The sequence below is a fragment of the Caulobacter sp. GW821-FHT11E10 genome, from assembly GCF_058808375.1.
Genome location: NZ_JBXARP010000004.1, coordinates 267,089 through 320,995 on the forward strand (window position 1 = coordinate 267,089; position 53,907 = coordinate 320,995).

At 67.2% G+C, this 53,907-nt stretch carries 56 protein-coding genes, 1 tRNA gene and 1 pseudogene (1 of these 58 running past the window's edge); 16 read left to right on the forward strand and 42 right to left on the reverse strand.

The window, feature by feature from the left end:
* Positions 1-79 precede the first annotated feature (79 nt).
* The 6 genes from recJ to AC1RRV_RS09905 all read right to left on the reverse strand — a co-directional run bounded on the left by recJ (position 80) and on the right by AC1RRV_RS09905 (position 7,153).
* The gene (gene recJ / locus AC1RRV_RS09880; protein WP_492859446.1) at positions 80-1,894 is read right to left on the reverse strand and encodes a single-stranded-DNA-specific exonuclease RecJ; all 1,815 of its coding nucleotides are present in this window, start codon (positions 1,892-1,894) and stop codon (positions 80-82) included.
* A gap of 96 nt (positions 1,895-1,990) precedes the next feature.
* Complete coding sequence (locus AC1RRV_RS09885) at positions 1,991-2,968, reverse strand: class 1 fructose-bisphosphatase (protein ID WP_492859447.1); 978 nt, start codon at positions 2,966-2,968, stop codon at positions 1,991-1,993.
* 63 nt (positions 2,969-3,031) lie between these two features.
* Positions 3,032-3,985, reverse strand: a complete 954-nt coding sequence (glpX, locus tag AC1RRV_RS09890) for a class II fructose-bisphosphatase (RefSeq protein ID WP_492859448.1) — start codon at positions 3,983-3,985, stop codon at positions 3,032-3,034.
* Between the two features lie 74 nt (positions 3,986-4,059).
* Positions 4,060-5,349 carry a homoserine dehydrogenase gene (locus AC1RRV_RS09895; protein ID WP_492859449.1) on the reverse strand — a complete coding sequence of 430 codons (1,290 nt, stop codon included), beginning with the start codon at positions 5,347-5,349 and terminating at the stop codon, positions 4,060-4,062.
* Between the two features lie 33 nt (positions 5,350-5,382).
* Complete coding sequence (locus AC1RRV_RS09900; protein WP_492859450.1) at positions 5,383-6,603, reverse strand: LL-diaminopimelate aminotransferase; 1,221 nt, start codon at positions 6,601-6,603, stop codon at positions 5,383-5,385.
* A 109-nt stretch (positions 6,604-6,712) separates the two neighbouring features.
* On the reverse strand, positions 6,713-7,153 hold the full coding sequence (locus tag AC1RRV_RS09905) for a hypothetical protein (RefSeq protein ID WP_492859451.1): 441 nt from the start codon (positions 7,151-7,153) through the stop codon (positions 6,713-6,715).
* 91 nt (positions 7,154-7,244) lie between these two features.
* Here AC1RRV_RS09905 and AC1RRV_RS09910 point away from each other — a divergent pair, with 91 nt between their 5' ends.
* Positions 7,245-9,251, forward strand: coding sequence for a class I poly(R)-hydroxyalkanoic acid synthase (locus AC1RRV_RS09910; protein ID WP_492859452.1), 2,007 nt, complete (start codon positions 7,245-7,247; stop codon positions 9,249-9,251).
* Between the two features lie 20 nt (positions 9,252-9,271).
* On the opposite strand, the gene AC1RRV_RS09915 is transcribed toward AC1RRV_RS09910, so the two are convergent.
* The gene (locus AC1RRV_RS09915; protein WP_492859453.1) at positions 9,272-9,622 is read right to left on the reverse strand and encodes a putative quinol monooxygenase; all 351 of its coding nucleotides are present in this window, start codon (positions 9,620-9,622) and stop codon (positions 9,272-9,274) included.
* Between the two features lie 75 nt (positions 9,623-9,697).
* On the opposite strand from AC1RRV_RS09915, the gene soxR reads away from it, so the two are divergent.
* Together soxR and AC1RRV_RS09925 are read left to right on the forward strand one after the other, a co-directional pair.
* Entirely contained in the window at positions 9,698-10,156 is a 459-nt protein-coding gene (gene soxR, locus AC1RRV_RS09920; protein ID WP_492859454.1) for a redox-sensitive transcriptional activator SoxR, read from the forward strand.
* A 62-nt stretch (positions 10,157-10,218) separates the two neighbouring features.
* Complete coding sequence (locus AC1RRV_RS09925) at positions 10,219-10,854, forward strand: DUF1287 domain-containing protein (protein ID WP_492859455.1); 636 nt, start codon at positions 10,219-10,221, stop codon at positions 10,852-10,854.
* A 67-nt stretch (positions 10,855-10,921) separates the two neighbouring features.
* Here AC1RRV_RS09925 and argC read toward each other — a convergent pair whose 3' ends face one another.
* The 5 genes from argC to AC1RRV_RS09950 all read right to left on the reverse strand — a co-directional run bounded on the left by argC (position 10,922) and on the right by AC1RRV_RS09950 (position 15,759).
* Positions 10,922-11,875, reverse strand: coding sequence for an N-acetyl-gamma-glutamyl-phosphate reductase (argC, locus tag AC1RRV_RS09930; RefSeq protein WP_492859456.1), 954 nt, complete (start codon positions 11,873-11,875; stop codon positions 10,922-10,924).
* Between the two features lie 96 nt (positions 11,876-11,971).
* Positions 11,972-12,445 carry a 30S ribosomal protein S9 gene (rpsI, locus tag AC1RRV_RS09935; RefSeq protein ID WP_492859457.1) on the reverse strand — a complete coding sequence of 158 codons (474 nt, stop codon included), beginning with the start codon at positions 12,443-12,445 and terminating at the stop codon, positions 11,972-11,974.
* A gap of 3 nt (positions 12,446-12,448) precedes the next feature.
* The gene (rplM, locus tag AC1RRV_RS09940; RefSeq protein WP_492859458.1) at positions 12,449-12,922 is read right to left on the reverse strand and encodes a 50S ribosomal protein L13; all 474 of its coding nucleotides are present in this window, start codon (positions 12,920-12,922) and stop codon (positions 12,449-12,451) included.
* 183 nt (positions 12,923-13,105) lie between these two features.
* Entirely contained in the window at positions 13,106-14,647 is a 1,542-nt protein-coding gene (locus AC1RRV_RS09945) for an alkaline phosphatase (protein WP_492859459.1), read from the reverse strand.
* An 80-nt stretch (positions 14,648-14,727) separates the two neighbouring features.
* The gene (locus tag AC1RRV_RS09950) at positions 14,728-15,759 is read right to left on the reverse strand and encodes a COX15/CtaA family protein (RefSeq protein WP_492859460.1); all 1,032 of its coding nucleotides are present in this window, start codon (positions 15,757-15,759) and stop codon (positions 14,728-14,730) included.
* Between the two features lie 142 nt (positions 15,760-15,901).
* Between AC1RRV_RS09950 and AC1RRV_RS09955 the strand changes: the two genes are divergently transcribed.
* Positions 15,902-16,153 (forward strand): GlsB/YeaQ/YmgE family stress response membrane protein, encoded by a 252-nt coding sequence (locus tag AC1RRV_RS09955; RefSeq protein ID WP_492859461.1) that lies wholly within the window; start codon positions 15,902-15,904, stop codon positions 16,151-16,153.
* On the forward strand, positions 16,150-16,386 hold the full coding sequence (locus tag AC1RRV_RS09960) for a DUF2842 domain-containing protein (protein ID WP_492859462.1): 237 nt from the start codon (positions 16,150-16,152) through the stop codon (positions 16,384-16,386). Before AC1RRV_RS09955 ends, AC1RRV_RS09960 begins: the two co-directional genes overlap by 4 nt.
* Positions 16,387-16,484: 98 nt before the next feature.
* Here AC1RRV_RS09960 and AC1RRV_RS09965 read toward each other — a convergent pair.
* From AC1RRV_RS09965 to AC1RRV_RS09995, 7 genes are all read right to left on the reverse strand, one after another.
* Positions 16,485-16,561: transfer RNA gene (locus tag AC1RRV_RS09965), tRNA-Pro, on the reverse strand.
* A gap of 77 nt (positions 16,562-16,638) precedes the next feature.
* Positions 16,639-17,064, reverse strand: coding sequence for a MerR family transcriptional regulator (locus AC1RRV_RS09970; protein ID WP_492859463.1), 426 nt, complete (start codon positions 17,062-17,064; stop codon positions 16,639-16,641).
* A 13-nt stretch (positions 17,065-17,077) separates the two neighbouring features.
* Positions 17,078-17,380, reverse strand: coding sequence for an integration host factor subunit alpha (locus AC1RRV_RS09975; protein WP_492859464.1), 303 nt, complete (start codon positions 17,378-17,380; stop codon positions 17,078-17,080).
* A gap of 315 nt (positions 17,381-17,695) precedes the next feature.
* Positions 17,696-18,673, reverse strand: a complete 978-nt coding sequence (locus AC1RRV_RS09980) for a beta-ketoacyl-ACP synthase III (protein ID WP_492859465.1) — start codon at positions 18,671-18,673, stop codon at positions 17,696-17,698.
* Positions 18,670-19,752, reverse strand: coding sequence for a phosphate acyltransferase PlsX (gene plsX / locus AC1RRV_RS09985; RefSeq protein WP_492859466.1), 1,083 nt, complete (start codon positions 19,750-19,752; stop codon positions 18,670-18,672). Before plsX ends, AC1RRV_RS09980 begins: the two co-directional genes overlap by 4 nt.
* A 95-nt stretch (positions 19,753-19,847) precedes the next feature.
* The gene (locus AC1RRV_RS09990; protein ID WP_492859467.1) at positions 19,848-20,390 is read right to left on the reverse strand and encodes a YceD family protein; all 543 of its coding nucleotides are present in this window, start codon (positions 20,388-20,390) and stop codon (positions 19,848-19,850) included.
* The gene (locus AC1RRV_RS09995) at positions 20,375-20,905 is read right to left on the reverse strand and encodes a ubiquinol-cytochrome C chaperone family protein (RefSeq protein ID WP_492859468.1); all 531 of its coding nucleotides are present in this window, start codon (positions 20,903-20,905) and stop codon (positions 20,375-20,377) included. The genes AC1RRV_RS09990 and AC1RRV_RS09995 overlap by 16 nt, the downstream gene beginning before the upstream one ends.
* Before the next feature lie 120 nt (positions 20,906-21,025).
* On the opposite strand from AC1RRV_RS09995, the gene AC1RRV_RS10000 reads away from it, so the two are divergent.
* Entirely contained in the window at positions 21,026-21,511 is a 486-nt protein-coding gene (locus AC1RRV_RS10000; protein ID WP_492859469.1) for an outer membrane protein assembly factor BamE, read from the forward strand.
* Positions 21,512-21,775: 264 nt separating this feature from the next.
* Positions 21,776-22,318 carry a response regulator gene (locus AC1RRV_RS10005; RefSeq protein WP_492859470.1) on the forward strand — a complete coding sequence of 181 codons (543 nt, stop codon included), beginning with the start codon at positions 21,776-21,778 and terminating at the stop codon, positions 22,316-22,318.
* 78 nt (positions 22,319-22,396) lie between these two features.
* Here AC1RRV_RS10005 and AC1RRV_RS10010 read toward each other — a convergent pair whose 3' ends face one another.
* From AC1RRV_RS10010 to glyA, 7 genes are all read right to left on the reverse strand, one after another.
* The gene (locus AC1RRV_RS10010) at positions 22,397-24,538 is read right to left on the reverse strand and encodes a sodium-translocating pyrophosphatase (protein WP_492859471.1); all 2,142 of its coding nucleotides are present in this window, start codon (positions 24,536-24,538) and stop codon (positions 22,397-22,399) included.
* Between the two features lie 245 nt (positions 24,539-24,783).
* A complete protein-coding gene (locus AC1RRV_RS10015; RefSeq protein ID WP_492859472.1) occupies positions 24,784-25,269 on the reverse strand; it encodes a hypothetical protein in 486 nt (161 codons plus the stop codon).
* A 57-nt stretch (positions 25,270-25,326) separates the two neighbouring features.
* Positions 25,327-26,385 carry a thiamine-phosphate kinase gene (gene thiL / locus AC1RRV_RS10020; RefSeq protein ID WP_492859473.1) on the reverse strand — a complete coding sequence of 353 codons (1,059 nt, stop codon included), beginning with the start codon at positions 26,383-26,385 and terminating at the stop codon, positions 25,327-25,329.
* Positions 26,345-26,794, reverse strand: coding sequence for a transcription antitermination factor NusB (gene nusB, locus AC1RRV_RS10025; protein ID WP_492859474.1), 450 nt, complete (start codon positions 26,792-26,794; stop codon positions 26,345-26,347). Before nusB ends, thiL begins: the two co-directional genes overlap by 41 nt.
* A complete protein-coding gene (locus AC1RRV_RS10030; RefSeq protein WP_492859475.1) occupies positions 26,791-27,258 on the reverse strand; it encodes a 6,7-dimethyl-8-ribityllumazine synthase in 468 nt (155 codons plus the stop codon). Before AC1RRV_RS10030 ends, nusB begins: the two co-directional genes overlap by 4 nt.
* Positions 27,259-27,322: 64 nt before the next feature.
* Positions 27,323-27,796 (reverse strand): transcriptional regulator NrdR, encoded by a 474-nt coding sequence (nrdR, locus tag AC1RRV_RS10035; protein WP_492859476.1) that lies wholly within the window; start codon positions 27,794-27,796, stop codon positions 27,323-27,325.
* 32 nt (positions 27,797-27,828) lie between these two features.
* Positions 27,829-29,115 carry a serine hydroxymethyltransferase gene (glyA, locus tag AC1RRV_RS10040; protein WP_492859477.1) on the reverse strand — a complete coding sequence of 429 codons (1,287 nt, stop codon included), beginning with the start codon at positions 29,113-29,115 and terminating at the stop codon, positions 27,829-27,831.
* Positions 29,116-29,279: 164 nt separating this feature from the next.
* Between glyA and AC1RRV_RS10045 the strand changes: the two genes are divergently transcribed.
* A complete protein-coding gene (locus AC1RRV_RS10045; protein ID WP_492859478.1) occupies positions 29,280-29,726 on the forward strand; it encodes a Ros/MucR family transcriptional regulator in 447 nt (148 codons plus the stop codon).
* A gap of 97 nt (positions 29,727-29,823) precedes the next feature.
* Here the strand turns inward: AC1RRV_RS10045 and hemA are convergent, their stop codons facing one another.
* The 7 genes and pseudogenes from hemA to AC1RRV_RS10080 form a co-directional block, all read right to left on the reverse strand.
* Positions 29,824-31,050, reverse strand: coding sequence for a 5-aminolevulinate synthase (gene hemA, locus AC1RRV_RS10050; RefSeq protein ID WP_492859479.1), 1,227 nt, complete (start codon positions 31,048-31,050; stop codon positions 29,824-29,826).
* A gap of 178 nt (positions 31,051-31,228) precedes the next feature.
* Positions 31,229-32,143 (reverse strand): 3-hydroxyisobutyrate dehydrogenase, encoded by a 915-nt coding sequence (mmsB, locus tag AC1RRV_RS10055; protein ID WP_492859683.1) that lies wholly within the window; start codon positions 32,141-32,143, stop codon positions 31,229-31,231.
* A 56-nt stretch (positions 32,144-32,199) separates the two neighbouring features.
* Complete coding sequence (locus tag AC1RRV_RS10060) at positions 32,200-32,997, reverse strand: class I SAM-dependent methyltransferase (protein WP_492859480.1); 798 nt, start codon at positions 32,995-32,997, stop codon at positions 32,200-32,202.
* Positions 32,998-33,132: 135 nt separating this feature from the next.
* Complete coding sequence (locus AC1RRV_RS10065; protein WP_492859481.1) at positions 33,133-34,185, reverse strand: enoyl-CoA hydratase/isomerase family protein; 1,053 nt, start codon at positions 34,183-34,185, stop codon at positions 33,133-33,135.
* Between the two features lie 18 nt (positions 34,186-34,203).
* Positions 34,204-34,803: a histidine phosphatase family protein gene (locus AC1RRV_RS10070; RefSeq protein WP_492859482.1), complete on the reverse strand. Its 600-nt coding sequence runs from the start codon at positions 34,801-34,803 to the stop codon at positions 34,204-34,206.
* Positions 34,800-35,945, reverse strand: a complete 1,146-nt coding sequence (locus AC1RRV_RS10075) for an isobutyryl-CoA dehydrogenase (protein ID WP_492859483.1) — start codon at positions 35,943-35,945, stop codon at positions 34,800-34,802. Before AC1RRV_RS10075 ends, AC1RRV_RS10070 begins: the two co-directional genes overlap by 4 nt.
* A 126-nt stretch (positions 35,946-36,071) precedes the next feature.
* A pseudogene (locus AC1RRV_RS10080) lies at positions 36,072-36,140 on the reverse strand (hypothetical protein); the annotation flags it as partial.
* 68 nt (positions 36,141-36,208) lie between these two features.
* On the opposite strand from AC1RRV_RS10080, the gene AC1RRV_RS10085 reads away from it, so the two are divergent.
* From AC1RRV_RS10085 to AC1RRV_RS10095, 3 genes are all read left to right on the forward strand, one after another.
* Positions 36,209-36,664, forward strand: coding sequence for a DUF2147 domain-containing protein (locus tag AC1RRV_RS10085; protein WP_492859484.1), 456 nt, complete (start codon positions 36,209-36,211; stop codon positions 36,662-36,664).
* A 61-nt stretch (positions 36,665-36,725) separates the two neighbouring features.
* A complete protein-coding gene (gene hemB / locus AC1RRV_RS10090; protein WP_492859485.1) occupies positions 36,726-37,730 on the forward strand; it encodes a porphobilinogen synthase in 1,005 nt (334 codons plus the stop codon).
* Positions 37,727-38,122, forward strand: a complete 396-nt coding sequence (locus AC1RRV_RS10095) for an NUDIX hydrolase (protein ID WP_492859486.1) — start codon at positions 37,727-37,729, stop codon at positions 38,120-38,122. Before hemB ends, AC1RRV_RS10095 begins: the two co-directional genes overlap by 4 nt.
* Here AC1RRV_RS10095 and AC1RRV_RS10100 read toward each other — a convergent pair.
* The gene (locus tag AC1RRV_RS10100; protein ID WP_492859487.1) at positions 38,119-38,715 is read right to left on the reverse strand and encodes a TetR/AcrR family transcriptional regulator; all 597 of its coding nucleotides are present in this window, start codon (positions 38,713-38,715) and stop codon (positions 38,119-38,121) included. The genes AC1RRV_RS10095 and AC1RRV_RS10100 overlap by 4 nt on opposite strands.
* A gap of 75 nt (positions 38,716-38,790) precedes the next feature.
* Here AC1RRV_RS10100 and AC1RRV_RS10105 point away from each other — a divergent pair, with 75 nt between their 5' ends.
* Entirely contained in the window at positions 38,791-39,654 is an 864-nt protein-coding gene (locus tag AC1RRV_RS10105; protein WP_492859488.1) for a metal-dependent hydrolase, read from the forward strand.
* A 70-nt stretch (positions 39,655-39,724) separates the two neighbouring features.
* On the opposite strand, the gene glyS is transcribed toward AC1RRV_RS10105, so the two are convergent.
* From glyS to AC1RRV_RS10125, 4 genes are all read right to left on the reverse strand, one after another.
* Entirely contained in the window at positions 39,725-41,719 is a 1,995-nt protein-coding gene (gene glyS, locus AC1RRV_RS10110) for a glycine--tRNA ligase subunit beta (protein WP_492859489.1), read from the reverse strand.
* 6 nt (positions 41,720-41,725) lie between these two features.
* Complete coding sequence (locus tag AC1RRV_RS10115) at positions 41,726-42,625, reverse strand: glycine--tRNA ligase subunit alpha (RefSeq protein ID WP_492859490.1); 900 nt, start codon at positions 42,623-42,625, stop codon at positions 41,726-41,728.
* Positions 42,626-42,767: 142 nt separating this feature from the next.
* Entirely contained in the window at positions 42,768-43,691 is a 924-nt protein-coding gene (locus AC1RRV_RS10120) for a fasciclin domain-containing protein (RefSeq protein ID WP_492859491.1), read from the reverse strand.
* An 85-nt stretch (positions 43,692-43,776) separates the two neighbouring features.
* Positions 43,777-44,127, reverse strand: a complete 351-nt coding sequence (locus AC1RRV_RS10125; protein WP_492859492.1) for a DMT family protein — start codon at positions 44,125-44,127, stop codon at positions 43,777-43,779.
* A 327-nt stretch (positions 44,128-44,454) separates the two neighbouring features.
* Here AC1RRV_RS10125 and AC1RRV_RS10130 point away from each other — a divergent pair, with 327 nt between their 5' ends.
* Together AC1RRV_RS10130 and AC1RRV_RS10135 are read left to right on the forward strand one after the other, a co-directional pair.
* A complete protein-coding gene (locus tag AC1RRV_RS10130; RefSeq protein ID WP_492859493.1) occupies positions 44,455-44,793 on the forward strand; it encodes a P-II family nitrogen regulator in 339 nt (112 codons plus the stop codon).
* Positions 44,794-44,818: 25 nt separating this feature from the next.
* Complete coding sequence (locus tag AC1RRV_RS10135; protein ID WP_492859494.1) at positions 44,819-46,345, forward strand: ammonium transporter; 1,527 nt, start codon at positions 44,819-44,821, stop codon at positions 46,343-46,345.
* 83 nt (positions 46,346-46,428) lie between these two features.
* Here AC1RRV_RS10135 and AC1RRV_RS10140 read toward each other — a convergent pair whose 3' ends face one another.
* The 4 genes from AC1RRV_RS10140 to AC1RRV_RS10155 form a co-directional block, all read right to left on the reverse strand.
* Entirely contained in the window at positions 46,429-47,064 is a 636-nt protein-coding gene (locus tag AC1RRV_RS10140; protein WP_492859495.1) for a peptidylprolyl isomerase, read from the reverse strand.
* Between the two features lie 22 nt (positions 47,065-47,086).
* Complete coding sequence (locus AC1RRV_RS10145; protein WP_492859496.1) at positions 47,087-47,959, reverse strand: 4-(cytidine 5'-diphospho)-2-C-methyl-D-erythritol kinase; 873 nt, start codon at positions 47,957-47,959, stop codon at positions 47,087-47,089.
* Positions 47,960-48,000: 41 nt separating this feature from the next.
* Positions 48,001-49,731: a tetratricopeptide repeat protein gene (locus AC1RRV_RS10150; RefSeq protein ID WP_492859497.1), complete on the reverse strand. Its 1,731-nt coding sequence runs from the start codon at positions 49,729-49,731 to the stop codon at positions 48,001-48,003.
* Positions 49,732-49,820: 89 nt separating this feature from the next.
* The gene (locus AC1RRV_RS10155; RefSeq protein WP_492859498.1) at positions 49,821-51,494 is read right to left on the reverse strand and encodes an electron transfer flavoprotein-ubiquinone oxidoreductase; all 1,674 of its coding nucleotides are present in this window, start codon (positions 51,492-51,494) and stop codon (positions 49,821-49,823) included.
* Positions 51,495-51,659: 165 nt separating this feature from the next.
* Here AC1RRV_RS10155 and AC1RRV_RS10160 point away from each other — a divergent pair, with 165 nt between their 5' ends.
* Positions 51,660-52,481: a uracil-DNA glycosylase gene (locus AC1RRV_RS10160; protein ID WP_492859499.1), complete on the forward strand. Its 822-nt coding sequence runs from the start codon at positions 51,660-51,662 to the stop codon at positions 52,479-52,481.
* Between the two features lie 115 nt (positions 52,482-52,596).
* Positions 52,597-53,907 carry the 5' portion of a lytic transglycosylase domain-containing protein gene (locus tag AC1RRV_RS10165; protein ID WP_492859684.1) on the forward strand. Its footprint extends 234 nt past the window's final position, so only the first 1,311 of its 1,545 coding nucleotides appear in the window; its start codon is at positions 52,597-52,599; its stop codon lies off the right edge, out of view.

Sequence of the window (53,907 nt, forward strand, 5' to 3'; positions counted from 1 at the left end):
GGCCCCGCGAGGAAGCGGGTGTATAGCCGCGCCGTTTGGGGCGCGCAACCCGCTGGATGGTACTTTTTTAGTCCGACTCTTAGTCCGTCCACATCCGGGGATCATGGGCGTCCTCGATCTCCAGTTGGACGCCGTTGCGGCCCATGTAGTCGTCGGGCTTCAGCTTGCCGACGACGTCCAGCGCGCCGCCACCGGCCAGCAGGCGCTGGCCCAGCGGCGTTTCCGCGCTGCGCCAGCTGATGGCCTTAATGCGGTCGCCGGTGGGGCCCACTAGGTCCATGCGCACATGCCCGCCCTTCAACGCCGAAACGCGTTCAGGCCGCACCTGGGTCAGGGCGAACATCGGTTCAGGATTGCCGGGACCGAACGGCGCCAGCCGCTGGAAGTCATCGAGCAGGGCCCGATTCGCCGCGCGCGGCTGGACCAGGGCGTCGATCTCCACCGCCTCGATACCGACCGCCTCCATCTCGCCGGCCAGGCGCTCCTCCAGGAAGGCGCGGAACTCTGGGATCATCTCGGGGCGAATCGACAGGCCCGCGGCCATGGCGTGTCCGCCGCCGGCCATCAGCAGTCCGGCCTCGAAGGCGGCCTGGATCGCGCGCCCCAGGTTCACGCCCGGCTGCGAGCGGCCCGAGCCCTTGCCGACATTGGCGGCGCGGTCGACGCCGATCACCACCACCGGCTTGCGATAGCGTTCGCGCAGGCGGCCCGCGACGATGCCGATCACGCCAGGATGCCAGTCGTCCCCGGCCACGACGATCACCGGGGCGTCGGGATTGAAGTTGCCGCGCTCCAGCACGGCCGCGGCCTCCTCGACCACGGCGGCTTCGACCGCCTTGCGCTCGGTGTTGAGGCCGTCCAGTTCCTCGGCCAGGGCGGCGGCCTCCAGCGGATCGTCCGTGGACAGCAGGCGCGCGCCGAGGTCGGAACGGCCGATGCGGCCGCCGGCGTTGATGCGCGGCCCCAGAATGAAGCCGGCGTGGAACACGGACGGATCGCCCGAACCCTTGCCGACCGCGAACAGCGCCTTCAGCCCCGGATTGGCCCACGCGCCCATGGTGCGCAGGCCGAGCGCCGTCAGGGCGCGGTTGAAGCCGATCAGCTGCGTGACGTCGCAGACCTCGCCCAAGGCCACCAGGTCGAGCCACTGGCGCAGGTCGGGCTGCGGACGATCCTCGGTGAAGAGGCCGCGCTTGCGGGCCTCGCGATTCAGGGCGGCCAGCAGGACGAAGGTCACGCCGGCGGCGGCCAGGACCCCCTGCCCGCTCTGGCAGCCCGGCCGATTAGGATTGACCACGGCGGCGGCCGCCGGCGGATCCTCGCGCATCAGGTGGTGATCGATGACCACGACCTCGAGGCCGATCTCGGCCGCGCTGGCGATGGCGTCATAGGCCGCCGCGCCGCAGTCCAGGGTTACGACCAGTTCGGCTCCGCCTTCACGGATGGTGCGGAAGGCCGCCGGGCTGGGACCATAGCCTTCGGTCAGGCGGTCAGGAATGTAGATGGGCAACTCGACGCCCATATAGCGGAACCAGCGCACCAGTTGGGCCGCGCTGGTGGCCCCGTCGACATCGTAGTCGGCGAAGACCATCGTCGAGCGCCCGGCTTCCAGGGCGTCGATCAGGATTTCCGCCGCCCGGTCCATGTCGGTGAAGCTGGACGGATCGGGAAACAGCGCCTTCAGGGTCGGGCGCAGATAGTGTTCGGCGTCGTCGAGCAGGACGCCGCGCGACACCAGCGCCCGGGCCAATGGCTCGATCAGGCCATGGCGCTGCTGGATGTCGCGCACGACCGCCATGTCGGCCGGACGCTCGCGCCAGGCGCGGCCGCTCAGCGAACGTTCGACGCCCAGGAAGGCGTCGGAAGGAATGTTGGAGACACCATCAGCGGGCATCGTGGGAGAGTAGCCGGTCACGTGGATTCGGACCATGCGGCGCCGAGGCGACAGTCCCGGACGTGAGGAGCCTGGGCCGGCCGCGCCATGGACCGGCTAGCCGGCGGTCATCTCCGCCCGCACAGCCTCCACCTCGTTGGCCGAACCCAGCACCACCGGCACGCGCTGGTGCAGCTTGGTCGGCTGGATGTCGAGGATACGCGTGACGCCGTCGGTGGCCTTGCCGCCCGCCCGCTCGACAACCAGGCCCATCGGATTGGCCTCGTACATCAGACGCAGCTTGCCGGGCTTGCCGGGCTCGCGGGCGTCCCACGGGTACATAAAGACGCCGCCGCGCATCAGGATGCGGTGAACGTCGGCCACCATCGAGGCGATCCAGCGCATGTTGAAGTTCTTGCCGCGGGGACCGTCCTTGCCCGCCAGGCAACCGTCGATATAGCGGCGCACCGGCTGCGCCCAATGGCGCTGGTTCGACATGTTGATCGCGAACTCGGCGGTGTCCGCCGGGACGGTCAACGTCTCGTGCGTCAGCAACCATTGGCCGTCGGCGCTGAGCGTGAAGGCGGCGACGCCTTGCGACAGGGTCAGGACCAACATGGTCTGAGGGCCATAGACGGCATAGCCCGCCGCGACCTGGTTGCGGCCCGGCTGCAGGAAGTCCGCTTCCTCGGGCGCGTGGCCGGCCGGCGCGGGCAGCACCGAGAAGATCGTCCCGACCGAGACATTGACGTCGATGTTGCTGGAGCCGTCCAGCGGATCGAAGGTCACCAGATAGCCGCCGACGCGTCCCGTGGGTTCGATCTCTTCCAGCTCTTCCGAAGCCAGGCCGGCGACCGGCGCGCAGCCTTTCAGGGCGTCGCTCAGCATGTCGTTGGTGATGACGTCGAGCTTCTTCTGCTCTTCGTCCTGAACGTTGGTGCTGCCGGCCGCGCCCAGGCTGCCCGAGAGGGCGCCGGAAGCGACGACACGGCTGATCCCCGCGCAGGTCGAGGCGACCGTCTGGACGACCTCCTTGAGAGCGGCGTCCGCCGGCTCCGCCGCGAGCCATGCGGCCAAGTCGACAAAGGTGGTCATTCGTAACCTCAAACCAGAAAGCAGAACGGCCGCCTCCACAGGGCGGCCGGAACAGGGAAAGTCCTAGACCTTCCGCTTCATGCGGACCTCGCGCACCGTGCCCGTCGAGGAGTTCATCACCAGGGTGTGGGTGTGGACGCAGCCATCGCGATAGACGACGCCATCGACAAGCCCTCCGCGCGTCACGCCCGTGGCGGCGAAGATCGCCTCGTCACGGACGATCTCGTGCAGATCATACTTCTTGTCGAGTTCGGTGATGCCCCACTTGGTCGCCCGGGCCCGCTCGTCATTGTTGCGGAACAGCAGGCGGCCCTGGAACTGGCCGCCGACGCACTTCAGCGCCGCGCAGGCCAGCACGCCTTCCGGCGCGCCGCCCGAGCCCAGATAGAGGTCGATGCCGGTCGACGGATCGGTGGTGTTGATCACCCCAGCCACGTCCCCGTCCGTGATCAGATGAATGCGAGCGCCGGCGGCGCGCACATTGGCGATAATCTCGGCGTGGCGCGGACGATCCAGCACGCAGACCGTGATCTCGGTCGGCGCGACGCCCTTGGCCGCGGCAATGGCCTTGATGTTGTCGGCGGGCGACTTGTCGAGGTCGATCACCCCGGCCGGCAGCCCCGGACCGCAGGCGATCTTGTCCATGTAGGTGTCGGGCGCATTGAGCAGCGTGCCCTTGGGCGCCCAGGCCATCACGGTCAGGGCGTTGGGCTGGGCCTTGGCCGCCAGGGTCGTGCCCTCGAGCGGATCCAGGGCGATGTCGATCTTGGGGCCCTTACCCGTGCCGACCTTCTCGCCGATGTAGAGCATCGGCGCCTCGTCGCGCTCGCCCTCGCCGATGACGATCTCGCCGTCGATATTCAGCTCGTTCAAGGCGTTACGCATCGCGTCGACGGCGGCCTGGTCGGCGGCCATCTCGTCGCCGCGCCCCAGCATCGTCCACGAGGCGATGGCGGCGGCTTCGGTCACGCGAACGGCGTCCAGGACCAGCGAGCGGTCCAGGGTGTTCGAACTCATCCGTTTCTCCCAGCCTCCCGAAGGAGACCTTGTTCCCAATGTCGCCTTCGTCGCCTGCCTTTTCGGCGGGTCGTTTAGATGCGCGCGACGCGCAGAAGGCGGGGACGCTCTAGCACGGTCCGCAACTTTTCGATGCGGCTAATCGCATCCAGAAGCTTGGATTCCGGCGTCGCATGAGTAACGAGCACGATCGGCACGCCCCCCGCCCCGTCGACGGGCTTTTGCAGGAAGCTATCGATCGAGACGCCACATTCGGCCAGGGTTTCCGAGATGGCGGCGATCACGCCGGGCTGGTCCTGGACCATGACCCGCAGATAGGCCTTGCCCACCGCGCGGGCCGGATCGATCGGGGTGAACGACGCCAGGTCGCCGGCGGGGGCCTGAAACACTGGGCGCACGGCCTTGGTCATGACGTCGGCGATGTCGGCGGCCACGGCGGCGGCGGTCGGACCAGCGCCCGCGCCAGGGCCTTGAACGAAGATCCGGCCGATGCGCTTGCCCTCGATGAACAGCGCATTCAACGCGCCGCCGGCCTGGGCCAGCGGATGATCCAGCGGGATCAGCGACGGATGGACCTTCACGGCCACGCCGTCGTCGGTCTTGGCGGCGCTGGCGATCAGCTTGATGCGGTAGCCCAGGTCCTTAGCCAGTTTGATGTCGAGCAGGTCGACCTCGCTGATGCCCTCGATCTCGGCCGCCGCGAAGTTCGGGGCGCAGCCGAAGGCCAGGGCCGCCAGGATGCTGATCTTGTGGCCGGCGTCGAAACCGCCGACGTCCATGGTCGGATCGGCCTCGGCATAGCCCAGGCCTTGAGCCTCGCGCAGCACATCGGCGAACGAGCGGCCGGTCTTTTCCATCTCCGAGAGGATGAAGTTGCAAGTGCCGTTGAGGATGCCGGACACCGAGATGATGTCGTCGCCGACCAGGGCTTCGCGCATCATCTTCACGGCCGGCACGCCGCCCATCACCGCGGCTTCGAACAGCAGCGGCGCGCCGTTGGCCTCGGCCAGGGCGGCGAGTTCGGCGCCGTGCTCGGCGATCAGGGCCTTGTTGGCGGTGACCACCGGCTTGCCGGCCTTCAGGGCCGTCTCGACGGCTGCCTTGGCCGGACCGTCCGAACCACCGACCAGCTCGACGAAGATATCGACGTCCGGCGAGGCGGCCAGCGCCACCGGATCGTCGAACCAGATGAGGTTCGAGATGTCGACCGTGCGCGGGCGCGACTTGGACCGCGCCGAGACGGCGGTGACCACGGCCTTGTCGCCGGCCGGCGCGAAACCCGGACGGTCGGCCAGGAACTGCAGGAGACCGCCGCCGACCGTGCCCAGGCCCGCGACGCCGACGCGCCAGGTCTTGTTCGTCATCTTCGAATCCTCGTTACGCCGTCGGAGAGCCTACTAGGCCTGTTCCATCTTGTTGTGGGCCTTGGCCAGGATGGTGTCGGCGTTGGCGATGAATTTCTTCACATTGCGCGCGGCCTGGCGGATGCGGTGCTCGTTCTCGACCAGGCCGATCCGCACATAGCCCTCGCCATACTCGCCAAAGCCGATGCCGGGCGCGACGGCGACGCCGGCCTCCTCGATCAGCAGGCGCGAGAACAGCATCGAGCCGGCTTCACGATACTGCTCGGGGATCTTGGCCCAGGCGAACATCGAGGCCGGCGGATTGGGGATGTCCCATCCGGCGCCCTTCATCGACTTGATCAGCGTGTCACGACGACTCTTGTAGATGCCGCGGATCTCGTCGACGCAGTCCTGCGGGCCGTTCAGCGCCGCGGCGGCGGCGACCTGCACCGGCGTATAGGCGCCGTAGTCGAGGTATGACTTCACGCGGGCCAGGGCGGCGCAGATGCGGGCGTTGCCGACCACCATCCCCACGCGCCAGCCGGCCATGGCGTAGGTCTTCGACAGCGAGTTGACCTCGACGGCGATATCCTTGGCGCCCTCGACCTGCAGGATCGACGGCGGCGGGTTGTTGTCGAAATAGATCTCGCCATAGGCCACGTCGCTGATCACCAGCAGGTCGTGCTTTTTGGCGAGCGCCACGGCGTCCTTGTAGAAGTCCAGGTCCACCCACTGGGCCGTCGGGTTCGACGGGTAGGACAGGATCAGCACGCTGGGCGGCGGCACCGAGTGCTTCACCGCGCGGCTGATGTTGGACAGGTACTCCTCCGGCGACAGGGCCGGCACGTGGCGGATGATGCCCCCGGCCATGATGAAGCCGAAGGCGTGGATCGGATAGGCCGGGTTCGGGCAGATGATGACGTCGCCGGGACCGGTCAGGGCCTGGGCGAGGTTGGCGAAGCCTTCCTTCGACCCGAGCGTGGCGATCACCTCGGTGTCGGGGTTCAGCTTCACGCCAAAGCGGCGGCCGTAGTAGTTGGCCATGGCCTTGCGCAGGCCCGGGATGCCCTTCGAGGCCGAGTAGCGGCCCGCCTTGGGGTCGCGGGCGGTCTCGATCAGCTTGTCGACGATGTGCTGCGGCGTCGGCATGTCGGGATTGCCCATCCCGAAGTCGATGATGTCGGTCCCCTCGGCGCGCAGGCGCGCCTTGATCTTGTTGACCTCTTCGAAGACGTACGGCGGCAGGCGGCGGATACGATGGAAATCGGTGCTCATGAGGGCTCTGTGCGCCGCTTCGGCGCTCTGGGAGCGAAAAGTCGGGCATGGATAGACCCCGGACAGGGTCTAGCCAAGCCAGTTCAAGGAAGATTATGCCTCCGTCGCCCTATTTGGGCTGGGACGGAGGCGCGCTAGCTCGGTCACGCGCCGCGCGCGCGAAGGCTTCGGTGGCCGCGCGGTCCGCGTCGGTCGGGATGGCGAGCGCCGGCGCCTTCACATCGCGCTGGGCCTTGGCCGCGTAGCTCTCGGTGTCCTTGAGCTCCCACGTACCCGGCGCGACAGCCTTGGTCAGCGCCTCGCCGGCGCGTTGCTGCTGCACGACGGCCGCGCGAACCTTGTCGGCGGTCGGCACGTCGGTCGGAATGGCCGGAATGTCCGAGAACTTGCGACGGGGCGCGTCCTCCTTGGCCGCCGCGGCCGCCTGGGCGGCGACGGGCGAGCTGGGATCGACCGGAACCGTCTTGAACGGACTGACGCACGCGGTCGCGCCGGCGGCGAGGCCGACGATCAGACCAACACGTACGATTTTGCGGGTTTCGCCGTTCATTGGTTCTGGTCTTATGCGATGATCGCGGCGAGCGAAAGGCGTTCGGCGCCGCTTTTCTCGAACTGCCTTTGGACAATGCGGAGGAAACCTCATGGCTAAGGCGAAGGCCGCCCCCGAGCCTCGGAAGAAAGCCGCTTCCAAGGCTGAGACGACCGAAACCAAGGCCAAGGTCGCGCCCAAGGCGGCGCCCAAGGCCGCGAAAGCCAAGGCCAAGCCGGAAGCTCCGGAGCCGCCGCCGAAGGTCGAATCGACCGGGCGGCATGCCGATCAGCCCGGCCCTGGCGCAGCGCCCTTCCCGCCTTTCGAGCGCGTGCTCTCGCCTGACCAGTTGAGGATGGTCGAGACCCTCTCGGCCAATCTGGCCCGCGCGGCCGTCACCGCTCAGGGCGCCATCGCCGAGGCGGCGCTGCGTCAGGCCGATCGGCCCGCCGCCCTCTCGCCCGATCCCTTCCACGTGGCCCCGGCCCTCAACGAGGTGATGACCCGGCTGGCCGCCCAGCCCGATCGTCTGATGCGGGCCCAGGCCGATCTTTTCGGCCAGTACATGGAGCTCTGGCAGTCGGCCGCCCGGCGCGCCAACGGCGAGGAGGTCGCCCCCGTGGTCGCCCCGGCCGCCGGCGACAAGCGCTTCAACGATCCGGACTGGGCTTCGAACCCGATGTTCGACCTGATGAAGCAGTCCTACCTGCTGTCGTCGAACTGGCTGAACGGGCTGATCTCCGAGGTCGACGGCGTCGAGCCGGGCGCCAAGCGTCGGGTCGAGTTCTTCACCAAGATGCTGACCGACGCCTTCTCGCCGTCGAACTTCCTGATCTCGAACCCAGCGGCCCTGCGCGAGGTGGTGCAGACCCAAGGCCAGAGCCTGGTGCGCGGCATGGACAATTTCGCCGCCGACCTCGAGCGCGGCGGCGGCCAGCTGGCGATCAGCCAGACGGACCTGGCCAAGTTCAAGGTCGGCGAGAACGTCGCGACCGCCCCCGGCAAGGTCGTCTATCAGAACGACATACTGCAGCTGCTGCAGTTCAACCCGACCACCGAGACGGTCAGCGAGATCCCGCTGCTGATCTTTCCGCCGTGGATCAACAAGTTCTACATCCTGGACCTGCGGCCCGAGAACTCGATGATCCGTTGGCTGACCGGCCAGGGTTTCACGGTGTTCGTCGCCTCCTGGGTCAATCCGGACCAGACTCTCGCGGCCAAGACCTTCGAGGACTACATGCTGGAAGGCGTCTATGACGCCACTCAGCAGGTCATGACCCAGTGCGGCGTCGATCGGGTCAATACGGTCGGCTACTGCATCGGCGGTACGCTGCTGTCGGTCGCCCTGGCCCACATGGCCGCGCGCGGCGACAAGCGGATCAACTCCGCCACCTTCTTCGCCGCCCAGCAGGACTTCGCCGAGGCCGGCGACCTGCTGCTCTTCACCAACGAGGAATGGCTGCAGTCGATCGAGCAGCAGATGGACGCCGCCGGCGGCTTCCTGCCCAGCCAGTCGATGGCCGACACCTTCAACGCCTTGCGCGGCAACGACCTGATCTGGTCGTTCTTCGTCAGCAACTACCTGATGGGCAAGGAGCCCCGCCCCTTCGACCTGTTGTTCTGGAATGCCGACCAGACGCGGATGCCCAAGTCGTTGCACCTGTTCTACCTGCGCAACTTCTACAAGGACAACGCGCTGACGACGGGCCAGCTGAGCCTGGGCGGCGAGCATCTGGACCTGGGCAAGGTGAAGACCCCGATCTACGTCCAGTCGTCCAAGGACGACCACATCGCGCCGTTCCGCAGCGTCTATCGCGGGGCCAAGGCGTTCGGCGGGCCGGTGACCTTCACCATGGCCGGCTCAGGGCATATCGCCGGGGTGATCAACCATCCGGACGCCAAGAAGTATCAGCACTGGACCAACGACAAGCTGCCCGCCGACGTCGGCGACTGGATCGCGGGTTCGGAAGAGCACCCCGGCTCGTGGTGGCCGCACTGGGCCGCCTGGCTGAAGGCGCGCTCGGGCGATCAGATCCCAGCCCGCGACCCGATCAAGGGCCGGCTGAAGCCTCTCGAGGACGCGCCCGGCAGCTTCGTGATGGTGAAGTCGCAGCCCTGAGGCCGCGACACAGGTCGCCGTCAGATCACGCCGATCTGATAGGCCAGCTCGACCGGCAGGGCCTCGGCGCTCTCGATCAGATCGCTGGCGCGGGCCAGGTGCTCGCGAAAACGTGGGTCCTGGCGGAAGCGATCCGCGTCCGCGGCCGTCTCGAAGGCTGACACCATCAGCACAGTGTTCTTGTCGGCCGACTTAAACAGGCGACCGCCCCGCACGCCGGCGACCATGCCGCGGATACGCTCTAGATGCGCGGTTTGCAGGGCCATGAATGCGTCGAAATAGCCTGGCTTAATGCGGATCAGGCTAATGTTGAGCACCGGCTCGGTCGGTTGGACGTCGGCCACGCGTTGATCTTGAACGGCGAGAGTCATGAAAGCTCCTTGACGATGTTGTCAGTTCAGGAGCCTCTCCCGTACAACCTCAACCAAAGCTGAGGTCAAGCGCCAATGCCGCCACTTTCCCCACCGCCGACCCTCAGTGTCGGCGAGGTCGCCAAGCGCAGCGGGATCACGGTGTCCGCGCTGCACTTCTATGAGACCAAGGGCCTGATCCGCAGCCTGCGCACCGAAGGAAACCAGAGACGATATCCGCGCGGGGTGCTGCGGCGCGTGGCGGTGATCAAGGTGGCCCAGCGCACCGGCATGCCGTTGGCCGAGATACGCCAAGCCCTGGCCGGCCTGCCCGACGACCGCGCCCCTAATGTCGACGATTGGCGCGCCCTGTCGACCAACTGGCGCGACGACCTGGACGCCCGTATCCGCCGACTCACCCAGCTTCGCGACCAGCTGGGTGACTGCATCGGCTGCGGGTGCCTGTCGCTGACCGCCTGCCCGCTGCGCAATCCGGGCGACGCCCTGGCGGCTCAAGGCGCCGGCCCGCGCCTCCTCGAGCTCGAAGACGACTAAAATTTCGGCGAAGACCCACGTTCGCCCAAAAGTCGCCAGGATCGCGGCGAAGCTTCCGCGCCATGCTCACGTTCACTCGCCGGACAGCCTTGGGAATGTTCGTCGCCACGCCGCTATTGGCTGGCGGGGGAACTAGCCTTGCCCTGATCCCGGACGCTGGCCGCAAGCTGGCCCTGGCGGCTCGGGACCAGATCGGGGTGACGGTCGACTACGATCCCAGCTATCGCTCGATCGGCTATCCGAAAGGCGACGTGCTGCGCACCAGCGGCGTGTGTTCCGACGTCCTGATCCGGGCCGCGCGCGACGCCTGGGACATCGACCTGCAACAGCGGGTGCATGAGGATATGGCCCGCGCCTTCGACGCCTACCCCTCGCGTCGCGAGTGGGGCCTGACCAAGCCGGACGCCAATATCGACCACAGGCGCGTGCTGAATCTGGAAACCTTCCTCACGCGCCAGAACGCCAGGCTGCCCCTCCCCGACTCGCGTCCGTTCGGTGGGGACGGCTTTGACGCGCCCCAGATCGGCGACGTGCTGACCTGGCGGTTGTCCGCCGGCGCGCGGCCACATCTGGGCGTGGTGGTGGACGGACCGCACCGCGTGCGCGTGGCCCACAACATCGGCGACGGCGTCCATGAGGAGCCGTTGTGGATGTTCAAGCTGCACAAGCCCGCCGGCCACTATCGCTGGCGGGTCTAAAAGCGTGGCAGCCGAAAGTGCGAGCAGTTTCGGCGCCTGCCACGCGCCAAACAAGAAGCCGCGGTCCTTACAGGCCGGCGTCTTCCTTCAGGCCCAGGGCGATGTTCAGGTTCTGCACCGCCGCGCCCGAAGCGCCCTTGCCGAGATTGTCGAGCAGAGCCACCAGGCGAGCCTGGCCGCTGGTGTCCGACCCGAACACGAAGAGCTTCAGGCGGTTGGTGCCGTTCAGGCCCTCGGGATCCAGGGTGGTCAGGCCCTTGGCCTCTTCCAGCGAAGCGACCTCGACGAACCGTTCGCCCTTGTAGTGCCCGGCCAGGGCCGCGTGGATGTCGCCCAGCGACGGCGCGCCGTTCAGGCAGGAGAAGTGCAGCGGCATCTCGACGAGCATGCCCTGCAGGTAGCGCCCCACGGCCGGCATGAAGATCGGCCGGCTCAGCAGGCCGCCGTGCTTCTGCATTTCCGGCACATGCTTGTGGGTCATCGACAGGCCGTAGATCCGATACGGGACCTTGGTGTGGTTCGCGGCGCTTGCGTCCTCGAACTCGGCGATCATGGCCTTGCCGCCGCCGCTATAACCCGAGACGGCGTTGTACGAGACCGGCAACTCCGGGGGCAGTATGCCGGCCGAGACCAGCGGCCGCGTCAGGGCGATGGCGCCGGTCGGATAGCAACCGGGATTAGAAATCCGCTTCGACGCGGCGATCTTGCCCCGCTGCTCGCTGTCCAGCTCGGCGAAGCCGTAGGCCCAGCCCTCGGCCGTGCGATAGGCGGTCGAGGCGTCGATGATCACGGTTTCAGGATTCGAGACCAGCGACACGGCTTCCACCGCCGCGTCGTCGGGCAGGCACAGGATCACCGCGTCAGCGCTGTTCAGCATCTCCGCCCGGGCGGCGGGATCCTTGCGCTTGTCGGGGTCGATCGAAACCAGCTGCAGATCGGTGCGGCCGGCCAGGCGCTCGCGAATCTGCAGGCCGGTGGTGCCGGCTTCGCCATCGATAAAGACCTTGGGAGTGTTCGCCACGGCGGACTCCTATCCAGACAAGAGAGGACAAATGACCAAGAAAAAGGGCGCTTCGGATGACCGAAGCGCCCTCTTCCAAACGCGTACGAACCGCGTTTAGCGCTTCGAGAACTGGAAGCTACGACGGGCCTTGGCCTTACCGTACTTCTTACGCTCGACGACGCGGCTGTCGCGGGTCAGGAAGCCGTGCGGCTTCAGGACCGGGCGCAGGCCGGGCTCGTAATAGGTCAGGGCCTTGGACAGGCCGTGGCGGATCGCGCCGGCTTGGCCCGAGAGGCCCGAGCCTTCCACGGTCACGATGACGTCGAATTGACCGAGGCGATCGGTCACTTCCAGGGGCTGGGCGATCATCATGCGCAGCACCGGACGCGCGAAGTAAACTTCCTGGTCGCGGCCGTTGATGGTGATCGAACCCTTGCCCGGCTTGATCCAGACGCGAGCGATCGCGTTCTTGCGCTTGCCGGTCGCGTACGAGCGGCCTTGGGCGTCGATCTTGGGCTCGGCCGGGGCGGCCGCTTCCGGGTTGCTGGACAGGCTAGCCAGCGCGTCAAAGCCTTGGGCGTCGGTCATGGCTTAGAGGCTCCGGGTGTTCTTGGCGTTGCGCGAAGCGAAGTCGACGACTTCGGGGCTCTGCGCTTGGTGCGGGTGCTCGCCGTTGTTGTAGATGAGCAGGTGGGTCAGCTGCTTGCGAGCAAGCGGGCTTTCCTTCGGCAGCATGCGCTCGACGGCCTTCTCCAGAACACGTTCCGGGAACTTGCCTTCCAGCACCTTGCGCGGGGTGGTCGACTTGACGCCGCCCGGGTGACCGGTGTGGCGATAGTAGACCTTGTCGTCCAGCTTCTTGCCGGTGAACTTCACCTTGTCGGCGTTGATCACGACGACGAAGTCGCCGCAGTCGACGTGCGGGGTGTAGTCAGGACGGTGCTTGCCGCGAAGACGCATGGCGATGAACGTCGCCAGACGACCGACAACGGCGTCCTGGGCGTCGACCACGATCCACTTCTTCTCGACCTCGGCGGGCTTCAGGGAAGCCGTGGTCTTTTGCATGGGATTGATCCGTAATTTCTGGGCGTCCGAACCCGAGAAAGCCGGTTTCGTCCGTGTGAGGCGCGGCAGGTACAGGAGGGTTCGCGGACTGTCAACAATGCGCGCGCAAGAAAGTTCGGAAACCCTTGTAGAATAAGGGTTTGCGCGATGGGGTATCATAATACCGCATCGCGCGACGTGCGATCAACCACGCTTCCACCACGGAGCCGAGGCCTTGGGCGCCACGACCGGCTTGGCGGCGGTGGGCGCCGAAACCGGATCGTCGAAACCGAAGGCGTGGCGCATCACCTGGAAAATGTAGCTTTCCTCGACCACGCCGCGCAGCAGGAAGGCCTGCGGGCCGTCCGCGAAGACGCCGACGTCCTCGCCCGCATGGGCGGCGCTGCCCAGGTTCACGCCCGCCTGCTGGTGGTAGTCGGGATCGTCCAGGTCTTCCTTCGAGGGGTCCACGCGGGTGTCGGCGCCCAGCGGCCCGCCTGGCCCCGTGGCGAACATCAGGGTCGTATAGGGCTTGCCGTCGGCGGCGACGGCCGGATCGCCCTCGTTGCCGGCCAGGCCAAGGATCGGCGCGTTGCGGGCGGCGTAGCCCGAGAGGACGAGGCCGTGGCTGTGGTCGGCGGTGACGACGACCAGGGTGTCCTTCAGATCGATCTTGGCCAGGACGGCGGCGATGGCCTTGGAGAACTCCACCGTCTCGCTGAGCGTTCGCTTGGCGTTGCCCAGGTGGCTGCCCATGTCGATCTTGCCGCCCTCGACCAGCAGGAAGTAGCCGCTTGGGTTCTTCGAGAGGACGTCGATGGCCGAGGTCGCCATCTCGGCCAGGGTCGGCACGCCCTGCCCCAGCACCGGACGCTCGACCTCGTACGGCAGGTGCTCGGCGGCGAAAAGGCCCAGCAGGCGGCTGGCCTTGGGGTCAATCGCCTTCAGTTGGTCGACCGTGGTGACATAGGCCGCGCCCTCGCCTTCCGCCTTCAGCCACGCCTGGGTCAGGTCGCGACCATCGGCGCGCCTGCCGTCCTTGTCTTCCGGCAGGAAGCGCGAGCGACCGCCGCCCATGACGACGTCCAGGCGCAAGGCGTCCGGCGCCTCGACCAGTTGGCGGGCGATGTCCTTGCAGCCGCCCTCCAGCGCCTCGAGCGGCATGTCGCTGTCGCCTTCCCAGTCCCGATAGGCGGTGTGGGCGTAGGCGCCGGCCGGGGTGGCGTGGGTGACGCGGGTGGTGGTGACCACCCCAGCGGCGCGGCCGTTGGCCTTGGCCAGCTCGGCCAGGGACTGGACGCGCGTCCCGGCCTCGGTCGCGCACGTCTCGGGCAGGGCCGCGCCCGACAGGCCGATGATCTTGTTGCGGGTCTTCACGCCGCTCATGATCGCGGTGATGCCGGCGGCGCTGTCGGTGACCTGGGTGTCGTGGCTGTAGGTCTTGGAAAGCGCCGAATAGGACAGTTGCTCGAACGCCAACGAATTGGACTCGCCGTCGACGCCCTTCAACTGACCGTCATAGATGCGGCCGGCCGTGACCGTCGAAATGCCCATGCCGTCGCCGAGAAACAGGATGACGTTCTTGGCCCTGCCTGTGTTCGGGACCACCGCGATCTGGCGCGCCAGGGCCGCCTCCCCGGCCTTGTAATAGGGATCGCTGACGCTGACCGAGACGGGGGTCTGGGCGAACGCGAAGGCGGGAACGGCGACGGACGCGACGAGGGCGAGAACAAGGGGGCGGATCAAGGCCAAGCTCCATGAGGATCGGCCCGATTTGCGCTCGGCGTGTGACAGTTGTTCCGGGACTATGTTTCAGTCCCTGAAAATCAGGGCCTGCGGACCCGCCACGCAAAGACCGTGGCCACGCCTAGCAGCACAGCGGCGCCGGCCTGGTGCAGCACGCCCAACACGATCGGCACACCGGTCATCAGGGTCCAGATCCCGAGACCCGCCTGCAGGGTGACCACGCCCGCCACGGCCAGGGCCACGATCTTGCTGCCCTCGGCCAGCGGACGATCGCGCCGCGCCACGACGGCGACGGCGATCCCGGCGACGAACAGCAGATAGGCCACCAGACGGTGATGCAGCTGCACCGCGCCCTGGCTATGGGCCAGGGTGCCCCAGAAGCCGTGGCCGGCGTACTCGGCGGGGAAGAAGCCGCCGTTCATCAGCGGCCAGTCGTTGTAGACGAGGCCAGCGTCATTGCCGGCCACCAGGGCGCCCAGCAGGCTCTGGAAGAACACCGCGCCCAGGAAGGCCAAGGCCCAGCCGCGCCAGGCCGAGCGCTCCTCGACGCGCGGCGAGCCGCTCCAGGCGTCCAGGCCCGTCCAGATCAGGACCACGAACAGGGCCAGGGCAAGGCCCAGATGCGTCATCAGCCGCTCGGGCGCCACCGAGACGCGTTCGGAAAGGCCGCTGGACACCATCCACCATCCGACTAGGCCTTGCAGGCCGCCCAGGCCCAGCATGACCGCGCAACGCCAGATCAGGCGGCGCGGGATATCCCGGCGGATCAGGAAGACGACGAACGGAATGGCGAAGACCACGCCCACGGCGCGGCCCAGCAGGCGGTGCGCCCATTCCCACCAGAAGATGCCCTTATAGCCCTCCAGGGTCATGTCGGGGTTCACCAGCTGGAACTGGGGGATCTTCTTGTAGAGCTCGAAGCTCTCGCGCCAGGCCTGTTCGGACATGGGCGGCAGCGCGCCCATGATCGGCTTCCACTGGGTGATCGAAAGGCCGGAGTCCGTCAGGCGGGTCGCGCCGCCGACGACGACCATGGCGAAGACCATGGCGGCGACGATGAAAAGCCAGATCGCGACGGCGCGCGAACGGTCGGAACGCAGGAAAGACGTCATAGGATCGGAAAAGCGTCACTTATGGGCCGAAATGCGGCGCGCCATCCCTACGCCCGCCATTAGTCCGCATCAATGTTTCTGTGGCCCGGCATGACGGCGCCCGCGCTTCGTGTCAGAACGGCCTTCTGGGGCGGAGAAGACGATGAGCGGCATGGGCGTTTTCGCGGCGGCGGTGATCGGCATCCTGGCGGGCTGGATCGCAGATCTGGTGCTGGCCCGACGCCACTCGCTGTTCATCAAGCTCTTGATCGGCGTGATCGGCTCGTTCATCGGAGCGTTCATCGCCTCGCGCATCGAGCTTCATCTCGTCGGCTTCGTCGGCGAGCTGATCGTCTCCAGCGTCGGCGCCATCCTGTTCCTGGCCGTGCTCGGCCTCATTCGGAGACCCGCGTGAGCACTCCCCTCATCCCGGCTCGCCTGCGTAAGTTGATCGGCTCGATCGGCGTCATGGTGATCCTGTTCGCCTGGATCTGGGCCTTCACCAGCCTCTATGACCGCCTGCCGCAGAACCGCGTCGTCCACCTGATCTACTTCGTGGCGCTGGGCATGGGCTGGATCCTGCCGGTGATCCCGCTCATCTCGTGGATGGGCAAGGCCGACAAGCCGCTGGACGTCGGCCAGAGGTAGACGGAAGCGCAACAGCCAGGACCAAAATGAAAAAGGCCGCCCCGAAGGGCGGCCTTTCGTCTTCCGCTCATTCCCGAAGGAAAGCTTCCCGAAGGAAATGGTCGGAGCGACAGGATTCGAACCTGCGACCCCTTGACCCCCAGTCAAGTGCGCTACCAGGCTGCGCCACGCTCCGACGCGGAAGGAGCGCCCTTATAGGCGCCGGTCCGAGGTTGGGCAACACCGATTTCGGACCAAATTTTCAGAGCGTCTTTAGCGCGTCAGCAGGCCGTCCAGGCGTGATTTGATCGCGGTCAGATCGTCCAGCGCGAAGGCCAGGCGATCGCGCGTCTCGCCGCCCAAACGGGTCTGACGCTCGACCGGCGCCTCGTAGTCGATGTCTGGATCAAGGCTGGCCGAACCGTTCGAGCCGATGCCGGCGGCGATCACCTGCGCCAGCCCGTGGTCACGGTGCAGCTTCTGCACGCCCTTGATCGTCAGGCCCTCGCTGTGCAGCAAGGTTCGGACGCCGTTCAGCACGGCGACGTCCTGCGGACGATAGAACCGCCGTCCGCCGGCCCGCTTCATCGGGCGAATGAAAGAGAACTTGGTTTCCCAGAAGCGCAGGACGTGCTGCGGCACGCCCAGCTCTTCGGCGGCCTCGGAAATCGTGCGGAAGGCGTTCGGCCCCTTCGCCACCGCATGGATCCCCTTAGTCGCCGAGAGCGCGGTCGATTCGCGCCTTCATGACCTGCGAGGCGCGGAAACCGATCACCCGGCGGGGCTCGATCTCGGCCGGCTCGCCGGTCTTGGGATTACGGCCCATGCGCGCCCGCTTGGCGCGGACCTGGAAGACACCGAAACCGGACAGCTTGACCGTCTCGCTCTTTTCGAGCGCCTCGGCCACGAGGTCCAGGGTGCGCTCGACCAGTCCGGCGCAGTCCTGACGGGTCAGTCCAACCTCTTCATGAACCGCCTCGCACAGGTCGGCCCGGGTCAAAGTAGCGCCCTTCATGCAACCCCCTTCACGCGTATCTGGGCGGCCTGAAAGACCACCTCTGATGGAGCACTCGCGGCAAACCGGGGTTCGATGCGACCACCCTCAACCGGCCGCGCCCAAGTTCACCGACGACCTCATGCCGCGATTATCGCATGAAGTCAAAGGCTCAACGTCAGGAGTTCATGCCGGGGCGCAGCCTAGGGCAAGGTCGCGCCAACCTGCGCCTTAGAGTGCGATAGCCGAAAGTGGATGCCGGTTTCGGCTATCGCACTCTACCTTTAGGGCGAGCCTGCTTTTCCGGTTCAGCCGTCCGGCTGAACCGGGCAGGCTCTAGAGCCGCACGACGCAGGCGCCCCAGGTCAGGCCGCCCCCCATGGCTTCCAGCAGCAGGAGGTCGCCCTTCTTGATCCGGCCGTCCTTGACGCCGTGCGCGAAGGCCAGCGGGATCGAGGCGGCGGACGTGTTGGCGTGAATGGCGACCGTCGAGATCACCTTCTCCTCGTCGATGCCGCAGCGATGGGCCACGCCCGCCAGGATTCGCTGGTTGGCCTGGTGCGGAATGAACCAGTCGACATCGGCGACCGGCACGCCCGCGTTGGCGGCGGCGGCGTGGATGGCTTCCGAGATATTGACCACGGCGTGCTTGAAGACCTGGTTGCCCAGCATCCGCAGCTTGCCGACCGTGCCCGTGGTCGACGGACCGCCGTCGACATAGAGCAAGTCCTGTTTCGTCCCGTCGGCGCGCAGGGCGAAGCCCAGCATGCCGCGATCCTGGGTGGTCCCCTCGCCTTCGCCCGGCTCGAGCACGATCGCGCCGGCGCCGTCGCCGAACAGCACGCAGGTGCCGCGGTCGCTCCAGTCCATCAGGCGGGTCATGGTCTCGGCGCCGATGACCAGGGCGCACTTGGCATGGCCGCGCGCCACGAAGCCGTCGGCGACGCTCAGCGCATAGACGAAGCCCGAGCAGACGGCCTGGACGTCGAAGGCGATGCCGACCGGCGCGCCGATCTTGCGCTGCACGATGGTGGCGACGGCCGGGAAGGTCAGGTCGGCCGTGGTGGTGGCCACGATGATCAGGTCGACGTCGGCGGCGGTCTTGCCGGCGGCCGCCAGGGCCTCCTTGGCCGCTTCGGCGGCCAGCTCCGAGACCGGCTGGTCCTCGGCCGCCTGGTGACGCTGGCGAATCCCCGTGCGCTCGACGATCCACTCGTCGCTGGTGTCGACGAACTTGGCCAGATCCTCGTTGGTCACGATCCGGGGCGGCAGGTACGCGCCGACGCCCGTCACAACACTTCGAACCACGCTCACTCGGCCGCTCCCTTGGCGCCAACGCCGGGATCTTGACCCGCCGGGGCCTCATCCTTGGCCGCGACGGCGGTCAGGCGCTTCAGATTTCTGTCGATCTCGGCGCGGAAGTCGCTGCGCGCGAGGTTGGTCGCGACCCGGATCGCCGAGGCGAAGCCGCCCGCGTCCGCGCCGCCGTGGCTTTTCACCACGATTCCGTTCAGGCCCAGCAGAGGGGCCCCGTTCACCCGGCTCGGGTCCAGCCTATGGCGCATCTTTTTCAGCGCGCCCGAGGCGATCAGAGCGCCCAACATGGCCATCGGACCCGAGGTCAAGGCGGACTTGATCTCGTTTGAGAAGAAGCGGGCCAGGCCCTCGGCCGTCTTCAGGGCGACATTGCCGGTGAAGCCGTCGGTAACCACCACGTCGACGGTGCCGTAGGCGATGTCGTTGCCCTCGACGAAGCCGTGATAGTCGAAGTCGAGCTTGGTTTCGCGCAGGATGGCGTGAGCTTCCCGGACTTCCTCGTGGCCCTTCTGGTCCTCGGAGCCGACGTTCAGCAGGCCCACCGTCGGGCGCTTGGCGCCATGCACGGCGTGGTGGAAAGCCGCCCCCATGATGGCGAACTCGACCAGTTGGGCCGCGTCGCTCTCGACATTGGCGCCAACGTCCAAGACCGTGGTCACGCCCTTCATGTTGGGCCAGTTGGCGACGATGGCCGGGCGCTCCAGATCCGCGCCCATCCGCAGGATAAGCTTGGAGATGGCCATCAGGGCGCCGGTGTTGCCGGCCGAGACGCAGGCCTGAGCCTGGTTCTCGCGCAGGGCCTCGATGGCGTTCCACATGCTGGAGCCCTTGCCCCGGCGCATGGCCTGGGCGGGCTTCTCGTCCATGCCGATGGCCTTGTCGGCGTGGCGAACTTCGCTGACCGCCTTGGCGGCCGGATGCTTGGCCAGTTCCGCCTCGATCGCCGCGCCGTCGCCATGCAGCAGGAACCGCACTCCAGGAAGGGCCTGGGCCGCCTGGGCGACGCCGGGAACGACGATGGAGGGCCCGTGGTCGCCGCCCATGGCGTCGACGGAGATGACTACGGTTTGGGACACGTGGCGCTGTGAGCTCCGGCAGGCGGTCTCGCCGCCCCTCAAGGCGGCGGACGATACATCCGCGTGAATATCACGCAAGCGGTCGAGTCGGACTGTTAGCCCTCGTCTTCCTTCGATTTTAGGCTCTTAAGCGCCGCGAATGGAGAAAGTTCGACCGGCTCGGGCGGCTGGACGAACACCGCGCCCGGCTTGCGGGGGAACGGATCCAGTTCCAGCGCCAGGTGCTCGACGACGTAGCCCGAGACGTCGATCGTCTCGCCTTCCAGCACATCCGGCGGATCGTCGGCGTCAGGGTCGACGCCGAGATCGCCGCTCTCCTCGTCCTGCGGCGCGTTCCTGCTGTTGGCCGGCAGCACCTTCAGATCGAAGCGGGCGTCGATCGGCGTTTCGAAATCATCCGCGCTAGCGCTGCAGGTCTCGACCACGCGAGCACGCAGCACGCCCGAGACCGAAGCCCCGTCCAGCCACGATGTCAGGAACACCTCGGCGCTGAATTCCTCCAGGCTGACGAGATTCAGCTGCTTGGCGATGGCCTTGCGCTGCTCGGCCGTCGGCTCCAGGCGCAGTTTCACAGCGCCGCGGTCGACCTGGGCCAACGGAATCTCGCAGGGCCAGGGGGCGATCACGGGTTCGGCCAAGTCACATCTCCTTGCAGCAGGGCCTCCAGCGATTGTTCCGCCAGCGCCTCGCGCGTCTTGATCACATAGGCGCTCAGCGCCGCCACGTCGCCCTCTCCGCGCTCCTCGAACGCGGTCCGGGCCAGGAAGTCGCCGACGCGCGCCCCGTCCGGCAGGGGCGCGACGGCTTCGTCATAGCTCTTCAGGCGGCCATAGAAGGCGCCCGCCAGCTTTTTCATCTTCTTGCCGACGGCGGTGTCGGACACGCCGATCTCGCGGAAGGCGTCGTCAAGGCCCTTCACATACGAGTCGAACACGGCCTGCGAGGTTTCCGCCGCCGCGTCGCCCTGCGCCTTCAGCCGCTCGATCAAAAAGATCACGTGCAGGCTGAACAGCTCGAACCGCCCTTCCATCGAGTCGCGGACGCCGAAATCGCGATAAAAGGCGGCCGAACGGGCCTGCGCGACTGCGGATGCATACAGCTTGGCCCCTGCCGCCTTGGCGGGCCTGGGCTTGAGCCACCTGTCCAGAAACATGAAACGCCTCGATTTCGCCGCGACATCCCGCTATGCGCGGGGTCCGCCTTCACGCGGGCATTGAACTAAGCTCCCGCGGGCGATAGGTCAAAGTCTGCATTTTTCCGGTTCGGAGCCTTGATGTCTCGCCCCGCCGTTTTCGCCGCCGCCGTTCTGGCCCTGGCGTTCGCTACCTCGGCCTGTACGCCGCTGACGAGCTATTCTGGGTTTCAAGCCATCGAGGCCAAGCCCGCCGACATGAAAATCGGTGAGGACAGCAAGTCGACCCTGATGGAAAAGCTGGGCTCGCCCTCGGCTGTTTCGACCTTCGACCAGAACACCTGGTACTACATCTCGCAGACCACCGACCGCGTGGCCTTCTACATGCCGCGCGTGATCAAGCGCGACGTGGTGGCCATCAAGTTCAGCCCGGCCGACGAGAAGGTCGCCTCGGTGAACACCTACACCCTGAAGGACGGCAAGGTCATCGCCTACAACGGCCGTGAGACCCCGACCCGCGGCCGCGAGATGACCATCCTCGAACAGCTGCTCGGCAACGTCGGTCGCGGCGGCATGCTCCCGCAGGACGACGAGGCCCCGGGCCAGCGTCCGGGCGAGCGCCGCTAAAACCTTCGCCACTCAGGCGACAGATTAGAAAAGCCGTCCGCCGCAAGGTGGGCGGCTTTTTCGCGCTTCGGTTTCAAGACAAGGATTCGCTCCACTCCCGCTGGTGAATAGAGCGCGCGCATTTACTGTGAATCTCAGATTGACCTTCTTGGCGCGGACAGAATGTCGCAACCTAAACACTTCATAAACCCGAATTGGGTGAGTTTCGAAATCTAATCGCCAAGGTTACGGCGAGCAAATTCACGGCGGCGGGGGAGGCGCACTGTGGAGGGCATGGATCTTCGAGACGTTTCCGTTCTGCTTGTCGATGACAATGCGAACATGCGGAAGGTCGTCAGCGAGATACTGAAGGCGGCTGGCGTTCGCAGGGTCCGGGAGGCCGGCGATGGCCTCGACGCGCTCAAGATCTTCCAGGCCCAAGAGATCGACATCATCTTCACCGACCTGATGATGGCCCCGGTCGACGGCCTGGCGTTCATCCGCTGGATCCGCACCTCGACGGCCAGTCCCAATCCCTATGTGCCGATCATCATGATGACCGGACACGCCACCCAGCGGACGCTGAACGACGCGCGCATGGCGGGGGTCACCGAGTTCCTGGCCAAGCCGCTGACGGCGCGCGGGGTCATGCACCGGATCAATGAGATCGTGAACAACCCCCGCCCCTTCGTGCGGGCCACCGAATACTTCGGCCCGTGCCGTCGCCGGCGGATCGATCACGAATTCTCGGGCGTCGAACGGCGCGGTGCGGCCGAGATCGAAATCCAGGACGCCCTGGCCGAGATGGCGCCCGAGGACGTCTACTGAGACCTTCTTCCTAGAGGCCCAAAGGAAAACGCCCCGGAGTCTCCTCCGGGGCGTTCCTGTTTCAGCTTGTCGCTGGGATCAGCCGTGGGCCAGGACGGCCAGCAGCAGCAAGGCCACGATGTTGGTGATCTTGATCATCGGGTTCACGGCCGGCCCCGACGTGTCCTTGTAGGGGTCGCCGACAGTGTCGCCCGTGACGGCGGCCTTGTGCGTTTCGCCACCCTTGGTGTGCAGGACGCCGTTCTTGTCGGTGAAGCCTTCTTCGATCACCTTCTTGGCGTTGTCCCAGGCGCCGCCGCCGCTCGTCATCGAGATGGCGACGAACAGGCCCGTGACGATCACGCCCATCAGCATGGCGCCGAGCGACGCGAAGGCGTCGACCTTGCCGGCGATGGCCTTGATCACGAAGAACAGCACCACCGGCGAAACCACCGGCAGCAGGCTGGGCACGATCATCTCGCGGATGGCGGCCTTGGTCAGGATGTCCACCGCGCGGCCGTATTCCGGCTTGACCTCGCCGGTCATGATGCCCGGGTTCTCGCGGAACTGACGACGCACCTCGGCGACGACCGACTCGGCCGCGCGACCGACGGCGGTCATCGACATGCCGCCGAACAGGAACGGCAGCAGGCCGCCGAACAGCAGGCCGACCACGACGTAGGGGTTCGACAGGTCGAAGGTCACCGGGCCCATGCCGTCGAAGAAGCTGCCCGGGGCCGCGTTGGCCGAGAAGAACTTCAGGTCTTCGGTATAGGCGGCGAACAGCACCAGGGCGCCCAGGCCCGCCGAACCGATGGCGTAGCCCTTGGTGACGGCCTTGGTGGTGTTACCCACGGCGTCGAGAGCGTCGGTGGTGACGCGGACTTCCGGCGGCAGGCCCGCCATCTCGGCGATGCCGCCGGCGTTGTCGGTGACCGGACCAAAGGCGTCCAGGGCGACGATGAAGCCGGCCAGGGACAGCATGGTCGTGGTGGCGATGGCGATGCCGAACAGGCCCGCCAGGTTATAGGTCACCACGATGCCGACGATGATCGTCAGAGCCGGCAGAGCCGTGGACTCCAGCGACATGGCCAGGCCCTGGATGACGTTGGTGCCGTGGCCCGAGACCGAGGCCTGGGCCACCGACTTCACCGGACGGAAGTTCGTGCCGGTGTAGTACTCGGTGATCATCACGATGGCGGCGGTGACGGCCAGGCCGACCAGGCCGCAATAGAAGAGGCCATCGGCGTCGAAGGTGCGGGTTCCCACCGTCACGGCGTTCGGCACCAGGTTGTGGATCACGTACCAGACCGCCGGGATCGACAGCACGCCGGTGACGATCAGGCCCTGATAGAGGGCCCCCATGATGTTCTGCTTCTTGCCCAGACGAACGGCGAACGAGCCGATGATCGAGGTGACGATGCAGACCGCGCAGATGGCCAGCGGCAGCATCATCATCGAAGAGACGATTTCGACGCCGGCGGTGCGGAAGAAGATCGCCGCCAGGACCATGGTGGCGACCGTCGTCACCGCATAGGTCTCGAACAGGTCGGCGGCCATGCCGGCGCAGTCGCCGACATTGTCGCCGACGTTGTCGGCGATGGTGGCGGCGTTGCGGGGGTCATCCTCCGGGATGCCGGCTTCCACCTTGCCCACCAGGTCGCCGCCCACGTCGGCGCCCTTGGTGAAGATGCCGCCGCCCAGACGAGCGAAGATCGAGATCAGCGAGGCGCCGAAGCCCAACGACACGAGCGAGTCGACCACGACGCGGTCGGTGCCGGCATGGCCGGTCGCCAGCAGCACGGCGAAGTAGCCCGCCACGCCGATCAGGGCGAAGCCGGCCACGAGCATGCCGGTCACGGCACCGGAGGTGAAGGCCATCGACAGGCCCTTGGCCAGGCTCTCGGACGAGGCCTGGGCCGTACGCACGTTGGCGCGGACCGAGATCAGCATGCCGGCGAAACCGGCCGCGCCCGACAGGATCGCGCCCAGGGCGAAGCCGACGGGTTGCTCCCAAGATTTGAAGAAGAACGCCAGGATGGCGATCACCACCACGCCGACGATGGCGATCGTCGTGTATTGGCGGTTCAGATAGGCCTGAGCCCCTTCCTGGATCGCCGCGGCGATCTCTTGCATTCGTGCATTGCCGGCCGAGGCCCGCATCAGACTGGCCGACTGTACGGCGCCGTACAGCACCGCCAGCAGCCCGGCCCCGATGGCCAGATTAAGCCAAAGACTCATTAGGTTTTTCGCCCCTTCGCGCTTCCAAATCCGAGGGGGACGTCGGTCCTGGCGCTTGGAGGATTGACGAACGCCAAACCGCGGCCTGGATCGACGGGCGGACCTTTTGGCCTCGTGCCCCCTCGATGCTCCCTGAATGACCGCCGAACGGCGTCATCGAAAAGAGACTGTCAGATGGCTGGAAGGCGCGCAACCCGTGTCGGCGCAAGCGTTTGAGCGCTAAAAGCTTGGCCGTTGGGCCGGAATCAGGGGTTCAGAGGGCCGGTGGCCGGCCTGGCTGTGTTCGCCTTGGGCGGCATCAACTGCTGGCGGGGGATCTGCTTGACGATCGCCACCGAGGCCACCTTGCCCTTGCCGAACAGCTGGGCGCACTGGCCCATGACGAAGCTGGTCAAGCGCGGGCCATCCACTTCCTTCCAGGTGTCGGAGCGGGTGAACGGGGTCCGGTAGGCTGCGCGCACGATCGCGTCGCGTAGCGCCGGCTCCTGGTCCTTGAACGACTGGACCTCGGTGCCCGAGGTCAGCGTCAGGGTCATGGCCACGAAGACGTAATTGACGATCCGGCCGTTGGCGATGATCGGGATGGTCATCGAACCCAGCTTGTAGGTCGGGTCGAGCGCCTGGCCCTCTTCCTTCTTCTCTTTCTTGTCGCTGGCGAAGGCGGGCGCGGCGGCCGAGGCGAAGGCGGCGGCGAGCAACAGGCGGCGAGAAGGCGTGCGAAGAGCGGTCATGGGTCTTTCCCATAGCCGACAGGCCTTGAGATTAACCTAACCGGTCGGGAAACGTGCTCAGCCGTGCAGCCAGCCCAAGCGCGAGGGCGTCACGTCGCGGCCCTTGAAATAGGCCGAGACCCCCTCGCCTTCCACGAACTCACCGATCTCGCTGACCTTCACCCCAGCCGCGGCGGCGGCCACGCGGAAGGCCCAGGCTTCGTTCGGGTCAACGGCGCAGACGATCTCGTAGTCGTCGCCGCCCGAGGCCAGGGAGATGCGGCCCTCGACCTGTTCGGGCTGCTGGTCCAGCCAGGCCTGCCCCCCCGTCGACAACGGCAGTCGCTCCAGGTCAACGCGCACGCGGCAGCCACTGGCCTTGGCGATGTGGCTGCTGTCGGCCAGCAGGCCGTCGGAAACGTCGGCGCTGGCCCTGGCGTGCAGGCGCATGGCCTCGCGCAAAGCCACGCGCGGCTCGGGCTGGCGGTAGCGGCGCAGCAGCGCGCCATCCGGATCCAGGACCTCGCCCCATTGGGCGAGCAGGCCAAGCCAGCCGTCGCCGATCGTGCCGGTGACCATGAGGCGGTCGCCCGGCTTGGCGCCTCGGCGAAGGATCGCCCCGCCTTCGGGAACCCAGCCCAGCAGGGTCGCCGAGACCACAAGCGGACCGGAGGTCGTGACGGTGTCGCCGCCCAGCAGCGAGATGTCGAAGAACGCGCCGTCCTCGGCGAGGCCCCGGGCGAAGGCCTCGCGGGCGGCGATGTCGGAGCCCGAGGGCCAACCGACCGCCAGGAAATAGCCGTAGGGCTCGGCGCCCTTGGCCGCCAGGTCCGAGAGATTGGTCCGCAACAGCTTGCGGGCGATGACGTCCAGCGCCTCGTCGGGCAGGAAATGTACGCCGGCGACCATCGCGTCCTTGGTGATCACCAGGTCATGGCCGGGCCGCGACGGCAGCACGGCCGCGTCGTCCAGAAGATCGAGCGCGGCCGGATCGCCGCGCGTCAGCGGCCGCAGCAGGCGTGCGATATGATCGAATTCGGTCGCGGGCGCCGCCGCCGTGGGCGGAGCCTCGTCTTCTGCGAACCAGTCGTCTTCGTCAGTCTCTTGCATCACGGGCGATCGCGTCGAGGGCGCCATTGATGAAGCCTGACTCGGGTCCTTCAAAAAAGGATTTCGCGATCTCGACGTATTCGTTGATGACGACCTCGGTCGGAACGTCCGGCCGGTACATCAGCTCGAAGGCCCCGGCGCGCAGCACGGCGCGGGCCGTGGCGTCCAGGCGCTCCAGGCGCCAGCCCGAGGCCAGACGCTTGACGATGCCCTGGTCGATCTTGGACTGGTTGGAGACCACGCCCTTGGCCAGTTCGGCGAAGAAGGTCTCGTCGGCGGCGGCCAGGCGCTCGCCCTCGACGTCGCGATCGAAGCGATGCTCGCTGAACTCACGGACCACGGCGTCGACGCCGGCGCCCGAGACTTCCATCTGATACAGGGCCTGGACGGCCGCGAGACGCGCCACCGAGCGCGGTTGGATGCGGTTGCCGCTCATCGGGCCTGCCCCCCCAGCAGTTGGCGCTTCAGGGCGATGGTCTCCAGGCACGCCTTGGCGGCCGCGCCGCCACGATCGCCTTCGCTGACCCGGGCGCGCGTCCAGGCCTGGGCCTCTTCGTCCACGGCCAGCACCCCAAAGCCGATCGGCAAGCGCTTGCCTACGCCCAGATCCTGCAGGCCGCGCGCGGTTTCGTTGGCGGCCAGTTCGAAATGGTAGGTCTCGCCGCGGATGATGCAGCCCAGCGCCACGAAGCCGTCGTAGCGAACGCCCACCGGGCGATGGCCCGCCTCTTCGGCGATGGCGATGGCGGTCGGGATCTGCAGAGTGCTGGAGACCGTGATCACGTCATATTCCGCGCCCTGGGCTTCGATCGCCTGGGCGGCTCCGCGCAACAGCTCGTCGGAGATTCCCGAATGGCTTCGGCCCTCCACGATCAGCAGGCGGATGTTGTCTTCAACCATCTAACTCGAATCTCCACGGCCACGCTCGCGGCGCGACCAGAAACACACATCAAGGATTAACGGACTATAGCTCGTCTTCGGTAGTGTCGCTCAGGCCTTCTTCGCCGAGGAACTTCGCGAAGTCGCTCGTTTCCTTGAAGTCCCGATAGACCGAGGCGTAGCGGACATAGGCCACGTCATCGAGCGATTTCAACGCCTTCATGACCATTTCGCCGACGGTCGACGACGGCAGCTCGGTCTCGCCCATGCTTTCCAGCTGCCGAACGATGCCGTTGATCATGCGTTCGACCCGCTCGGCCTCGACCGGGCGCTTCTGAGTCGCCAGGGCGATCGAGCGAACCAGCTTGTCCCGGTCGAACGGGGAACGCCGCCCCGAACGCTTCAGGATGATCAGCTCGCGCAGTTGAACCCGCTCGAAGGTGGTGAACCGACCGCCGCATTCCGGGCACATGCGGCGACGGCGGATAGCCGCGCCGTCTTCCGACGGGCGGCTGTCCTTAACCTGGCTTTCGGCGTGGCCGCAGAATGGGCAGCGCATGATCTAGCCCCTCCCCGGCGCTATCGAAGCAATTAGTTGTAGATCGGGAAGCGAGCCGTCAAGGCCAGCACTTCCTCGCGCACCTTGGCCTCGACGGCGGCATTGCCCTCCGGACCGTTGGCGGCGAGGCCGTTGACCACTTCGCCGATCAGCTCGCCCACGCGGGTGAACTCGGCTTCCTTGAAGCCACGCGTGGTGCCGGCCGGCGTGCCCAGGCGGACGCCCGAGGTGATCGTGAACGACGCGGTGTCGAACGGCACGCCGTTCTTGTTGCAGGTCATGTGGGCGCGCTCGAGGCTGTGCTCGGTGTCGCGTCCGGTCACGCCCTTCGGACGCAGGTCGACCAGCATCAGGTGGCTGTCGGTGCCGCCCGAGACGATGTTGACGCCCGACTTCAGCAGGGCGTCCGACAGGGCCTTGGCGTTGGCGATGATCTGTCGGGCGTATTCCTTGAAGGCCGGCTGCAGCGCTTCGCCGAAGGCCACGGCCTTGGCGGCGATGACATGCTCCAGCGGACCGCCCTGCAGGCCCGGGAAGACGGCCGAATTGACCTTCTTGATGATCGCCTCTTCGTTGGTCAGCACCATGCCGCCACGCGGCCCGCGCAGGGTCTTGTGCGTGGTGGTGGTGACGACGTGAGCGTGCGGGATCGGGCTGGGGAACACGCCGCCGGCCACCAGGCCCGCGAAGTGAGCCATGTCGACCATCAGATAGGCGCCGACGCTGTCGGCGATCTCACGGAAACGGGCGAAGTCGATCTCGCGGCTGTAGGCGCTGCCGCCGGCGATGATCAGCTTGGGTTTCTCGCGCTCGGCGACCTCCGCGACATTGTCGTAGTCGATGAGCTGGTCCTGCTGGCGCACGGTGTACGACACCGGCTTGAACCACTTGCCCGACTGGTTGGCGGGCGAGCCGTGGGTCAGATGGCCGCCGGCGGCCAGGTCCATGCCCAGGAAGCTGTCGCCCGGCTGCAGCAGGGCCATGAACACCGACTGGTTGGCCTGCGAGCCCGAGTGCGGTTGGACGTTGGCGAAGGCCGCGCCGAACAGCTGCTTGGCGCGCTCGATCGCGATCGTCTCGATCTCGTCGACATATTCGCAGCCGCCGTAATAGCGCTTGCCGGGGTAGCCCTCGGCATATTTGTTGGTCAGGATCGAACCCTGGGCTTCCAGGACGGCCTTGGAGACGATGTTCTCCGAGGCGATCAGTTCGATCTGATTCTGCTGCCGATCCAGCTCGCGACCGATGCGGTCGAAGATGTCACGGTCCGCGGTGGCGAGGTCCGCGCCAAAAAAGGCGCTGGTGTTGGCTTGGGTCATGACGCTCTCCAGGCGTTACGGGGAGTCAGCAGAGGCGCCCTCTTTAGCGAGATAGGCGCGGCGATCAATCTCGGAACCACATGCACAGCTGTGCGTTGCAGTCCCGCAGGGCGGCGTTCAACCCCCGCAGCGTAACATTGGCAGCAACGGGAATGGGGTAGCTCATGGCGTCTCAGGGCGGTGGTAGTACGGACACGACGGGCGCGAACGACGTCGACGTCCTGGGACTCAGCGCCGAGATCGTGGCGGCCTATGTCGGGCAGAACACGGTCTCTCAGACGGCCATCCCCGAACTGATCCGCACGGTGCACGAGGCTTTGGCCGCGCTGAATAGCGGCGGCGAGGCTCCGCGTCCCCTGGAAAAGGCCAAGCCGGCCGTGCCGGTCGGCCGCTCGGTGCAGCACGACTACATCGTCTGCCTCGAGGACGGGAAGAAGTTGAAGATGCTCAAGCGCTACCTGCGCTCGCACTACGACATGAGCCCCGAGGAATATCGTCGCAAGTGGGGTCTGCCCCCGGACTATCCGATGGTGGCGCCGGCCTATGCCGCCCGTCGCTCGGACTTCGCCAAGAAGATCGGCCTGGGCAAGGGCGTGCGGCGCGGCAGCTGATCGCGCCCTGAGTTCGGGACATGCGAACGCCGCCGGACTCCGGCGGCGTTTTCGACGATGTGACGTTCGATCGAAGCTGAAGTGCGGATCGTCCTTCTTAGGCCGCGTGGCCGCCCATGCGGGCGACGTTGCAGTGAGCCCATAGCTTTTCCATGGCCGAGACCAGCTTGCGCATCATGTCGTCGCTATGGAACGGCGTGGGGGTGAAGCGCAGGCGCTCGGTGCCGCGCGGCACGGTCGGATAGTTGATCGGCTGCACATAGACGCCGTGATCGGCCAGCAGCATATCGCTGATCAGCTTGGTGTGGATCGGGTCGCCGACCAGCACCGGGACGATGTGGCTGTCGTTCTCCATCACCGGCAGGCCGGCGGCCTTGAACATCGCCTTCAGGGTCGCGGCGCGCTCCTGGTGGATCTCGCGCACTTCCGGGTGCTGCTTCAGCCACCGGACGCTGGCCAGGGCGCCGGCCACCAGGGCGGGCGGCAGCGAGGTCGTGAAGATGAAGCCCGAGGCCATCAGGCGAATGGCGTCGATCACCTCGGCGTCGCCGGCGATATAGCCGCCCATCACGCCGAACGCCTTGCCCAGCGTGCCCTCGATGATGTCGATCTGGTCCATCAAGCCTTCGCGCTCGGCGACGCCGCCGCCGCGCGGACCGTACATGCCGACGGCATGGACCTCGTCCAGATAGGTCATCGCGCCGTACTTCTTGGCCAGGGCGGCCGTGGCGCGGACGTCGGCGATGTCGCCGTCCATGGAATAGACGCTCTCGAACGCCACCAGCTTGGGCGCGTCGGCCGGCGCGGCCGCCAGTAGTTCCTCGAGATGCGCCAGGTCGTTGTGGCGGAACACCTTGCGCGGACCGCCACCATTGCGGATGCCGGCGATCATCGAGGCGTGGTTCAGCTCATCCGAGAAGATGATCAGGCCGGGCAGGATCTTCTGGACGACCGACAGGCTGGCCTCGTTGGAGACGTAGCCCGAGGTGAACAGCAGGGCGCCTTCCTTGCCGTGCAGGTCGGCCAGCTCGGCCTCCAGCAGCACGTGGTCATGGTTGGTGCCGGAAATGTTGCGGGTGCCGCCCGAGCCCGAGCCGTGCGCGTCGACGGCGGCCTTCATGGCGTCCATCACGATCGGGTTCTGGCCCTGACCGAGATAGTCGTTGCTGCACCAGACCACGACCTCGCGCTCCGAGCCGTCCTGGCGGGTCCAGGTGGCCCGCGGGAACTGCCCGCGCTGACGCTTCAGATCGGCGAAGACGCGATAACGGCCTTCTTCGCGGATCTGGTCGACGGCGCTGCGGAACGCGGCTTTGTAGTCCATGGCGATCTCTAAACCGGCGGCCGATTGGGCCGACGGTCCCCTAAATCCAGGCACGGCTTTTCGCACCAAGCGCCCTTAGTGTCCATCTAAGGGCCTATACCTAGCAAATTGAATTACGCGATTGGACGCATTGATTTCGCCAATGACCACCCGCGCGGACGCTGGGTTCTTGGACGATTCAGTTCAGATCCGCCAGCTTTCCGCGCAGCATCTGGATCATCGCGGAAAAGTCCTTGCCGCCATGACCGTTGCCGTCGAGCAGGGCATAGAGCGCCTCGGCCTGAGCCCCCATCGGCGTGGAGGCGCCGGCCTTGGCGGCGGCGTCCTGGGCCAGCTTCAGATCCTTCAGCATCATGGCGGTGGCGAAACCACCCTCGTAGTGGCGGTCGGCGGGCGTCTGCGGCCCCACGCCGGGAACCGGGCAATAGGTCGTGATCGACCAGCACTGGCCCGACGACTTGCTGGCGATATCGAAGAACCGGTCGGCCGCCAGGCCGAGCTTCTCGGCCAGGGCGAAGGCCTCGCAGGTCCCCAGCATCGAGATCCCGAGCAGCATGTTGTTGCAGATCTTGGCCGCCTGCCCCGCTCCGTGATCGCCGGCGTGGATCGTCACGCGCGACATCGGCTCCAGCGCCGCCTCGACGGCGGCGAAGTCGCCGTCGTCGCAGCCGACCATGAAGGCCAGGGTCCCGGCCTCGGCGGCCATGATGCCTCCCGACACCGGCGCGTCGGCGAAGCGGAAGCCGGCCTCGGCCGCCTGCCTGGCCACGGCGCGGGCGCTCTCGACGTCGATGGTCGAGCAGTCGATCAGCAGGGCCGACTTCGGAGCCTTGGCCAGGATCTGTTCGCCATAGACCGCGCGCACGTGCGGCCCGGCGGGCAGCATGGTGATCACCACCTCGGCTTCGGCCACCGCCTCGGCGACCGAGGACGCCGCGTGGCACCCCGCCGCCACGGCCCGCTCCACGGCGGCGGCCGACAGATCGAAGGCCAGGACGTGGTGCTGGGCCTTGGCCTGGTTGGCGGCCATGCCGCCGCCCATGTTGCCCAGGCCGATGAAGGCGATGCGCGTCATGTGAAGCTCCCTGCAAATGCGAACCGCGCCTCATGGGCGCGGCTCTTATCATTGATAGTCTTTGGTTTTTCCGCCTATCGAGCGTTCGCCGGCTTGCGGAACTTGAAGACGAACTGGTCGGTCTTCCCGCGGATCGACGGGTCGAACACGTTGGCCTTACGGGCGTCGGCGGGGTCGCGCAGCACCTTGCTCTCGCCCTCGAAGATGAAGCCGGCGGCCGTGACCTCGGACTTCACCACCGCCGAGTCGATGCGGTGCAGGGTTTCGGTGTCGCGCAGGCCCGAACCCGCCTCGGCCGAGTGGTCGATGACCAGGAAGACGCCGCCCGGCTTCAGCGCTCTGAACACCTGACGGTTCACCACCGACAGGTCGGCCGGCCCCATGAACTTGTCGTGCATGTCGTGATAGTTCTGGGCCGTGAACACCAGGTCCAGCTTCTCCGGCGCGGAGAAGTTCGGCAGCGTGTTCAGGAGCACCGTCACGTTCGAGAAGGCCGGATCGCGGGCGATGGCGTTCACCGCCGGCTCGCGCTTGGCCAGCTTGGTCAGCTCGTCCGGCACATAGGCGTAGACGTGACCCTTGGGGCCCACCGCCTTGGAGAAGATGCGGGTGAAGTAGCCGCCGCCCGGAATCAGGTCGGCGACCTTGGCGCCCGGCCGCACGCCGGCAAAGGCCAGGATCTCGCCGGGCAGGCGGTCCTTGTCGCGGACCATGTCGGCGGCGGGACGCGAGGGATCGCTGAGCGCGGCGGCGACGTTCGACGGAATGGTGATGGCGACCGGACCGGAAGGCGGAGGCGGCGGCCCCATCGGCTCGGTGGCGCAGGCGACGAGGCCTAGCACGGCGACGAGGCTGAGAAGCGGCTTACGCATGACATTCCTTCCGAACGGACGTGTTCTTGTTGCGGCGACGTTAGCCCAGGAGCGCGGCAGCCGAAAGCTTTCGGCGGCCGCTGCGCGCCCCCTTTTCAAGGCGACTTGCGCGTTCGAACAGGCCGCATGCCGTCGCTAGGTCAGCGGCTTCCATTCTTCCCCCCGTGGAAGCGGAGCGAAAATCTCGCTCAACATGGCGTCGGTGACCTCTTCCAGGGTCGCCGGGTTCCAGCGCGGAGCGTTGTCCTTGTCGACGATCACCGCCCGGACGCCCTCGATGAAGTCGTGCTTGCGGACGACCCGAGAACCGATGCGATACTCCATGACCATGTTGTCGGCGAAGTCGGTCATGACCTCGCCGCGCTTCAGCTGCTCGAAGGCGACCTTCAGCGTCTGAGGCGACTTCGTCTTCAGGATGTCCAGCTGAGCCTTGCCCCAGTCGCTGGAGTCCAGGGTGAGAAACTCGAAGATCTCCTCGACGCTTTCGCCGACGAACAGGCGGTTCAGGTCCTGCTCGAAGCCGACCAGCGCCGCCTTGCCGGCGTCGGCGCGGTACTTGCGCAGGGTGTCGTCGATCCGGCGCGGGTCGGCGATGATCGCCTTCTTCAGCCCCTCGATCGCGCCGAACTCGACGAAGTGGGTGGCGATACCCAGGCGCATGCAGTCCGCGCCCTTGATCCGCGCTCCGGTCAGAGCCAGCCAGAGCCCCGCCTTGCCGGGCAGCCGCGGCAGGTACCAGCCGCCGCCGACGTCCGGGAACAGGCCGATACCGGTCTCGGGCATGGCGAAGGTGGTGCGCTCGGTAGCGATCCGCACGTGGGCCGGCATCGAGATGCCCACGCCGCCGCCCATGACGATGCCGTCCATCACGGCCACCACCGGGACATCGTAGCTGAACAGCAGGTGGTTCAGCTGGTACTCGGTATGGAAGAACCGGCGCGCCTCGACGCCGTCCTTGGCGCCGCTGTCGGCCAGCATCCGGATGTCGCCGCCCGCGCAGAAGCCGCGCTCGCCGGCATGGTCGATCATGACCATGTAGACTTCCGGGTCTTCCTGCCAATCCAGCAGCGCGGCGATCATAATCTCGCACATGCCCTGGGTCAGGGCGTGCAGGGCCTTGGGGCGGTTGAGGGTGATACGGCCGACGTTCTTCTGGACGCGGATCAGGACTTCGGGTTCGTCGGTCATGGCGGTCCCAATGGGGTCTCAGGCGAGTTCGGCGACGGGCGCGCAGTCGAAGCGGTCGATCTGACCGCCGGCGAGCCGGTAGACGGCGTCCTGGGGAATATCCTGGCGCAAGGTGTCTTCCGGGGACAGGCCGGCATAGGCGCCGCGCAACAGCCGGCCGGCGACGCCGTGCGACACGACGATCAGCCGCCGCTCCGGCTCGGACGCCTGCTCCGCCAGCCAGTGAGCGATGCGCGTCATCATGACGTCGTAGGTCTCGCCGCCCGGCGCCTGGAAGCCCCAGGCGTCGTCCCCGAAGAGGTGGGGGTTCTGGCCACGCACCTCTTCGCGCAGGCGGCCGGACCAGTCGCCGACATCGATCTCCACCAGGCGTTCGTCGAACTCGACCGCTAGATCCAGCCGCGCGGCGATCGCCTCGGCGGTCATTCGCGCGCGGCGCAGCGGGCTGGCGACCAGACGCCAATCCGCCGGCGGATCACGCTTGATCAAGTCCGACAGCAACTCGCCCATCGCTGCGGCCTGCAGGAGGCCCAGCGGCGTCAGGTCGGACTCGGTCCGCCCCTGCAGACGCCCCTCGCGATTGTGGAAGGTCTCGCCGTGACGACAGAGATAGATCACTGCCGGAACATCTCGCGGGCGATGATGACGCGCATGATCTCGTTGGTCCCTTCCAGGATCTGGTGCACCCGCAGGTCACGCACGATGCGCTCCAGCGGATAGTCCTGGAGGTAGCCGTAGCCGCCATGCAGCTGCAAGGCGTCATTGGCCACCTGGAAGCCGGCGTCGGTGGCGAAGCGCTTGGCCATGGCGCAAAGCTTGGTGGCCTCGGGGTGGCGGTTGTCGAGCGCATGGGCGGCGCGACGCACCATCAGCCGGGCGGCCTCCAGCTCGGTGGCCATGTCGGCCAGCTTGAACTGCAGGGCCTGGAAGTCCTTCAGGGCTTTGCCGAACTGGTTGCGGGTCTCCATGTAGGCCTTGGCCGTGTCCAGGGCGAACTGCGCGCCGCCCAGCGAGCACGAGGCGATGTTCAGGCGCCCGCCGTCCAGGCCCATCATGGCGAAGCGGAAGCCCTCGCCTTCCTGGCCGATGCGGTTGGCGACCGGCACGCGGCAGTCGTCGAAGTTCACCTGGGCGGTCGGCTGGGCGTTCCAGCCCATCTTGCGCTCGTTGGCCCCGAAGGTGAGACCGGGCGTACCCTTCTCGACCACGAAGGCCGAGACGCCCTTGGCGCCCTCGCCGCCGGTACGGGCCATGACGACATAGATGTCCGAGACGCCGCCGCCCGAGATGAAGGCCTTGCCGCCGTTCAGGACATAGTGGTCGCCGTCCAGCTTGGCGCTCGTGCGCATGTTGGCCGCGTCCGAGCCCGAGCCGGGCTCGGTCAGGCAGTAGCTGGCGATCAGCTCCATGGTGGTCAGGCGCGGCAGATAGCGCTGACGCAGATCCTCGGAGCCGAAGCGATCGATCATCCACGAGGCCATGTTGTGGATGGTCAGATAGGCCGCGGTCGGAACATCGCCGTAGCTGAGCGCTTCAAAAATGATCGAGGCGTCGAGGCGCGACAGCGCTGAGCCGCCGACGTCCTCGTTCACATAGATGCCGGCAAAGCCGAGCTCCGCCGCCTGGCGCAACACGTCGACGGGGAAGTGTTTCTTCTCGTCCCACTCGGCGGAATGAGGGGCAAGCTGTCCCTCGGCGAACGCGCGGGCAGCGTCCTGGATTGCGACTTGATCTTCGTTCAGCGCGAAATCCATGCGCACTTCCTCCCGTTCGGGGCAGAACCGCCCTCGCCTTCTTGGCGGCTGACGTGCCGCGCCTGGGCCCGCCTGTCAATCTCGACGAAAGGTCCTTTTCGCAAGGTTCGAGCCGCCGCGTTCAAGCCCTCGGAGTGTGACCTGAAATCCTCCGTTACACGGTGTGAATCGGCAAAGGGGCCACACCCTCTTGATAACCATGGTCTTTCGCTCCAAATCCCGTCCCTCGGGAATGGCGTCCTCCAACCTAGACAACTGCTAAGACGATTATGCGCTTCGTGAAACTTGCTCTGGCCGCGCTTGTGGCGGCTCTTGGAATGGCTGCGGTGTCCGCTCCGGCTTATGCTGGCGACATCTCGCGCAGCTATGGCGTCTGGCGCAACCCGAAGAACAGCGTCCACCTGGAAATCAAGGACTGCGGCCCCAGCACCTGCGGCGTCGTCGTGTGGGCCAGCGCCAAGGCCGAGGCCGATGCGCGCAAGTCGGGTACCGACACCCTGGTCGGCAAGCAGCTGCTGCGTGAGTTCGAAGCGCAAGACAACGGTACGCTGAAGGGCCGCGTCTGGGTTCCGACCCTGAAGATCACCCTGGTCGGCTCGGCCGACATCGTCGACTCCCGGACCATGCGCGCCAAGGGCTGCGTGATCGGCAACCTGCTGTGCAAGTCGCAGACCTGGACCCGCATCGAGGGCCCATCGGTCCTGGCCTCGCGGGCCGCTCCCTAAACTTCGACCTTAAGGGCGTGCGTCTCTTGCCTCGCGCGGCCGCCCGCGCGAAACCGGACGCATGACCACGCCGCCGCTCGCCCCCTACCCCGCCACGCGCCTGCGCCGCCTGCGCCAGGCCGACTGGACCCGTCGTCTCGTCCGCGAGAGCGAGGTCCGACCGTCCGACCTGATCTGGTCGATGGTGGTGCATGAGGGCGAAGGGACGATCCCCGTGGCCTCGATGCCGGGCGTCGAGCGCCTGTCGGTGAAGGAAGCCGCCAAGGCCGCCGTTCGCGCCCGCGATCTCGGCATTCCCGCCATCGCCATCTTCCCGCACATCGACGGCGGCCGAAAGGACGCGACGGGTTCGATCGCCGCCGATCCCGACGGCGTCATCCCCCGGGCCGTGAAGGCCATGAAGGACGCCGCCCCCGAGGTCGGCATCATGTGCGACGTGGCCCTGGACCCCTTCACCGACCACGGTCACGACGGGGTCATCGAGGGCGGCAAGATCCTCAACGACCCGACCATCGAGCGCCTGATCGAACAGGGCCTGATGCAGGCGGAAGCCGGCGCCGACATCCTGGCCCCGTCCGACATGATGGACGGCCGTGTCGGCAAGCTGCGCGCGGCGCTGGAGGGCGCGAACTTCCAGGACGTGATGATCATGTCCTATGCCGCCAAATACGCCTCGGCCTTCTATGGCCCGTACCGCGACGCCATCGGCTCGGCGAAACTCGCTGGAGGCCAGGGCGACAAGAAGACCTACCAGATGGACCCGGCCAATACCGAGGAAGCCATCCGCGAAGTCGCGCTCGACATCGCCGAGGGCGCCGACATGGTCATGGTCAAGCCGGGCATGCCGTATCTCGACATTCTGCGCCGCCTGGTCGACGAGTTCCGCATGCCGACCTACGCCTTCCAGGTTTCGGGCGAGTACGCGATGATCATGGCCGCCGCCCAAAACGGCTGGATCGACAAGGATCGCGCGATCCTGGAGAGCCTGACGGCCTTCAAGCGCGCCGGCGCGGCGGGGATCATCACCTATTTCGCGCCGTGGGCGGCGGAGAAGCTGGGCGCGTGACCCGCGTCCTCGACATCGTCACCGCCGTGATCCGGGACGCTGACGGCCGCATGCTACTGGTCCGCAAGCGCGGCACGACCACCTTCATGAAGCCCGGCGGCAAGCGCGACGGCGGCGAAGACGATCTCGCCACCCTGGCGCGCGAGCTGGCGGAAGAGCTGGGCTGCCGACTTGTCGAGGCCGAGCTTCTGGGTCGTTTCTCGGCCCCCGCCGCCAATGAGGCGGGTTTCAGGGTGGAGTCGGCGACCTATCTGACCTTGGTCGAGGGCGACATCGAGCCTCGGGCAGAAATCGAGGAGCTGGCCTGGATCGATCCGGCCGCGCCCGGCGACCTGCGCCTGGCCCCTCTGCTGACCCAGGCCGTGCTGCCGGCCCTGCTGGCGCGCGCCTAGCCTTCGCCGTCGATCCGGGCCTGGACCAGCTCCAACGCCAATTCCCGCGCCCGTTCCGGCGGTCGGCCCAGGAGTTCGCTGAGCGTCTGGCCGAACAGCCCGACCCCGATCGCCAGGATGATGTTCAGCAGGATCAGGTCCACGATCGTGTCGCGGTCGACGCCGACATCACGCAGCAAGCGGGTTTGAACCACCTCCTCGACCACGGCGCGGACCAGGGTCATGCGCCGCCCCTCGCCCGTCAGTTCCAGCCAGGCCGCCAGGCGCGCCGCGCCCTTGGTCTCGAAGGCGTCAAACAGGGCCTGGGCCCCGAAGCCCCGCGACGCGCCATCCTGCTCGAAGCCGTGAATGATCGTGTCGGCCAGTTGCCGGATCATCCGCTCCATCAGCGCAGTCTCGACCCCGGCGATCGAGCCGAAGTGGTGGATGACGTTGGCGTGGACCACCCCGGCCGCCTTGGCGACATCGGCCAGCTTGATCGCCTGCGGCCCATGCTCGACCAGGATCGCCTCGGCGGCGGCCAGGATGTTCTCGCGCGCGGCCTGAGGCGAGCGGCGGACACGGGTTTTCGGAGCAGGCGACTCTATTGACATTTTTGTCAGTATAACTCAGTGTGCGTCAAAAGACAGGCTGACCAAGCCCCATCTCGGCCCAGGACACAACGCCCCATGACCGACGCGACCCTCGCCCACGGCCTGACAAAGACCACCCCCGCCGACCTGGACGTCAAGCCGCGCGACATCCGCTTCGACCTCGATGAAGCCCGCAAGGGTCACTGGCTGGGCGGCGATCCGGTCGGCACGGCGGTGTTCAACGCCCTGTCCCTGACCTTCCCGGACGGCGAGCGCCTGTTCATGGACGCGGTGCGCAACTACCGCCACCTGCTGAGCGGCAAGCTGCTGGACGACGCCAAGAACTTCATCGCCCAGGAAGCCATCCACTCGCGCGAGCATCACCAGCTGAACAGCCTGATCGACCGCGAGCGCTATCCGGTCGCCGCGATCGAGGAGCTGGTGAAGGGCCGCGTGAAGATGGCCCGCGAGCGGGGCAAGATGGCCATGCTGCTGTCGACTATCGCCCTGGAGCACTTCACGGCGATGATGGCCGAGATGCATGTGCGCCATCAGGACCTGTTCGACGCCACCGCGCCCGGGATCGAGCAACTGTGGCGTTGGCACGCCATGGAAGAGACCGAGCACAAGGCCGTGGCCTATGACGTCTTCATGGTGGCGACCAAGGACTGGACGCCCCGGCGCCGCTACATGCTGCGCTGCCGGGCGATGTTCTTCGTGACCATCATGTTCACCCGCAACATCTGCCGCTACGCCGCGAAACTGCTGGAAGCCGACGGCTACTCGCCCAAGGCGGCGCTGAAGGCGGTCAATGCGTTCGTGTGGGGTAAGCCAGGCCTCTTCCGTCGCGGCTGGAAGACCTATTTCGCCTGGTACCGCCCCGGCTTCCACCCCTGGGACCAGGACGACCGCGCCGAGTTCGCCGACTGGAAGGCGGAGTTCGACGCGGCGGTGGCTTAAGCTCCGCCCTACCCCGGAAACAAGAACGGCGGCCTCTCGGCCGCCGTTTTCGTTTGGGTTGTCGAAGGCGTTAGCCGCCGATCAGGCTGAAGTCCGCCACCTGGCCCATGGCGTCGCGCACAGCGGCCAAGGTCTTCAGGCGGTTGTCGCGGTGCTCGGGCTCGTTGACGAAGACGCCGTCGAGATAGGCGTCGACCGGGCCGCGCAGTTCGGCCAGCTGGGTCATGGCGCCGGTGAAGTCTTCCTTGGCCAGGGCGTCCTTCAGCGGCTTATCCAGCATGCGCAGGGCGTTGTAGAGCCCCACCTCGGCGGCGCTGTCGGCGGTCGGTTCCTGGGGTTCGCCGGTCGGCAGAGCGCCCTTCTTCTCCTCGGCCTTGAGGATGTTGGAGGCGCGCTTGTAGCCGGCCAGCAGGTTCTTGCCGTCGTCGGTCTTCAGGAAACCGTCCAGGGCCTCGACCCGTGCGACGATGCGCGCCAGATCGTCGTCGCCCAGGGCGAAGACGGCGTCCACGAGGTCGTGGCGCTTGCCTTGATCGCGGAGGGTGACCTTCAGGCGGTCGGCGAAGAAGGCGATCAAGTCGTCCTTCCCGAACTTGGCCAGCGACACCCGCAGGCCGTTCTCCAGAATAATCCGGATCACGCCCAACGCCGCGCGGCGCAGCGCATAGGGATCCTTAGATCCCGTCGGCTTCTCGTCGATGGCGAAGAAGCCGACCAGGGTATCCAGCTTATCCGCCAACGCCACGGCGATGCTGACCGGCGCGGTCGGCACGGCGTCCGAGGGCCCCTGCGGCTTGTAGTGGTCACGCACGGCGTCGGCGATCTCGCCGTCCAGGCCGAAGGTCCGGGCGTAGTAACCGCCCATGATCCCCTGCAATTCCGGGAACTCGCCGACCATCTGCGAGGCGAGGTCGGCCTTGGCCAGGCGCGCGGCTTCCTCGGTCTTGGCGACGTCGGCGCCGACCAGCGGGGCGATCTCGCCGGCCAGGGCGACGATGCGCTCGACGCGCTGGGCCATGGTGCCGAGCTTGGCGTGGAAGGTGACGCCGTCCAGCTTCTTCAGCCACGGCTCGAAGCCGATCTTGACGTCCTCGTCCCAGAAGAAGCGGGCGTCGGACAGGCGCGAGGACAGCACCTTGGCATTGCCGGCCGCGATGACCGTGCCGCCGTCGGCCGCCTGGATATTGGCGATGGTGATAAAGTGCGGGGCCAAGCCCTCTTCGCCAGCCTTGCGGACAGCGAAGTACTTCTGGTGCGTGCGCATCGAGGTGCGGATCACCTCGGGCGGCAGGCTGAGGAACACGGGGTCCATGTCGCCCAGCACCGGCGTCGGCCATTCGGCCAGGCCGGCGACTTCTTCCAGCAGGCCTTGGTCTTCGACCAATTCGAGATGACGCGCGAAGCACAGGGTCTTGCAGCCTTCGAGGATGCGCGGCTTGCGCTCCTCGACGTCGAGCACGACGTAGTGGGCTTCCAGGCCCGCCGCGTATTCATCGAAGTCGCGCGCCTGGAACGGCTGGGCGTCGCCCATGAAGCGGTGGCCTTCGGAGATGTCGCCGCTCTCGACGCCCTCGATGGCGAACGGCACGACCTCGCGGTCCAGCACGCAGAGGATCCGTTTCAGCGGACGCACCCAGCGCAGCTTCTTGGTCCCCCAGATCATGGACTTGGGCCAGGGGAAGCCGCGCACGATGGCCTCGACCATTTCGGCGACGATCTCCGGCGTCGGACGGCCATGCTTCTCGATGAAGGCCATGTAGACGCCGTCGCGCTCGACCAGCTGGTCTTGCGTCAGGCCCGCCTTGCGCAGGAAGCCTTCCATGGCTTGCGGCGGGGCGCCGACGCGCGGGCCCTTCAGCTCCTCCTTGCGGTCGGCCTGGGCCAGCGGCAGGCCCTCGACCACCAGAGTCAGGCGACGCGGGCCGGCGAAGGTCTTCAGGGCCTCGGGCAGAAAGCCGGCGGCGGCCAGGTGCTCGCGCGCCATGCGCTCCAGGTCCTTGGCGGCCTGGGCCTGCATGCGGGCGGGGATCTCTTCCGAGAACAGTTCGAGGAGAAGTTGGGGCATCGGTACTTACGCGGCTTCCTGCTGATCGACCCACGCGCTGGCGCACATCTTACAAAGGTCGCGGATGCGGCCGATGTAGCTGGCGCGCTCGGCGACGGCGATCGCGCCGCGGGCGTTCATCAGGTTGAAGAGGTGGCTGGCCTTGAGGACCATGTCGTAGGCGGGCAGGACCAGGGCCTTGTCCTGATACGAGCGGGCCAGCATCAGCGGGACCTGCTCTTCCATCTGCTCGAACTGCTGCTTGAGCACCGAGACGTCGAAGCCGTGGAAATTGGCTTCCGACTGCTGGCGCTCGTTCTCCAGGAACACGTCGCCATAGGTCGTCGCGCCCAGGGCTGAGTCCGGATCGTTGAACGGCAGGTCGTAGACGTTGTCGACGCCGAACACGTACATGGCCAGGCGCTCCAGCCCGTAGGTCAGCTCGCCGGCCACTGGCGAGACGTCCAGGCCGCCCACCTGCTGGAAGTAGGTGTACTGGCTGACTTCCATGCCGTCGCACCAGACTTCCCAGCCCAGGCCCCAGGCGCCGACGGTCGGGTTCTCCCAGTCGTCCTCGACAAAGCGGATGTCGTGGGTGCGCAGGTCCAGGCCGATCGCTTCCAGCGAACCCAGATACAGGTCCTGCATGTTCTCGGGGTTCGGCTTCAGGATCACCTGGTACTGATAATAGTGCTGCAGGCGGTTGGGGTTCTCGCCATAGCGGCCGTCGCCAGGACGGCGCGAGGGCTGCACATAGGCCGCGTTCCAGGGCTTAGGGCCCAGAGCGCGCAGCACCGTCGCCGGGTGCAGGGTCCCTGCCCCCACCTCGACATCGTGCGGCTGGAGGATGATGCAGCCCTGGCGGCTCCAATAGTCATGGAGCGTCAGGATCAGGCTTTGGAAGGACTTGGGTTTTTCGCGCGACATCAATCGAAGCAGGCCTAGAAAAAAGTTGGCGGACCATAGGGCCCGCCAACTGCTGCTTCAAGCGATGTCCGGCGCGCGACGGGCGAAAGTGTAAGCGGTTCGCCGCCCGGTCGCGCGATCAGTAAAAAGCGCCGCGGATGCCCTAGTTGCCCTTGGGCGCGGTGCGCTTGCCGGCGTTCGACATCGGCGCGCCGTACTTGGCGCGGTTTTCACGGGTGTCGGCGACCGGCGGGTTGGAGATGACATTGGCGTCGCCGGCCTTGAGCGTGGCCAGGGCTTCCGGCGATTGCGACGAGACGGCCACCACGCCCGACGTGTTTACGCCGGCGGTCGGGGCCGAGGGCGCGGCGACCGGATCGGCGGCCATGTCGGTGGTCGTGGTCGGCGCGACCGGAGCCGTCGTCGTGGTCTGGGCCGACGGGGTCAGCGGGTCGGCCGGCATGGCCGGAGCAACCTGTTCATTGGCCGCGACATCCATGGTCGCGCCCGCGTCGGTCGCCGAGGCCGAGGCCTGCAGGCCCGGGACGTCCTTGGGCAGCAGCACCTTGTCGACGACGTGCAGCACGCCGTTGCTGGCCATCACATCCGTCTGGGTGATGGTCGCACCGTCGACCATCGGGGCCGCGCCGCTGCCGTCCAGCAGCAGGGACGAGCCCTCGACGCTCTTCACCTCGCCCTTGGCGCCCTTGATCTTGGTGGAGTCCACCTTGGCGTTGATCAGGTGATAGGTCAGGACCTTCTGCAGCATCGGCCCGTTCTCGGGCAGCAGCAGCTTGTCCAGTTCGCCGGCCGGCAGGGCCGCGAAGGCCGCGTCGGTCGGGGCGAACAGGGTCAGGTTCTGGTTGGACTTCAGGACCTCCGTCAGGTTCACCGCCGAGACGGCCTTCAGGAAGGTGTTGAACTGGCCCGAGGCTCTGGCGGTCTCGATCAGGTCGCCCTTGGCGACGACGGCGGCGCTGGGCGGCGCCTGCATGGTGGGCGCCGATGAACTGGTGGATTGGGCATGGGCGCCGCCGGCCAGCAGGGCGATCGCGGCCGCGGCGGTCAGAAGATGCTTGGGAGACATGGTCGAGTTCCTCTCGGTTCGAGCGGTGTACGCCCGGACTAGGGACTCGGTTCCGTGATCACGGCGTCGTGATCATGTTTCAGCTCTACCGCAAGAAGAACACCATCGCCGCGCCGCAAACGATCAGGCCGAACCCGACCAATGTCGTCCACTTGATCGCCTCGCCCATATAGAAATATGAGAACAGTATGAAGACCAGCAGAGTGATGAGCTCCTGTCCTGTCTTCAACTGAGCCGTGGAATACACATTGTGCCCGATGCGATTGGCCGGAACGGCCAACATGTATTCAGGCAGCGCGATCAACCAGCTGGACAGTATGGCCACCGGCAGCGCCATCGGCTTTCCCTTAAGATGGCCGTACCAGGCGTAGGTCATGAAGATGTTGGACATCACCAACAACACCCAGGGCGCGATCTTCATGGCGAGGGGCGACATGTCCGGGAGCTCCGAAGCTGGGCGGTGGGGATTCTGACAGCCTAGGACAAGAGGCAAGGCCCCGGCCAGGACCCTCCCGTCAGGCCAGAACGCCGCTTTCTGACGCATTCGAAGCGCTCACCGCCCTATTTTTAGGCGCCTTGCCCATTTCCTTTCCAAAATCTTGCTCACGGGGCCCGTCACCGAACCGTCGCCGATAGCGTGACCGCGCCGGGGAAAACGATGCAGCGCGTAATGGCGGCGTCGGCGGTGATCACACCGGGGGCGGTTTCGCTTCCCGAAACCAAGCAAAGCAAGCCCGCGGCTCGGCGGGTCGGAGCAAGGCGGATGAAACTGATCATAGCGGTCGTCAAACCCTTCAAGCTGGACGAGGTGCGCGAAGCGCTTGTCGCCGCCGGCGTTGAAGGTCTGACGGTGTCTGAAGTGAAGGGCTACGGGCGCCAGAAGGGCCAGACCGAAATCTACCGGGGCGCCGAGTACCAGGTGAACTTCGTGCCCAAGGTGAAGCTCGAAGCGGTCGTGGACGACGCGTCGGCCGCCAAGGCCGTCGAAGCCATCAAGGCCGCCGCGGCGACCGGGAAGATCGGCGACGGCAAGGTCTTCGTCCTCAATGTCGAGGAAGCCGTCCGCATCCGCACCGGCGAAACCGGCTCGGCCGCTCTGTAAGCATCGGGAAAAGGGGATACCGACGATGAAACTCACCTTCAAACCGCTGGCCGGGCTTATGCTCGCCGCGACCATCGCGGGGGCTCCGCTGGGGGCGACCGCGTTCGCCCAGGAGGCCGCGCCCGCGCCGGCCGCCGCCGCCGCGCCCGCCGAGGCCGCCCCGGCTCCGGCCGCCACGCCCGCTCCCGCCGCTGCTCCCGCGCCCGCCATCGTCGACAAGAACGACAAAGGCGACAACGCGTGGATGCTCACCTCTTCCCTGCTCGTCCTGCTGATGATCCTGCCGGGCCTGGCGCTGTTCTACGGCGGCCTGGTGCGCGCCAAGAACATGCTGTCGGTCATGATGCAGGTCTCGACCGTGGCCCTGATCGGCTTCGTCACCTGGGTCCTGTGGGGCTACAGCTTCGCCTTCACCGATGGCGGCAGCTGGGACAGCTTCGTGGGCGGCCTTGGACGCCTGTTCCTCAAGGACGTGACGCCCGCCAGCAATGTGGCGACGTTCTCGACCGGCGTGGTGATCCCCGAGCTGACCTTCATCTCGTTCCAGTCGACCTTCGCGGCGATCACCGCCGCCCTGGTGGTCGGTTCGCTGGTCGAGCGCATGAAGTTCGCCGCCATCGTCGCCTTCGCCGTCCTGTGGCCGCTGCTGTCGTACTATCCGATGGCGCACATGGTCTGGTGGTGGCCGGGTCCTGACGCCATCGCGCTGGCCCCGACCGCTCCGGTCAAGTCCGGCCTGATCTGGGGCTTCGGCGCCCTGGACTTCGCCGGCGGCACCGTCGTCCACATCAACGCCGGTATCGCCGCCCTCGTCGGCGCCCTGATCCTCGGCAAGCGTCAAGGCTACGGCAAGGAGCCGATGCCCCCGCACTCGCTGACCCTGACCCTCGTGGGCGCTGGTCTGCTGTGGGTGGGCTGGTTCGGCTTCAACGCCGGTTCGAACCTCGAGTCGAACGGCTACGCCTCGCTGGCCATGATCAACACCTTCGTCGCCACCGCGGCCGCCGGCCTGTCGTGGATCATCGTCGAGTGGGTCACCCGCAAGAAGCCGTCGGCCCTGGGCCTGGCTTCGGGCGTGGTCGCCGGTCTCGTGGCCATCACCCCGGCCGCCGGCTTCGCCGGCCCGATGGGCGCGGTCATCCTGGGCCTGGTCGTCTCGCCGATCTGTATCTTCTTCTGCTCGGTCGTGAAGAACGCCCTGAAGTACGACGACAGCCTGGACGCCTTCGGCATCCACGGCATCGGCGGCATCGTCGGCGCTATCGGCACCGGCCTGCTGGTCAACCCCGCCTGGGGCGGCGCCGGCATCGTCGACTACACGACCTGCGGCAAGGACGGCGACTTCTCGACCTGCGACGCTCTGGCCTACAACCTGGGCACCCAGGTCATGGCCCAGCTGAAGGGCGTCTGCGTCACGATCCTGTGGTCGGCCGTCGCCTCGGCGATCGTCTTCTTCCTGATCAAGCTGGTCATCGGTCTGAAGGCTTCGCCGGAAGCCGAAGAAGAAGGCCTGGATATCTCGGAACACGGCGAACGCGCCTACCACAGCTAAGGCTGGCATAGGGTTCGTCCCGAAAGGCGAAGGGCGCGGAAGGGAAACCTTCCGCGCCCTTTCTCTTTGCCGTCTTGTCGTGGTCAGAGACGACGCGCGCTCACGATCGGCACGGCCGGCTCCAGGATCTGCCCCTCCATCACCGGGTTCACCGACTTGCCGGGCGTGGGCAGGTTCAGGATCTTGCGGACGATCTCCATGCCCTTCAGCACCTGACCGAACGCCGCGAAGCCCTGGTTGTCGCCCTCCGCCGTCGGATTGGCGTCCAGGTACGGCGCCTCGCCGACGCAGATGAAGAAGTCGGAATTGCCGGTGCCCGGCGCCATGCGGGCCAGGGACACCGTGCCGTCGACATGCTTCAGGCCGGTCTGGGTCGTCGATTCATGCGCGACGGGCGGGAGCAGCTTGCGGGTGTCGCCCTGCAGGCCGCCCTCGATCAGGCCATAGTCGATCGCGCTCGGTGCCTTGGCCGCGCGCCAGAAGCTGGCGCCGTCGTAGCGCTTCTCGTCCACGTATCGCAGGAAGTTGGCCGTCGTCAGCGGCGCCTGCCTGGCCTTCAGGGCGACGACGATGGTCCCCAGGCTGGTCTCCAGGCCGACGACGACATCGCCAGGGCCCGGCACGATCGGCGACGGCCCCAGGTTCAGGATCTGAGCGGCGGCCAGGTTCGGCGCGGCGGCGAGGCCGCCCAGCCCGGTCAGAACGTCACGGCGCTTCATGTCCCACTCCTAGCTCTAGCCTCTAACCCAGGCGGCAGCGCCGCACCCACCAGTCCGGCCGCATCGACTCCAGGCGCTCGACCAGGCCCTCGGCCTCGATGTCGCCGGCGCAGAGCGCGAAACAGGTCGCGCCGGAGCCGGACATCCGGACCAGCAGACTTTCCGGCTCGTCGCGCAGGACGTCCAGCACCTCGCCGATACGCGGCTCCAGGGCGACGGCGGGCGCTTCGAGATCATTGCGCGTGGCCGCAGCCAGCCAGGCGGCGACCTCTTCTATGCTCTCCAGGTCGGATGGCATGAACGGCCGTTCCGCGCCCTCGGGATGCACCGCCGCGTCATAGGCGCGATAGACCGCGCCAGTCGGCGACGGGACCCCGGGATTGACGAGCACGGCGTGCAGTTCGGGCAGGGTCGGCGCGGGCGATAGCGCCTCTCCCCGCCCCTCGGCCAGCAAGGCCGTGGCGCGAAAACAGGCCGCGCCGTCGGCGCCCAGACTAGCCGCCAGCGGCTCCAGGATCTCGTCGGCCATGTCGGGCGCGAGCGCGTCACGCAGCAGCTTCAGAGCAGCTCCCGCGTCGCTTGAGCCGCCACCCAGGCCCGCCGCGATCGGCAGGCGCTTGTCGAGGATCAGGCGATAGGGCGGGATCGGACCGCCCAGCCGGGCATGGAAGGCCTTGGCGGCGCGAACCACCAGATTGTCGCCGTCGATCGGGACCCCGCCGCCGAACGGGCCCGAGGCCTCGAAGGCCGGCGCGTCGCTGGGCTGGATCATCACGTGGTCACCGACGTCGGCGAACACCATCAGGCTGGAGATCGGGTGATAGCCTTCGCTATCCGGCCCGCCCACGTGCAGGAACAGATTGACCTTGGCCGGGGCGAAGGCGGACAGCCGCATGATTTCTCTGACCCAGCTGGGAAGGACCCAAAGCCGATAGCTCAGTTGTGGGCGATCGTCGACTTCACCGCGGGCCCCGTGGGACCCAGGCCGTTCTTCAGCTTGGCCTCGGCCTCGGCCTTCTGCTTCTCGTCGGGCTCAAGGGTGAGGACGCGGCGCCATTGGAACTCAGCCTCGGTCTTGCGGCCGACCTTCCAGTAGGCGTCACCGAGGTGGCCGTTCACGTCTGGATCGCCCGGCTCCATCTCGACGGCCGCTTCAAGCTTCTCGACAGCGTTCTTGTAGTCCCCGAGGCGGTAATAGGCCCAGCCCAGCGAGTCGAGCATCGCCCCCGACTGCGGCCGCGCATTGACCGCCTTCTGGACCATGCCCAGGGCCTCGGCGAGGTGTTCGTTGCGGTCGATCCAGGAGTAGCCGAGGAAGTTCAACAGCTCAGGCTCGTCCGGATTGGCCTTCAGCGCCGCCCGCAGGTCGCGCTCGGCCTCGGGCCAGCGGTTGGCCTGCTCCAGCGCGACGGCGCGCAGGTAAAGCAGGCGCCAGTCGGGATCGGCGCTCTCGCGGGCGACGATCGGATCAAGAACGGCCACCGACTCGTTCCATTGGCCACCGGCGCGCAGCAGATCGGCCAGGGCCACCTGGGCGTCGCGGTTCTCCGGCGCAGCGGTCGCGGCGGCGCGCGCCACGGCCAGCGCCTTGACCTTGTCGCCGAGATCGTTCCAGGCCCAGGCGCTCTTGCTCTGGGCCGAGGCGTAGTGCGGCGAGCCTGGCAGGACGTGGGCATAGGCCTCGAGGGCGCCCTGCGGGTCCTCGTTCTGGTTCAGGAGGTCGCCAACCAGCACCCAGGCCTCGTCGCGGGCCGGATCCAGGCGCAGGGCAAGGCGAAGATAGGCCAGAGCAAACTGAGCCTGACGCTCACCCGCGAACGTCGCGGCGCAGGCCACCAGACCCTCGGCCGCGCCCTGGCGCAGCGTCGGCATCGCCGGCGGCGCGCCCTTGGCGACCGCGCGGGCGCGGGCCCGCTTCAGACCCAGGTCGTTGGGCGCGCTGCGCAGGGCGGTGTCGTACAGGGCCACGGCGTCGGCATGGCGCTTGCGGCGCTCCAGGAAGCCGCCGTAGTCGAGCGTGAAGATGCTGGCCGTGCTCGTATTGGAGGTCAGGGCCTTGTAGTCGGTCTCGGCCTCGTCATAGCGCTTGGCCCGTTCGAACAGGCGCGCCTGACCTTGCTGGCCGAAATACTGGACCAGCTTGTCATTGCGCAGGGTCGGCTGGACGATCGCGCCCTCGTCATCCCCAGCCGCCGCCGCGATCCAGGGCGCCAGAAGCGCGGTCGCCTGTTGATGCGGGAAACCCGGCGCTTCGGACTTCAGAAGGAGCTGGGCGTCCTTGCCCTTGCCCGTCGCGAGGGCCTCGACCATGCGGGTCACCACGCCCAGGCGCTTGATCGCCTCGTTCGCGTCGGCCTCGGTCGGGGCCAGCGCCGCCGCCCGTGTGATTTCGCCGGCCATCAGCAGCGCGGTGAACGATCGCTCGCCGATCACGCCGGGGTCCTCGCCCAGCACGGCGGCCGTGCCGAAATAGGTGGCCGCCTCCTTGGACTTGCCGTCGCGCAGCGCCGCCTGGCCGGCCAGGAACTGGCCATACGAGGAGCGGGTGTCGAACATCATCGCCCGGGTGTTGACCGGGCCGCGCATCGTGATCTGGCGGGGCTCGGAGGCGCAAGCGGCCAGGGCCGCGACGGAAACACAGGCGAGGAGGACTTTGATACGCGTCATCCCCGCACCCTCCGAGGTTTCGAGGCGGTCCGCAACAAAAAGCCTCCCGGGCGGGCCCGGGAGGCTGCTCTGTCGCAGGCGAGAAAGCCCTACATGTTCGGGTAGTTGGGGCCGCCGCCGCCTTCCGGCGTGGTCCAGACGATGTTCTGCGACGGATCCTTGATGTCGCAGGTTTTGCAGTGGACGCAGTTCTGGGCGTTGATCTGGAAGCGCGGATCCTGACCCTGCTCGTTGTAGAGCACCTCGTAGACGCCGGCCGGGCAATAGAGACGCGCCGGCTCGCCGTACTTGGGCAGGTTCACCGAGATCGGGACCGACGGGTCCTTCAGCTTCAGGTGCGCCGGCTGGTCTTCCTCGTGGTTGGTGGCCGACAGGAACACCGAGCTCAGCTTGTCGAAGCTGATCACGCCGTCGGGTTTGGGGTAGACGATCGGCTTGAAGTCCTTGGCCAGGCCCGTCGAGGCCGCGTCGGTCTTCTCGTGCTTCATGGTGCCGAAGAACGAGAAGCCGCCGAACAGGTGGGTGCACCACATGTCGAACATGCTGATCGCGCCGCCCAGGGCCGTGCCGAACTTGCCCAGCATCGGCTTGGCGTTGCGGACAACCTTCAGTTCCTTGGCCACCCAGGACTTCTCGTAGGCGGTCTGGTAGGCGGTCAGCTCGTCGCTGGCGCGGCCGGCCTGGACCGCTTCATAGGCGGCCTCGGCGGCCAGCATGCCGGTCTTCACCGCGTTGTGGCTGCCCTTGATGCGCGGCACGTTGACGAAGCCGGCCGAGCAACCGATCAGCGCTCCGCCCGGGAAGGTCAGCTTCGGCACGGACTGGTAGCCGCCCTCGGTGATGGCCCGCGCGCCGTAGGCTATGCGCTTGCCGCCTTCCAGGTACGGACGCACGCCCGGATGCTGCTTGAAGCGCTGGAACTCGTCGAAGGGCGAGATCCATGGGTTCTTGTAGTTCAGGTGCACGACGTAGCCGATGGCCACGTAGTTGTCCCCGAAGTGGTACATGAAGCTGCCGCCGCCGGTGCTGTTGTCCAGCGGCCAGCCGGTGGTGTGCTCGGCCAGGCCCGGCTGGTGCTGCTCGGGCGGAACCTGCCACAGCTCCTTGATGCCGAGGCCGTACTTCTGCGGCGACTTGCCCTCGTCCAGCTTGAACTTGGCGATCAGTTGCTTGGCCAGCGAGCCGCGTACGCCCTCGGCGATGAAGACGTACTTGCCGTGCAGCTCCATGCCCGGCTGGAAGTCCGGCTTGTGGTGGCCGTCCTTGCCGATGCCGACCACGCCGACCACGACGCCCTTCACCGAACCGTCTTCGTTCCAGACCAGATCCGAAGCCGCGAAGCCCGGGTAGATCTCGACGCCCAGTTCCTCGGCCTTGCCGGCCAGCCAGCGGGTCAGGTTACCCAGCGAGGCGATGTAGCAGCCGTGGTTGTGCATGAACGGCGGCATGGCGAACATCGGCAGGCTGAGCTCGCCCTGCGGGCCCAGGATCTTGAAGCGGTCCTTGGTGACCGGCGTCTCCAGCGGCGCGCCTTCCGCCTTCCAGTTCGGGAAGAGCTCGGCCAGGCCCTTGGGGTCGATCACCGCGCCGGACAGGATGTGGGCGCCGACTTCCGAGCCCTTTTCCAGCAGCGCCACCGAGATCTCGGTCCCGGCCTTGGCCGCCAGTTGCTTGAGCCGGATGGCCGCCGAGAGACCGGCAGGACCGCCGCCGACGATGACGACGTCGTATTCCATCGACTCGCGTTCGAGGTCTTCGCTCATGAGATCTCCCGGCTGGTCCCGTCGCTTGCTCGGACGGGACCTGTCTTATGACTGTTTGAATCAGAGCTTATCCGAACCTGACGCATGGGCGGTCAAGCACCTGATCTCGCTTTTTTGCTGCGCCGCAGCGTGGAGACTGGCGACATTACGCGGTAAGACCGTCTCATGAGCCTCGCCGTCGATCAACGCGCCGTCGAAAGCCTGCTGGCCTTTTGGGCCGATGCGGGGGTCGAGGCGTCGTACGCGGACGCGCCGATCGACCGACTCGCCGAGGGCGCGGCGATGCTGCGGGCCAAGAGCCAGCCGCCGCCTCCCCCGCCGCCGGTCGCCCGCCCGGGCCTCGCCATCGCGCGCGGTCCCGATGTCGGCACGGCTGTCGCCGCCGCCAAGGCCGCCGCGGCGGCCTGCGACGATCTTGAGAGCTTGGCCGCCGCGATCGCCGCCTTCGACGGCTGCTCGCTGAAGACCCAAGGCGCCAAGCAGGCGGTGTTCTCGCGCGGCGTCGCCAACGCGCCCTTGATGGTGATCGGCGAAGGCCCCGGCGCCGACGAGGACGCCCAAGGCCAGCCGTTCGTCGGCCGCGCCGGCAAGCTGCTGGACCGCATGCTGAAGGCCGCCGGCCTGGAAGACCGCGTCTTCATCACCAACACCGTCTTCTGGCGCCCGCCCGGCAACCGTACGCCCACGCCGCAGGAACAGGCCGTCTGCGCCCCCTTCGTCGAGCGCGCCATCGCCCTGGTCCAGCCGAAGATGCTCCTGCTGGCCGGCGGGGCGTCGGCCAAGGCGATGCTGAAGCGCGATGAGGGCATCCTGTCGATGCGCGGCCGCTGGTTCGAATGGGTCTCCGACGACAAGGCGACCGAACTGCCCGCCATGCCGACCCTGCACCCCGCTTTCCTGCTGCGGACGCCCGCGCAGAAGAAGAAGGCCTGGCAGGACCTTCTGACGCTGACCGAGCGGCTTGATCGCCCGGACCGCCCGAACTAAGTTTCGCCACCAGTCGGAACGGGGGACGCGCCCTGCGGGGGAGCGCGGAACGTTTTTGCAGCTTTGGGCTCGCCCTTTGGCCGTTCTTTCGGCCCTCGTGCTCTGCGCGACCACCATGGTCGCGCATGCGGGCGCCCTCGACCCGTTGTCCCAGGATGATGTCCGCTACTATCGCGCCGCCTTCGCCGCCACCGATCGCGGCGACTTCGACGCCGCCGAGGCCGCGTTCGCCAATGCGCGCGACCGCAGCTTGGCCGGCCGCCTGGCCTTCGCCAAGGTCATGCACCCGACCCGCTATTCGGCCAGCTACACCGACCTCACGACCTGGCTTGAGACCTATTCCGAGGAAGCTGGCGCCGATCGGGTCTACGCCCTGGCCGTCAAGCGCAAGCCCAAGCGTGGCGAAGCCCCGCCGGTCCCCGAACTCTTCATCGGCGACGAGACCGCCCCGCCGCCCGCCGACAAGGGGCGCGCCGCCCGCGAGGCCTACTATTCCGGCGATGTCAGCAAGGCCCTGACCTTGGCGGTGGCCGGCGGCGAACGCTGGATCGCGGGCCTTTCGGCCTATCGTCTCGGCGACGCCCGCACGGCTCAGAGATATTTCGAACAGGTCGCCCACGACCAGAACGAGGACGAGTGGCTGCGCGCCGCCGGCGCCTTCTGGGCCGCGCGCGTGGCCAGCCAGGCCGGCCAGGGCCGCGAAGCCCAGGCGCTGCTCGCCGACGCCGCCCGCTCGCCACACACCTTCTACGGCATGATCGCCGCCCGTCAGCTGTCCTTGGCCGGCGTGACCCTTACTGAAGCCAGCCACGACCCGATCGCCAGCCTGCTGACCCGCATCAGCTATGCGGGTCCCGACACGGCTTCGCTGGACCAACTGGTGAAGAGCGATCCGCGTGCGCGCCGCGCCGCCGCCCTCGCCCAGGTCGGGCGCTGGCGCGAGGCGGGTCTGGAATTGCGCGCCGGGCTGTCGCTGGCGGAGACGCCGGAACTGCGCGACGACTGGACCGCCCTGGCCCTCGCCCTCAACGCCAACGCGCCGCTGAACGGCGGCCGGCCTGTGCGGCGGGTCGGCGGCGAGGACTATCCCCTGCCCCCGCTGGATCCCGTCGGCGGCTTCACCATCGACAAGGCCATGGTCTACGCCCTGGTGCGTCAGGAGAGCCGCTTCGATCCGATGGCCGTCTCCAACGCCGGCGCGGTCGGCCTGATGCAGGTTCGTCCTTCCTCAGCCGCCGACGTGGTCGGTGACGACAAGCTGCTGGCCGACAAGTCCCCCCTGTTCGACCCCGCCTACAATCTGCGGGCCGGCCAGGACTACTTCACCTGGCTGATGGATCGCGGCGTCAAAAGCCCCGACATCCTCCGCGCCGTCGCGGCTTATAACGGCGGCCCGGCGACGCTCAACAGGACGGCGGCCCAGCTG

Bases quoted from the DNA above. Each gene is read 5' to 3' on its own strand.
- recJ (WP_492859446.1), bottom strand. From the start codon at position 1,894: ATGCCCGCTGATGGTGTCTCCAACATTCCTTCCGACGCCTTCCTGGGC.
- AC1RRV_RS09885 (WP_492859447.1), bottom strand. From the start codon at position 2,968: ATGACCACCTTTGTCGACTTGGCCGCATGGCTCGCGGCGGAGCCGGCG.
- glpX (WP_492859448.1), bottom strand. From the start codon at position 3,985: ATGAGTTCGAACACCCTGGACCGCTCGCTGGTCCTGGACGCCGTTCGC.
- AC1RRV_RS09895 (WP_492859449.1), bottom strand. From the start codon at position 5,349: ATGACGAACAAGACCTGGCGCGTCGGCGTCGCGGGCCTGGGCACGGTC.
- AC1RRV_RS09900 (WP_492859450.1), bottom strand. From the start codon at position 6,603: ATGAGCACCGATTTCCATCGTATCCGCCGCCTGCCGCCGTACGTCTTC.
- AC1RRV_RS09905 (WP_492859451.1), bottom strand. From the start codon at position 7,153: ATGAACGGCGAAACCCGCAAAATCGTACGTGTTGGTCTGATCGTCGGC.
- AC1RRV_RS09910 (WP_492859452.1), top strand. From the start codon at position 7,245: ATGGCTAAGGCGAAGGCCGCCCCCGAGCCTCGGAAGAAAGCCGCTTCC.
- AC1RRV_RS09915 (WP_492859453.1), bottom strand. From the start codon at position 9,622: ATGACTCTCGCCGTTCAAGATCAACGCGTGGCCGACGTCCAACCGACC.
- soxR (WP_492859454.1), top strand. From the start codon at position 9,698: ATGCCGCCACTTTCCCCACCGCCGACCCTCAGTGTCGGCGAGGTCGCC.
- AC1RRV_RS09925 (WP_492859455.1), top strand. From the start codon at position 10,219: ATGCTCACGTTCACTCGCCGGACAGCCTTGGGAATGTTCGTCGCCACG.
- rpsI (WP_492859457.1), bottom strand. From the start codon at position 12,445: ATGACCGACGCCCAAGGCTTTGACGCGCTGGCTAGCCTGTCCAGCAAC.
- rplM (WP_492859458.1), bottom strand. From the start codon at position 12,922: ATGCAAAAGACCACGGCTTCCCTGAAGCCCGCCGAGGTCGAGAAGAAG.
- AC1RRV_RS09950 (WP_492859460.1), bottom strand. From the start codon at position 15,759: ATGACGTCTTTCCTGCGTTCCGACCGTTCGCGCGCCGTCGCGATCTGG.
- AC1RRV_RS09955 (WP_492859461.1), top strand. From the start codon at position 15,902: ATGAGCGGCATGGGCGTTTTCGCGGCGGCGGTGATCGGCATCCTGGCG.
- AC1RRV_RS09975 (WP_492859464.1), bottom strand. From the start codon at position 17,380: ATGAAGGGCGCTACTTTGACCCGGGCCGACCTGTGCGAGGCGGTTCAT.
- AC1RRV_RS09995 (WP_492859468.1), bottom strand. From the start codon at position 20,905: ATGTTTCTGGACAGGTGGCTCAAGCCCAGGCCCGCCAAGGCGGCAGGG.
- AC1RRV_RS10000 (WP_492859469.1), top strand. From the start codon at position 21,026: ATGTCTCGCCCCGCCGTTTTCGCCGCCGCCGTTCTGGCCCTGGCGTTC.
- AC1RRV_RS10010 (WP_492859471.1), bottom strand. From the start codon at position 24,538: ATGAGTCTTTGGCTTAATCTGGCCATCGGGGCCGGGCTGCTGGCGGTG.
- AC1RRV_RS10015 (WP_492859472.1), bottom strand. From the start codon at position 25,269: ATGACCGCTCTTCGCACGCCTTCTCGCCGCCTGTTGCTCGCCGCCGCC.
- thiL (WP_492859473.1), bottom strand. From the start codon at position 26,385: ATGGCGCCCTCGACGCGATCGCCCGTGATGCAAGAGACTGACGAAGAC.
- nusB (WP_492859474.1), bottom strand. From the start codon at position 26,794: ATGAGCGGCAACCGCATCCAACCGCGCTCGGTGGCGCGTCTCGCGGCC.
- AC1RRV_RS10030 (WP_492859475.1), bottom strand. From the start codon at position 27,258: ATGGTTGAAGACAACATCCGCCTGCTGATCGTGGAGGGCCGAAGCCAT.
- nrdR (WP_492859476.1), bottom strand. From the start codon at position 27,796: ATGCGCTGCCCATTCTGCGGCCACGCCGAAAGCCAGGTTAAGGACAGC.
- glyA (WP_492859477.1), bottom strand. From the start codon at position 29,115: ATGACCCAAGCCAACACCAGCGCCTTTTTTGGCGCGGACCTCGCCACC.
- AC1RRV_RS10045 (WP_492859478.1), top strand. From the start codon at position 29,280: ATGGCGTCTCAGGGCGGTGGTAGTACGGACACGACGGGCGCGAACGAC.
- hemA (WP_492859479.1), bottom strand. From the start codon at position 31,050: ATGGACTACAAAGCCGCGTTCCGCAGCGCCGTCGACCAGATCCGCGAA.
- AC1RRV_RS10060 (WP_492859480.1), bottom strand. From the start codon at position 32,997: ATGCGTAAGCCGCTTCTCAGCCTCGTCGCCGTGCTAGGCCTCGTCGCC.
- AC1RRV_RS10065 (WP_492859481.1), bottom strand. From the start codon at position 34,185: ATGACCGACGAACCCGAAGTCCTGATCCGCGTCCAGAAGAACGTCGGC.
- AC1RRV_RS10085 (WP_492859484.1), top strand. From the start codon at position 36,209: ATGCGCTTCGTGAAACTTGCTCTGGCCGCGCTTGTGGCGGCTCTTGGA.
- hemB (WP_492859485.1), top strand. From the start codon at position 36,726: ATGACCACGCCGCCGCTCGCCCCCTACCCCGCCACGCGCCTGCGCCGC.
- AC1RRV_RS10100 (WP_492859487.1), bottom strand. From the start codon at position 38,715: ATGTCAATAGAGTCGCCTGCTCCGAAAACCCGTGTCCGCCGCTCGCCT.
- AC1RRV_RS10105 (WP_492859488.1), top strand. From the start codon at position 38,791: ATGACCGACGCGACCCTCGCCCACGGCCTGACAAAGACCACCCCCGCC.
- glyS (WP_492859489.1), bottom strand. From the start codon at position 41,719: ATGCCCCAACTTCTCCTCGAACTGTTCTCGGAAGAGATCCCCGCCCGC.
- AC1RRV_RS10115 (WP_492859490.1), bottom strand. From the start codon at position 42,625: ATGTCGCGCGAAAAACCCAAGTCCTTCCAAAGCCTGATCCTGACGCTC.
- AC1RRV_RS10120 (WP_492859491.1), bottom strand. From the start codon at position 43,691: ATGTCTCCCAAGCATCTTCTGACCGCCGCGGCCGCGATCGCCCTGCTG.
- AC1RRV_RS10125 (WP_492859492.1), bottom strand. From the start codon at position 44,127: ATGTCGCCCCTCGCCATGAAGATCGCGCCCTGGGTGTTGTTGGTGATG.
- AC1RRV_RS10130 (WP_492859493.1), top strand. From the start codon at position 44,455: ATGAAACTGATCATAGCGGTCGTCAAACCCTTCAAGCTGGACGAGGTG.
- AC1RRV_RS10135 (WP_492859494.1), top strand. From the start codon at position 44,819: ATGAAACTCACCTTCAAACCGCTGGCCGGGCTTATGCTCGCCGCGACC.
- AC1RRV_RS10140 (WP_492859495.1), bottom strand. From the start codon at position 47,064: ATGAAGCGCCGTGACGTTCTGACCGGGCTGGGCGGCCTCGCCGCCGCG.
- AC1RRV_RS10145 (WP_492859496.1), bottom strand. From the start codon at position 47,959: ATGCGGCTGTCCGCCTTCGCCCCGGCCAAGGTCAATCTGTTCCTGCAC.
- AC1RRV_RS10150 (WP_492859497.1), bottom strand. From the start codon at position 49,731: ATGACGCGTATCAAAGTCCTCCTCGCCTGTGTTTCCGTCGCGGCCCTG.
- AC1RRV_RS10155 (WP_492859498.1), bottom strand. From the start codon at position 51,494: ATGAGCGAAGACCTCGAACGCGAGTCGATGGAATACGACGTCGTCATC.
- AC1RRV_RS10160 (WP_492859499.1), top strand. From the start codon at position 51,660: ATGAGCCTCGCCGTCGATCAACGCGCCGTCGAAAGCCTGCTGGCCTTT.